The organism is Dyella sp. C11 (assembly GCF_003121485.1).
In the GTDB taxonomy this organism is placed as follows: domain Bacteria; phylum Pseudomonadota; class Gammaproteobacteria; order Xanthomonadales; family Rhodanobacteraceae; genus Dyella.
On the sequence record NZ_QAVX01000031.1, the window covers coordinates 1 to 56,213 of the forward strand.

Sequence of the window (56,213 nt, forward strand, 5' to 3'; positions counted from 1 at the left end):
ACGACACCATCCGCCGCCCCCCTCGAGCTCCCCGCGTAAGATCTTCCCCAGAGTCACATGGCTACACGCAAGAGCCGATTCCATACGGGCGACCGCCACGAGCCAAGAGCCAAGAGCCAAGAGCCAAAAGCCAAAAGCCAAAAACCAAAAGGCAAAAGGCAAAAGGCAAAAGGCAAAAGGCAAAAGCGGCTGCCAGCCGCAGGGGCGGCGAAGCGAGGCGTCGATCTTTCCGGCCAAGAACCATCCCCCCACCAGAACTAAGACCCCTTGCCGCGGTCCTTGTATGAGAGCGCCCCGTGGCGTTCGGGACACCCCCTGTGCAAGGCCTTCCCGTTGTGGAAGGTGGAGAGGGCACCGCCGTCCCGCCGGCTTGCCCACTTCTTGTCAGCCCTCTTCCGATCATCGGGGAGGGCATTTTTTTGCGTTGCGACAGGGCTGCGGAAGCGGTTGGTTCTACCATCCATGAAGTTCGATGGATCGGGGAATCCATGCATGTCTGTTTCAAACGCGTCAGTGGGGCGCGCCTCGTCGCCAGGGCTTGATATTGCGGTGGTGCTGGCGGGCATGGGTGCCATCGTGGGTGGCACGTTCGCCGTTGCTGGTGAGATCGATGGCTGGCGATGGCTGCACTGGGTGTGCAAGCCGCTGACGACGTTGCTCATCCTGTGGCTGGCGCTGCGCGCTGCGCCGGTGGTGTCGCCGCGCTATCGGCGCTGGATCGTGGCGGGCATCGTGTTTTCCCTGGCGGGCGACGTCTTCCTGATGTTGCCGCAGGACGCATTCGTGCAGGGGCTGGTGTCGTTTCTGCTGGCGCACGTGTGTTTCATCGTGGGCATGCTGGGCGACAGCCGCTTTGCCGAAAGGCCGTGGGGCATGCTCGCTTGCCTGGCTTATGGCGCCTTCAACCTGTGGGCGTTGTGGCCGTCGTTGCCGGCGGCGTTGCATCTGCCGGTGGTGGTGTACGTGCTAGTGCTGGCGGCGATGGGTGGCCAGGCCGTGGTACGCGCGCGGCGTCATGCGGCGGATGTGCTGACAGGCTCGGCGCAGTGGTCGATGGTGGGTGCGCTGGTCTTCATGGTCAGCGATACACTGCTGGCCTGGGACCGCTTCCGCTTCGTCATTCCGCTGTCGACGGTGTGGGTGCTGGCCACGTATTACACGGCACTGTGGTGCCTGGCGCGATCGGTTCGCGGGAGTCGTTGAGCGACCATGAATACGCAGGAAATCATCATCACCTGGGCCACGCCGGTGTTCTTCGCGTTGATCGCGCTGGAACTGCTGGTCGCGAAACTGCGTGGCCGCCGCGTGTATCACAGCAGCGACGCCATCAACAGCCTCGGGCTGGGCGTGATCTCGCAGATCGTGGCGGTCTTCAGCAAGCTGCTGACGCTGGGCATCTACGCATGGTGCGTGGAACGCTTCGCCATCTTTGCGCTGCCGGCCAGCAGCGTGTGGGTGTGGATCTCGGCGCTGCTGCTTTACGACTTCTGTTACTACTGGCTGCATCGCATGGGCCACGAAGTCAACATTCTCTGGGCGGCGCACGTGGTGCATCACCAGAGCGAGGATTACAACCTTTCCACCGCGTTGCGCCAGACGGGCAGCGGCGTGTTGCTGGGATGGCTGTTCTACCTGCCGATGGCGGTTATCGGTTATCCGCTGGAAGTGTTCGTGGTGGTGGCGCTGATCGATCTGCTCTACCAGTTCTGGGTGCACACCGAACTGGTCGGGCGCCTGGGCTGGTTCGACCGCGTGTTCTGCTCGCCGTCCAACCATCGCGCGCATCACGCGGTGAACGACAAATACCTTGACCGGAATTACGGTGGGATCCTGATCCTCTGGGATCGCCTGTTTGGCACGTTCATCGAAGAAGACGACAAGGATCCGCCGATTTACGGCACACGCTCGCCGTTGCGCAGCTGGAATCCGCTGTGGGCGAACGCCGAGGTGTACTGGGCCACGGCCAAGGACGCATGGCACGCGCGTCGCTGGCGCGACAAGTTGCTGGTGTGGCTGAAGCCGCCGGGCTGGCGTCCCGCCGATGTGGCGGAGCGCTTTCCCAAGCCGGCGTTCGATATCGCGCGTGAGCGTTTCGTCCCGCCGCTGTCGCGTGGCTTGACGATCTACAGCCTGGTGCAGTTCGCGTTGCTGCTCGGCATGGCGGTGCAGTTCCTGGATCTGGCCAAGCATCTTCCGGCAGCGACGCTGGTCGGTTACGCCGCCTTTCTGGTGCTTAGCCTGGCCGCGCTGGGGGCGTTGACCGAAGGGCGGCGCATTGGCGTGGTCCTGGAATTCGCACGCCTGCTTGCGACAGCAGCCGTCCCGTTGCTGACGGGCGGCTGGTTCGGCGTGCCGCACCTGGACCTCGGCGTGGTGGCTGTGCTGGTCGCCATTCCCGCCGTCAGCGCGCTGGTGCTGGGCTGGCTGGCCGTTTCTACGGCTGGCCGCGCGGGCTCGGGGAATCCCATTCCCGGCTAGGACCTATGGCACTACCGCGCAGCTGCAGCATGGCAGGGGCGGAGGCATTCGTTATGATCGCGGCTCGTTTTCCCGGGAATGAGCCGATGGGTTTCCTTAGCAAGTTGGTGCGCCACAAGCCTGTGGAGCTGTTACAGGCGGAGGCCGGCAAGCGTGGCGATTTCCGTCGCGTGTTGGGCCTGTGGCAACTCACGGCCATCGGTATCGGCGGCATTATCGGCGTCGGCGTGTTCGTGCTGGCGGGCAAGCAGGCGGCCATCAATGCCGGCCCTGCGGTGGCGCTGTCCTTCCTGATCGCGGGCATTGCCAGCGCAGCGGCGGCGCTTTGCTACGCCGAGTTCGCCGGCATGATTCCGGTAACCGGCAGTGCCTACACCTACGGTTATGCCGTGCTTGGCGAGCTGGCCGCGTGGCTCATCGGCTGGGACTTATTGCTGGAGTACGCCTTGATCGTCGCGGTGGTGGCGATCGGATGGTCCGGCTACGTGCAATCGGCTCTGACCAGCATGGGCATCCACATACCGGTATGGGCGCAAGGCGCGATTGGCACGGGCGAAGGCCATGTGTTCAACGTCATTGCCGCGCTGGTGACGCTCGGCGTGTCGGCGCTGCTGATCTTCCGCACCGAGTGGGGCGCACGCTTCAACACGCTGGTGGTGGCCATCAAGGTGGCTGCCGTGGCGCTGGTGATCGGCATTGGCGCGTTCTACATCAACCCGGCCAACTGGGTGCCTTTCATTCCCGAGCGCGTGATCGGTGCCGATGGCGTGGGCCATTTCGGTTTCCAGGGCGTGGGCGCAGCGGCGGCGGTGGTGTTCTTCGCGGTGTTCGGCTACGACACGCTGACCACGGCGGCGGAAGAGTCCAAGAACCCGCAGCGCGACCTGCCGCGTGCGGTATTGCTGTCGCTGGGCATTTCCATGGCGATGTATCTCGCCGTGTCGATGGTGCTGACCGGCATCGCGCACTACAGCACGCTCAATACCGACGCGCCGGTGGCCGATGCCTTCAAGGGCCTGGGCCTGCACTGGGTGGCGTTGACGGTGTCGGTGTCGGCCGTGTTCGGCCTGATCAGCGTCCTGTTCGCCTTCATGCTGGGCGCCACGCGCATCTGGTACGCGCTGTCGCGTGACGGTTTGCTGCCGGGCTGGTTCGCGCACGTGCACCCGCGTTACGGCACGCCGCATCGCCCGACGGTGGTGCTGGGTGTGTTCACGGCGCTGGTGGCGGGCCTGCTGCCGATCGAGGAAGTCGCCAAGCTGGTGAACATCGGCGTGCTGTCGGCCTTCATCGTGATCTGCACGTCGGTGATGATCCTGCGCAAGCGCAAGCCGGATCTGCATCGTTCGTTCCGCACGCCGTGGGTGCCGCTGATTCCGCTGGTCGGCATCGCGTTCTCCATCTGGCTGCTGGCGGAGCTGCCGGCCATCACGTGGAAGGTGTTCCTGATCTGGGTGAGCATTGGCCTGGTGGTTTACCTCACCTATGGCATGCGGCACAGCAAGCTGGAAAAGATGCAGTAGTCGAAGTTTCTGTGGGAGCGCACCCTGTGCGCGACTGCGGGTGGATGTGCGGTGTCGCGTGGTTGTCGCGCACAGGGTGCGCTCCCACAAAAGCCGCAAACGATATGCAAAGAAAAACGGCCGCTTTCGCGGCCGTTTTCTTGTCTGCATGGCAAACGTGACGCTTAGAACTTCACTTCCACCGAGGCGGAGTAGGTGGCCACGTTGGCATTCACCTGCGACTCCTGCGCACCCGCGCGGCCGTACTTGATGTGGTAGTTGTCGTAGTTCAGGCCGAGCGCAACGTTCTTGGTCAGGTCGTAGCCCACGCCGGCGCCGGCGTACCAGCCGTTGTTCCAGCTGCGCTGCGATGCGGTCTCGTCGCCCACGGTGACTGCACCGGTGGTGCGCGAACGCAGATAGCCGCCGTGGCCGGTGACGAACCAGTTGTTGTAGAAGTTGTACTTGGCGTTGATGCCGATCTGCGCCACGCGCGGCTTGGCCGAGACGCTGGCGAAATCGAAGTCGTTCTTGACCTTGCCCAGGTACGCGTAGCCGACTTCGGCGCCGACGATGCCGTTCCAGCGCCAGCCGAAGCGAACGTTCTGGAACACGTCGGTCTTGTCGGAGACGCCGCCGAGACGGTAGTTGCTCTGGCCGAGGTTGCCGGCAACGAAGAAGTTGTCGAGCTGATTGCTTTCGTCGGCCTGGGCAGCAAAAGGCGCAGCAGCGACCACGGCCAAGGCGGCCGCAAGAAGAATCTTGTTCATGGAATGCTCCATCTATTTTTTGTGATCCGCAGCGACAACAAAGGGGGAAAGTCGCTGCAGCCCGCGTGGGGATCGCGGTGAAAAAAGGATACGGGTTTTTAACTTGTGCGAAACCCTTGAATGGTTTTGCGGAAGGGAGAGGTTCATACACCTCCATGACCAATGGCAGGGGGTGCCATGTGTCAACGGGGACTAGCATCAGAGGTTCATGTGTCGTGCAGGCAGCCGCACTGAACGACATCGATCCATCAGGAGAACCTCTTTGAAAGCCTCGCGTCTTGCTTCCGCCATCCTTGCCTCGGCCTTTGGCCTGGGCAGCTTCGCGGCACTCGCCGATGTTCCTGCGCCGCAGGACATTCCGTTCAACGGCACGTTGAAGATCAACGTGGACGCCACCGACATCGCGCATCGCGTGTTCCGCGTGCACGAAACGGTGCCGGCGCAGGCGGGTCCCCTCACGCTGCTGTATCCGCAGTGGCTGCCGGGCAACCATTCGCCGACGGGTTCGATCGACAAGCTCGCCGGCCTGGTGGTGAAGGCCAACGGCAAGGTGATTCCGTGGAAGCGCGATCCGCTCAACGTGTTTGCGTTCCACGTGGACGTGCCTCAGGGCGCAAGCGAAGTGCAGGTGGAATTCCAGTTCCTCTCCTCGCAGGACATGCGCCAGGGCCGCGTGGTGATGACGCCGGAAATGCTCAACCTGCAGTGGAATTCGGTGTCGCTGTATCCGGCCGGTTATGTTGCGCGTCAGATCCAGGCTGAAACCACCGTGACGTTCCCGGCCGGCTGGCAGTTCGGCAGTGCGCTGGAAGTGGCCTCGCGCAACGGCGACACGGTGTCGTTCAAGCCGATCAACTACGACGACCTCGTCGACTCACCGATCTACGCCGGCAAGTACTTCAAGCGCGTGGATCTTGATCCGGGTGCGAAGACGCCGGTGTTCCTCAACATCGTCGCGGACGATCCGAAGTACCTGGAGATCAAGCCGGAGCAGTTGAAGCTGCACCAGAACCTGGTGCAGCAGATGTACAAGCTGTACGGCGCACACCACTACGACCACTACGACTTCCTGTTCTCGCTGAGCGAGAAGATGTCGGGCAATGGCCTTGAGCACCACCGCTCCAGCGAGAACGGCGTGGGCCCGGGCTACTTCACCGAGTGGGACAAGAGCATGGTGATGCGCGACCTGCTGCCGCACGAGTTCAACCACTCGTGGGACGGCAAGTACCGCCGTGGCGCCGACCTGGCCACGCCTAACTTCAACGTGCCCATGCAGGACAGCCTGCTGTGGGTCTACGAAGGCCAGACGCAGTTCTGGGGCTACGTGATGGCCGCGCGCTCGGGCCTGTGGAAGCAGGATCAGGCGCTGGACATGCTGGCCAACGTGGCTGCCACGTACGATCGCGGCCGCCCTGGCCTGCAGCAGTGGCGCAATATCCAGGACACCACCAACGATCCCATCATCGCGATGCGTCGTCCGCTGCCGTACCGCAACTACCAGATGAGCGAGGACTACTATTCCGGCGGCCAGATGATCTGGCTCGACGTGGATGGCAAGCTGCGTGACCTCACCAGCGACAAGCGCTCCATCGACGATTTCGCCAAGGCCTTCTTCGGTGTGAAGAACGGCGAGTGGGACGTCAACACTTACACGTTCGAAGACGTAGTGAAGACGCTCAACGACATCGCACCGTACGACTGGACGACCTACCTGCGTGAGCGCCTGGATGGCCACGGCCCGATCATCGGCGGCTTCGAGGCGAATGGCTGGAAGCTGGTCTACAACGACAAGCCGTCCGACGCCGCCAAGGCCGTCGAGGCCCGCACGGGTGGCACCAACCTGGTGTATTCGCTGGGCGTGTCGATGGCCAAGGGCGGCGACATCGCCGACGTGCTGTGGGACGGCCCCGCCTTCAAGGCTGGCCTGTCGCCGGGCATGAAGGTGATCGCGGTGAACGGCAAGGAATATTCCGGCGATGTGCTCAAGGACGCCGTGACGGCGGCGGCGAAGGACAAGAACCAGCCGGTCGAACTGCTGGTGAAGAACTTCGACGAGTACAAGACGCTGCGCATCGACTACCACGATGGCCTGAAGTACCCGCATCTGGAGCGCATCGAAGGCAAGGCGGATCGCCTGTCGGAACTGCTCAAGGCGCGCTGAGGCACGCCGCTCTGCTCCCTCTCCCCCTTGGGGAGAGGGTTGGGGCGAGGGGGCAACCTGGCGACAACGCCCGGAAATTCCCCAAATTCCACCCACATGGGCTCCTCCCCCCAAGTTCGCTATACTGCGCGTCCGCCGTGTCCCGGACCGAAGGGTTCGCGCCGGTTTCTGCATCATGCGCCCGTAGCTCAGCCGGATAGAGTAGTGGCTTCCGAAGCCATTGGTCGGGGGTTCGAATCCCTCCGGGCGCGCCATCTTGTAGACAAAGCCCGCTTCGTGCGGGCTTTGTGCTTTTCGGGTGGGTCTAAGCCATGTTGCCGACGCGCGGACACGCGGGGTTTCGGTATGGTGTGCATTCGCGAATGCCGGCAGGGGCGGACGCCGCATTGCTTATTCATGAGGTAGCGCCGTGAACCGTCCTGACGTAAAGGCTTTCTTCGACGAATCCACCAACACCTTCAGCTACGTGGTGTGGGACCCGGCCACGCAAAAGGCGGCGGTGATCGACAGCGTGCTCGACTACGACGCGGTGTCGGGTCGTACGCGCCGCGTATCCGCCGATGCATTGATCGATTTCGTCAATGCGAGCGGGCTGGTGGTGGAATGGGTGATCGACACCCACGTGCACGCCGATCATCTGTCGGCCGCGCCGTATGTGCAGTCGCGCCTGGGTGGAAAGCTCGCCATTGGTGAGCACATCCGCCAGGTACAGGAAACGTTCGGCACCATCTTCAACGCGGGTAGTGACTTTCAGCGCGACGGCAGCCAGTTCGACCATCTGTTCAAGGATGGCGAGCACTACATGCTGGGCAGCATCGAAGCGGTCGCCATGCACACGCCCGGCCACACGCCAGCCTGCATGACGCACGTGATCGGCGATGCCGCGTTCGTGGGCGATACGCTTTTCATGCCGGACTACGGCACGGCACGCTGCGATTTCCCGGGTGGCGATGCGCGCACGCTGTTTCATTCCATCCAGCGCATTTTTTCCCTGCCCGCCGCTACGCGCGTATTCCTTTGCCACGACTACAAGACCAAGGATCGCGACGTGTTCGCGCACGAAACCACGGTGGACGAAGAGCGTCGCGCGAACATCCACGTGCACGACGGCACGGATGAGGAATCGTTCGTGCGCATGCGCACCGAGCGGGATGCAACGCTGTCCATGCCGCGCCTGCTGCTGCCGTCGGTACAGGTGAACATGCGTGCGGGCCGCATGCCTGCCGCCGAAGGCAACGGCGTCAGTTACCTGAAGATTCCCCTCGATACGCTTTGATGTCGTAACGGACCGCCTGCTCCCGGGAGCAGGCGGGCCCGGACGATGGTGGCGGCATCAGTGACGCAGCGTTTTTTCGAATGCCTTGACCTGCTTCTCCGCTTCACCGCGCGCGATGCCGTAGCGCTCCTGCAATTTGCCGGACAGGTATTCGGCATTGCCTTCCGCAACCTTCAGATCGTCATCGGTGAGCTTGCCCCAGTGCTGCTTGATCTGGCCGCTGAGCTGCTTCCAATGCCCCTGGATGGTGTCTTGATTCATTGATTGATCCTCATCGGGTGTGGGTTGGGTGCCATGCGCATGACGGGATCGATTCGAGCAGCCTGTCAGTTAAGTGTGCGTGCCGCCGATGTTGCGACCCGGCGCGCAGGTTCATGCGCGTATGTGCCTGACTGAGACGGCATTCGCGTTGCGTCGACATGCGGAATGCGTGGATGGTGTCTCGGCGCCTCGCGCGACGAAGGGGAAGCGGCCGCAGGGCCTGCAGGAATCGTTGGTATCCACTCGTGGTGACCGCGGGCCGTTTCGGCTCGTCCTTCAACATCAAGGAGTCGCGACTATGAGTTCCATCCTGCATCACGGCATCAGCCGCACAGGCTGGCTGCTGGTGATCTATGGCGTCATTTCCATCCTGTTCGGCATCAGCGCGCTGCTGTGGCCCGGCAGCACGGCCATTGCGCTGGCCTGGGCGTTCGGCGTGATGGCGCTGGCGGAGGGCATCATCAGCCTGTTCGCGCTGTTCAATCGCCACGTGGCAATGTCGCGAGGCTGGCTGGCACTGTACGCGGTGGCATCCATCGTGTTCGGCCTGCTTGCCATCTGGCATCCGCTGGCCGTGGTGAACGTGCTGCTGATCTTCCTGTCGGCATGGCTGATCGTGGCAGGCATCTACCGCATCGTGTTTGCCTTCCGCGTGCGCAAGGAAATCCGCGGCGAATGGATGATCGCGCTAAGCGGCGTGCTGGCGGTATTGCTGGGTGTGCTGTTCGCGGCGTATCCGGTGGCGGGTTTGCTCACCGTCACCATCTGGATCGGTGCCGCGGCGTTGGTCTATGGCGTGCTGCAGGTAATTGCCGGCGTACGCATGCATCGATGGAAACGGGCGCTGTGATGGAAGAAAAAAGGCGCCATGACGGCGCCTTTTTTTAATGCCGCAAAAGGAACTCAGCCGCGCACTTCGAAATCTTCCGATGCCATCGGCTTGCCGTTGAGCGAGATCACCACCTTGTACCTGCCCTTCGGCCAGGCGTTCGGGTTCTGCACCTTGAACGTGGTGATGGCCGGGCCGTCGGTGGCAATGGATTCGGTGGTGCTGCTGAAGGGCACGTCCTTGCCGTCGACGTAGCTCCACTTCGCGTTGAGCGTGGCGTTGTCGGTGTTGCCGATGGTGGCGACGCTCGCGTAGATGGCCTTGTCCTCCGGCGCGAAGGAGCGCTGTTCCTTGCTGATGGCATGTGCCGCATCCACCTGGCTGCCGATGGTGACGGCGGCGATGCGGATGTCGCCGCCCGTGCTCACGCTGGCTGATTTGCCGGTGGTGTCCGCGGGCGCCGGCGCGGTGCTGGCGGGCGTGGGCGCACTGGCGGGTGGTATCACCGGTGCCGACGTCGTCGGTGCCGGTACGGCCGGCGCGGGGGCACTGGTGGCTGGCGTGGTGGGCGTGGTGTTGGAAGCCTCGTCGTTCTTGCCGCACGCGCTCAGCACAAGCAGTCCGGCAAGGGTCGCGCAGTACAAGGCCGTGTTGCGTGGCTGGATGTTCATTGACTGACCCCATGGCTGGTAACGGACATGCGCGGCTGGCGTGGCCTGCCGCGCTGTTCAACCGAGGCTAGCGCCGATGGACTGAAGCTGCGATTACTGCGCGCTTCAGAGTCGACGTCGTCTTAACGACCCGCCTGCATTACTGCCGCGCACCGCGCGGATTGCCTGGCGTTTCCTTGCCGGTGCTGCGGTAGGGATTGATGTCCAGTCCGCCGCGGCGCGTGTAGCGCGCATACACGCTGAGCTGTTCCGGGCGGCAACGCTGCATCACGTCCACGAAGATGCGCTCCACGCACTGCTCGTGGAATTCGTTGTGGTTGCGGAACGAAACGAGATAGCGCAACAGGCCGGCGTGATCGATCGCCGCACCGCGATAGCGAACCTGCACGCTGCCCCAGTCCGGCTGGCCGGTGACCGGGCAATTGGAGCGGAGCAGGTTGGATACCAGCGTTTCCTCGACGACACCCTTGCCGTCTTCCATCACGAGATGGTCCGCGCGCGGCGGGCCATAGTCGTCGATGTCGACCGGCAGTTCGTCCACCAGCAAGCCATCGAGATCCGTGACGGCATGGCCGCGGGCCTGGGCGTCGGTCAGCGTCACTGCCACCGGCGCACCGGCGGCAGCGGAAAGATCGCGCGTGAGCGTAGCGACCAGTTCACCACGGTCGGTCACACGCTCCTGCGAAAAGCCGTTGAGATAGAGCTTGAACGACTTCGACTCGATGATGTTCGGCGAGGTGGCCGGTACGCGGAACTCGGCCAGCGCCACCACCGGCTTGCCGCGCTCGTCCAGCCAGGACAGCTCATAGGCGTTCCACACGTCCTCGCCGTGGAACGGCAGCGGTTCGGTCACGCCGATTTCGTCACGCTTGGCCTGCCGTGGGATGGGGAACAGCAGGGAGGGGTCATACCGGTCGGCGTAGACGGTGGTCTTGCCGAGCGGGGAGTGTTCGGGAGTGCTCATGCGGCCATTGTACCGCCTCGGCCGCGCTGGCCCGGCCCGGGTCGCATGAAGCTGCGGCCTCCCCCCATGACCACTGACCCGGTTCACGGCCGGGCCCGGTGCCTATAGTGTCGTGTTCGTTTCTGGGGAACCTAGAGGAAATCGCCTGATGAAGAAGCTCGTCCTGGCCGGCGCCGTGGTGGCCGGCCTGTTTGCGGCTGGCGGCGCTGCCGCTCCGGCCTTCGCCGACGGCACGGACGCCGCTTTCGATCCCCAGGCGCTGTTTGCGCCGCTCTCGTTGCCCGACGCGCCCAACGCCTTCCGCAGTGGCGCCGGCAAGCCGGGTCCGCTGTTCTGGCAGAACCGCGTGGACTACGCCATCCAGGCCACCATCGAGCCCGCCACGCATACGCTGCGCGGCGACGAGACCATCAGCTACACCAACCACAGCCCGGATGCGCTGGATGTGCTGTGGGTGCAGCTGGACCAGAACATCTACCGCCGCGATTCACGCGGCACACTCACGTCGCCGCGCGCGCCGCGCAGTGAGTCCACCGATGGCTACCAGATCGACGCGGTGGAAGTGGACGGCAAGCCGGTGCATTTCCTTGTCGACGACACGCGCATGCGCGTGGACCTGGCGCAGGCGCTGGCCAGCAACGGCAAGCAGGCCAAGCTGCGCATCCGCTACCACTACACCGTGCCGGGCACGTGGGGTGGCCGCACCGCGGTCACGCCGACCAGGAACGGCGACATCTACGAGATCGCCCAGTGGTTCCCGCGCATGGCCGTCTACGACGACTTGCGCGGATGGGACACGCAGCCGTACCTCGGTTCGGAGTTCTATCTCGAATACGGTGACATCGACTACGCGGTCACCGTGCCGTCTAACTACATCGTTGCCGGTTCGGGCGCGCTCACCAACGGCAGCGAAGTGCTTACCGCCACGCAGCAGAAGCGTCTTGCGCAGGCAGCGCAGAGCGACAGCACCGTGATGATTCGCTCGCCGGAGGAAGTGAACGACCCCTCCAGCCATCCCAAGCAGAATGGCACGCAGACGTGGCGCTTCCACATGGACCACACGCGCGACGTCGCCTTCGCCGCGTCGCCCGCCTTCGTGTGGGATGCGGCGCGCATCAATCTTCCTGAAGGCAAGCACGCGCTGGCCATGTCGGTGTATCCGGTGGAAGGCGTGGGCAAGGAGGCGTGGAACCGTTCCACCGAATACGTGAAGGGTTCGATCGAGCACTTCTCGTCCAAGTGGTTTGCGTATCCGTGGCCGGCCGCGGTGAACCTGGGTGGTCACGGCGCAGGCATGGAATATCCCGGCATCGTGTTCGACGGCTACGACGACAAGGGCCCGATGCTGTTCTGGATCACCGCGCACGAACTGGGCCACGGCTGGTTCCCGATGATCGTGGGCTCCAACGAACGCCGCAACGCGTTCATGGACGAAGGCTTCAACACCTTCATCGACATCTATGCCTCCGACGCGTTCAACAAGGGCGAATTCGCGCCCAAGCGCGACAGCGAATACGCGCCCAAGGGCGGCAACCCGGTGGATGAAATCCTGCCGCTGCTGGCCGATGCAAACGCACCCACGCTGATGGCGCCGGCGGATTCCGTTTCCGAGAAATACCGTCACTCCGTGAGCTACTTCAAGGGCGCACTTGGCCTGGTGCTGTTGCGCGAGCAGATCCTGGGACCGGAACGCTTTGACCCGGCGTTCCGCAAGTACATCGCCACCTGGGCGTATCACCATCCCACGCCGTCGGACTTCTTCCGCTTCATGAGCAGCGAAGCGGGCGAAGACCTGTCGTGGTGGTGGCGCGGCTGGTACCTCAACAACTGGCAGCTGGACATGGCCATCACGGGCGCGAGCTACGTGGACAACGATCCGGCCAAGGGCGCGCAGGTCAACTTCGCCAGCAAGCAGAAGCTGGTGATGCCGGCGACGCTGCGCATCGACTATGCCGACGGCAGCCACGAAGATGTGCGTGTACCGGTGGAAATGTGGCGCCAAAGTGCCATGCCGAAGATGGCGCTGCATACGTCGAAGAAGATCGCCAGGTTGACGCTGGACCCGGAGCACAATCTGCCGGATGCGGATCGGACGAATAATGTGTTGACGATGCCGTAAGACTGCAGGACGGCGTGACCCTCACGATCGTCATTCCGGCGCAGGCCGGAATCCAGTTGCGATCGGCCTCGATCGTCGCCCTGCCACTGGATCCCGGCCTGCGCCGGGATGACGACGTAGGAAGGTTATGGAACATCTGTGTGCAACGGACCCTTCATGAGATCAGCGACTGTCTTGCCCCGTAACGCGAAGTACGCGCTTTCGCTCTGCGTGCTTCTTGGGTTGTCCGGCGCGTTGCCGGCGCACGCAGTAACCAGTGACACCGTTCGGTGGAAGTCCGAAGCCGCCGCCGTCACCATCACCCGCGACGACTGGGGCATCGCCCATGTCCATGGCAGAACGGATGCGGATGCCGTGTTCGGCATGGCGTATGCGCAGGCGGAAGACGACTTCAATCGCGTCGAGACGAACTACCTCAATTCGCTGGGCTGGTTGGCGAAAGCGGAAGGCGAGGCGGCGATCTGGTCCGATCTGCGTCAACAGTTGTGGATCGATCCCGCCGAGCTGAAACGCATCTACGCGAAGAGCCCATCGTGGCTGCGTGAGTTGATGGATGCGTGGGCTGATGGCCTGAACTATTACCTGGCGACCCATCCCGATGTGCATCCGCGTGTGATCGCGCACTTCGAACCGTGGATGGCGTTGAGCTTTACCGAAGGCAGCATCGGCGGCGACATCGAGCGCGTATCCCTGAAGGACTTGCAGGCGTTCTACGGCAAGCCCACCGACACGGTGGCGTTCGTCGATACGCCATCGAGCTGGGTGGAGCCGACCGGCTCCAACGGCATTGCCATTGCACCCAGGCTCACGGCCGATGGTCACGCGTTGTTGCTGATCAATCCGCACACGTCGTTCTTCTTCCGTTCCGAGCTGCAGATGTCGAGCGACACGGGGATGGATGTCTATGGTGCGGTGACTTGGGGCCAGTTCTTCATCTACCAGGGCTTCAACAAGCACATCGGCTTCATGCACACCTCCACTACGGCGGATGTGGTGGACGAGTTTGCCGAAACCATCGTGCATGACGGCAGCAAGCTGGCGTATCGGTACGGCAAGGAAACGCGGCCCGTCACCACGCGGTCCATCACCGTTGCGTATCGCAAGAGCGACGGTTCGATGGGCGATCGCACGTTCACCACCTACGCGACGCATCACGGTCCCATCGTGCGCGAGGCGGATGGCAAGTGGATGGCCACCGCGCTGATGAACAAGCCGATGGAAGCTTTGGAGCAGAGCTGGTTGCGCACCAAGGCCACGGACTATGCGAGCTTCATGAAAGTCGCCGAGCTCAAGGCCAACTCGTCCAACAACACCATCTTTGCGGACGACAAGGGCGAGATCGCGTACCTGCATCCGCAATTCATTCCCAAGCGCGACAACCGATTCGATTACACCAAGCCGGTGGACGGCAGCGATCCCGCCACGGACTGGCAAGGGCTGCTGCCGCTGGATGCCGCGCCGCATCTGCTCAATCCGGCCAATGGCTGGATCATGAACACCAACAACTGGCCCTATTCGGCGGCGGGTCCGGATAGTCCCAGGCGCGCGGACTATCCGCGCTACATGGACAGCGTCGGCGAAAATCCGCGTGGCATCCACGCCACCATGGTGCTGAGCGACAAGCGCGACTTCACGCTGGCGTCGTTGATCACGGCCGCCTTCGATTCATACCTGCCGGCGTTCGCGCGACAGATCCCGATCCTGGTGAAGGACTACGACGCCCTGCCTGCCGGCGATCCGTTGAAGAAGCAGCTTGCCGGACAGATTGCCCTGTTGCGCAGCTGGGACTACCGCTGGGGTATCGCCTCCATGCCCACCTCGCTGGCGGTGTTCTGGGGCGACGTGTTATGGGACAAGGTGGACAAGTCGGATGTGTCGGAAGGCCTTTCCGTCTACGACATCATGGCCGAGCGCGCGGGACCGAAGGCGCGCCTCGATGCGCTGGTGGAAGCCTCCGAGCGGCTGGAGAAGGATTTCGGCAGTTGGGGTGTGCCGTGGGGTGAAGTGAATCGCTACCAGCGCATCAACGGCGACATCCAGCAGCCGTTCGATGACAGCAAGCCAAGCATCCCGGTGCCCTTCACGTCATCACGCTGGGGCTCGCTGGCCTCGTTCGGTGCGCATCGCTGGCCCGGCACGCGGCGTTACTACGGCACGGGCGGCAACAGTTTCGTGGCCGCGGTGGAGTTCGGCGACAAGGTGCGTGCACGCGCCATCACGGCGGGTGGCGAAAGTGGACACCCCAACTCGCCGCACTTCAACGACGAAGCCGAGCGCTACACCACGGGCAACCTTCGCGCCGTGTATTTCTGGCCGGAGGAATTGAAGGGTCACGTGGAGCGCACTTACCATCCGGGTGATTGAATCCGGGCATGCCAGGCAACCAGGGAGGGTGACATGCTGACGAATGAGCAGGCTGATGTGGTGGCGAACGCGGTGATGGCGACGGCAAAGGATCGCCAACACGAGCGCGCGAACCGCCGCGAAGAAGAGGCAAGGCTGCAGCATTCACAGCGATGGCGCGGCCTGATGTTCCTCGTCGCCCTGATGGCCGGTGGCGCAGTGGCTTACCTTGCGGGCAGCCGTGTGGTGATGGGCATGCTGGCGGGAGGTGGCTTGGCGCAGGTGCTGGTATTTGCATTCAACGCCCGACACCGCGCATCACCCGTCGATTGACAGCGCCGCAGTGCCACCGCTTGTCGTGATGGACGCGTACGTTTTTAAGCTAAGGTGTGTTTCGGGGGATATTGCAGAACCGTAGCGCCATGAGTGGCGGCGGAGTGTCACCCGCCGCCTTTCATCGTTGCTACGGAGAACACCATGCGTTTGCTGCCCCTTGTTGCTGCCATTGCCGTCGGTCTTGCCTCGGCTGGCGCCGCGTTCGCGGACGATGCGCCCGCACCGGCCCATATCGCCGTACGCGCCGCCCATCTGGTGGACGTGCAGGCCGGCAAGGTGCGCGACAATCCGCTGGTGATCATCGAGGGCGAGCACATCACCGAGGTTCGCTACGACGGGCAGGTACCCGCGGGTTACAACGTCATCGACCTGGGCAGCGCGACGCTGCTTCCCGGTTTGATCGATTGCCACGTGCACCTCACCGGCGATCCGAACGAAGTGAAGGGCGACTATTACGAAGCCGTGCTTAAGCGCAGCTCGATCGACTCGGCCATTCTTTCGCCGACGTATGCCAAGCGCACGCTGGATGCCGGCTTCACTACGGTGCGCAATCTCGGCGCCGACGACTACGTGGATATCGCCCTGCGCAACGCCATCAACCGTGGCGACATTCCCGGTCCGCGCATGCTGGTGTCCGGGCCGCCGCTGGGTGCGACGGGTGGCCACGCGGATGGCACCACGGGTTTCTCGCCGTGGATCCAGTTCCATGACATCAACGGCGTGGCCGATGGCGTCGATGCCATCCGTCACCGTGTGCGCGAGAACGTGAAGAACGGCGTGGACGTGATCAAGTTCATGGCCAGCGCCGGCGTGTTGAGCGCCGAGGCTTCCGTGGGCGCACCGCAGTACTCGCAGGAAGAAATGAACGCCGTGGTGGACGAGGCGCATCGCTGGGGCAAGAAGGTGGCCGCACATGCGCACGGCGCCGAGGCGATCAAGATGGCCATCCGCGCGGGCGTGGATTCGGTGGAGCACAGCAGCCTGATCGACGACGAAGGCCTGAAGCTCGCCAAGCAGCACGGCACGTACCTGGACTTCGACGTCTACAACGACGATTACATCCTGAGCGAGTACGCCAAGAAGGGCTTCCCGGCCAGCACCGTCGAGAAGGAAAAGACCGTGGGCCGCCTGCAGCGCGAGAATTTCCAGCGCGCGGTGAAGGCCGGCGAGAAGATGGCTTTCGGTACCGATGCCGGCGTGTATCCGCACGGCTGGAACGCCAGGCAGTTTGCCGTGATGACCAAGTGGGGCATGACGCCCATGCAGGCCATCCAGGCCGCGACCGTCAATGCGGCCGATCTGCTCGGCATGACGGGCAAGGTGGGCGCCGTGGCGCCGGGCTATTACGCCGACCTGGTGGCCGTGAGCGGCGATCCGCTGGGCGATGTGACGCAGCTGGAACATGTCGCTTTCGTGATGAAGGGCGGCGACGTGGAGAAGAACGACACCAGGCGCTGATCGCGCAGGGTGGGGCGGGGCAACCTTCGCAAAGCGTGAATGAAACCCACGCTAAGCTTGCCTCTCCCCACCCGAACGAAGGTGCCTTATGGAAGTCCGCCAGCCGGTTCCCCCCTTCACCGCCGAGACGGCCGCGCAAAAAGTGCGCCTTGCGGAAGATGGCTGGAACAGCCGCGATCCTGCCCGCGTGGCGTTGGCTTATGCCCCGGACACCTACTGGCGCAACCGTGCGGAATTCATCCGCGGCCGCGCCGAGGCGCAGGAGTTCCTGGAGCGCAAGTGGAACCGCGAGCTGGAATACCGCCTGATCAAGGAGCTGTGGACCTTCGCCGGCAACCGCATCGCCGTGCGTTTTGCCTATGAGTGGCACGACGACTCGGGCCAGTGGTACCGCAGCTACGGCAACGAGAACTGGCAGTTCGACGAGAACGGACTGATGACGCATCGCCACGCCTCGATCAATGACCTGCGCATCACCGATGCGGAACGAAAATACCACTGGCCGCTCGGTCGTCGCCCGGACGACCATCCCGGACTCAGCGACCTCGGTTTCTGAGCCGCTTCATTCCATCACCGACGCAGGAGCTTGGGCATGCACGCAAGCAACGAAGGCATCAACCCCGACGCCGAACCCAGTGGCACCGGTTGCCAGGAGTGCATGCGCACCGGTGGCTGGTGGTTTCACCTGAGGCGGTGCGCACAGTGCGGCCACATCGGCTGTTGCGACAGCTCGCCCAGCCAGCACGCACGGCATCATTTCCACGATACCGGGCATCCGGTGATCGCCAATTTCGAGCCGGACGATCCGTGGTTTTTCGACTTCCGCTCCAACGCGGTGTTCGACGGCCCCCGCCTGCGGCCGCCCTTGCATCACCCGTTGGATCAGCCGGTGCCGGGACCCCACGGCAAGGTGCCGCGTGGTTGGGAAAACCTGTTGAACGACTGAACGTGCATCTCGTGTAACGCTGCAAGGACATCATCGTGGAAGAACATCATCCCCTGACCCGCGGCATTGATCATGTCGGCCTTACCGTGGCCGACATCGACCTGTCGCGGCGCTTCTTCGTCGAGTGCCTGGGCTGGAAGGTCGTGGGCGAGAAACCGGATTACCCCGCCGTGTTCGTCTCCGACGACAAGGCCGTGCTGACGTTGTGGCAGGTCAATACCGAGGATGGTTTCGTCGCGTTCGATCGACGCAGGAATATCGGCCTGCACCATCTTGCCCTCAAGGTGGACAGCGAAGAGGATCTGCGCGAGGTCTTTGCCCGCGTATCCGCGTGGCCGGGCGTGGAAGTCGAGTTCGCGCCTGAACAGGTGGGTGCCGGTGCGCACCGGCACGCGATGGTGCGTGAACCGGGTGGCGCGCGCCGGGAGTTCAGGTTCAGCCCGTTGGCGTAGCCTTCGCGCTGCTATTTATTGCTTGGTGGAGGCGACGTCGCAGTTGCAATCGGTCGCGTCTTCGCTGGCCGTGTTCGACGACGCGGTGTCTGGCTGCGCCGTCGATGCAACAGGTTCGAGCTGCGAGGGATAGTCGACGTTCCAGTCGGCGCGACCGGCGATTTCACTGCCTTCCAGCTGCGTTGGCATGGCCGGGGCTGCGACGTGTTGAATGATTGCGTTCTGCGGCGCCGTGGCGGCAGCAGCTTCGCCCACCAGCAGTGGATTGCCGACGATGGCCAGGGCGAGCAGAACGGCGCCGCCCGCGAGCTGTGAGTGCCAGGATGTCAGCGAAAACGTGGTGCGTTGGGATTTCATGGTGGATTCCTTCGTTGATGGCTTTCAGTGATGGGATTCAATGCCGATGACGATGCCCGCGCTGATCCAGTTGGCGAGCAGCTCGCCAGCGCGGGCTATGCCGGCGTCTTCGCCCAGATGCTCGACCAGGACGTCGCAGAGCGAAGCGAAATGCGCGTCCTCATGTAGCGATTGCAGGGCGGCGTATTCGGTGGCGTCGGTCTGCCTGAGACGGCAGCTCGTGCCCTGACGCCAGGTAATGAGGCCGCCGGATGCGTCGAGCATTTCGCTCTCAGGAACTTCCGTATCGTCGTAGAGCGCCGACCAGATGGCTTCGACGTTGGTGGTGACGCGTCGCAGGTGCAGGCTTGGTGCGAGCTGAAGCTCAGCGGTTTCCCAGTCGACGCTTGCGAGGTCATCGTTCGACACGTCATCGGCATCGGCGGCGACAAAGGATTGGGCCAGGGACCACTCGACCCATGCCAGCTCGTGCACATCGGGGTTATGCGGGAGCAGGCTGCGCAGCGTGTCTTCGAAGTTCTCGCCGTAGACGTCCAGCGTCCAAGCATGCGGCGGGTGCCGATCGATGTGGTTGATGGCGGCGTCGCGGAAGAGAACCGCGCCAAGTCGCGCCAACACCTGGGGATAGCTCGCTTCCAGCACGCTCATCAGCTGGGCGCGGTAGTTGTTCTGATAGATGTCCAGGCCAGTCGTCGAGCCGTGAACCAGCCGATGTGAAGCGTCGTTCGATGCCACCGTCAGCCAGTCGCGGAAATCCTGTTGCCAGCGGGCGAGGTTCATGCGGCCTCCGCCAGGCGCATGTTGCGTCGGCCGATGTCGCGCGCGATGGCCAGTTCGTCGAGCACCTCCGGCAACGGCGGAATGGCATCGTCGCGCTCGATCATGGTGGCGACCGGGCCGAGCAGCGACATGGCGTCGGCATACAGCGACCAAACGTCGACGCACACAGGTTGATCATGGGTATCGATCAGGACTTCCGGTGTTTCCGTATGGCCGGCCAGATGGATCTGCCGCACGCGATCGGCAGGAATGCCGCGGAGGAAGGCATGTGCATCGAAGCCGTGATTGCGCGAGCTGACGTAGACGTTGTTCACATCCAGCAGCAGGCCGCAGCCCGTGCGCTTCGACATGTGGTCGAGGAATTCCCACTCGGTCATCGGGCTGTCGACGAAGGACACATAGGTCGACGGGTTCTCGAACAGCATCGATCGGCCCAGCACGTCCTGCGCCATGTCGATGTTGCGGCACACCAGATCGAGCGCTTCTTCCGTGTACGGCAGCGGCAGCAGGTCGTGCGAGTTGAAGCGGCCCAAGCGCGACCAGCTGAGATGATCGGAGACGAACAGCGGCTGGATCTCGTCGGCGAGTGCGCGCAAGCGGTGCAGGTAGTCGCGATCCAGCCCGTCGAACGAACCGATGGACATCGACACGCCATGGAGCGCCACCGGATGACGTTCGCGGACCTGCCGAAGGATCTGGCGCGGCTGGCCGCCGTCGACCATGAAGTTCTCGGAGATCACTTCCACGAAATCCACCGGCACATCGGTGTCGAGGAAGTCGCGGTAATGCTCCTTGCGCAGGCCGAGGCCGTAGCCGGAGAACGTCGGAGGTGGCGTGAACATGGTGGGTCTCCTTGCGGGAAGAAGGCGGAACCCGCGACGCGGGTTCCGCGGGACGATCACTTCGGCTCGGTCAGCGTGCCGCCTTCGGCGACGCAGGCGCTCTTGGTCTTCACGACGACGCCCTGGCCCTTGCAGCTGTTGAGGCCCTTGCAGTCGTTCTTGGCGGTGGCGCAGAGGCTCTGGCCCTTGCAGCTGTTGACGCCGTAGCAGCGCACGGGTTCTTCCTTGGCGCCCGGCTGGTCCGCGGCGCGTACCGGCGAGGCGATGGAGCAGACGGCGAGGGCAACGAGCGCGGCGGCGGAGGCGAGGCTGGTGCGCGACTTGATGGCGAGAGTGGTCATGGTGGTTTCCTGTGTGAGTAAAGTCCGGGGAGGACGTGAGGTGGTGTGCTCAACGCACGCTGGTGGCGGCTTCCTCGATCACCTTCGCCACCGCTTCGGGCTGCGAGATGTAGACGAGGTGGCTGGCCTTGATGTCGGTGACTTTCGAACCGGCACGCTGGTACATGGAGCGCTGCAGATCCGGGCTGAGTGCGTGGTCTTCCGTGGTCACCACGGCCCAGGTGGGCTTGGTGTGCCATGCAGCGGCGGACACGGTGGCGTTGAAAGCCGCTGCGTTCGCATAGGCCTGGGAGACGGCCATGAAATCCGTGCGGTTGGAGGTGAGGTCGGCGGCAAAGTCGGCCTGGAATTTGGACGGCTGAACGTACAGGTGGCCGTCGCGGGTGGATGCGATGTCGTTGCTCGGCGACGGCATCGAGCCCAGCAGCTGGCTCACGCTTTCGCCTTCGCTGGGTTCCAGCGCGGCGACGTACACCAGGCCTTTCACCTTGTCGCGGTTGCCCGCCACGGTGATCACGGCGCCGCCGTAGCTGTGGCCGACCAGCAGCACGGGACCATCCTGCTGACGGATGAGTTCGCGGGTGAGGTCGATGTCGTCGGCCAGCGTTTCCACGCGAGGCTGTTCAACGGGGACGGTGTAGCCCTTGTGGATGAGGATGTCGTGCACGACGCGCCAGCCGGAGGCATCCACGAACGCGCCGGGCACGATCACGATGTTCTTGACGCCGGCTGGGACGGATGTGGTGGTGGGCGTGGGCTTGGCGTCGGCGGCGAGAGCGGGGCCTGGTGCGGCGATCAAGGCAATGGCGAGGGCAAACAGGGTGCGCATGGCGGTCCTTTCGGGAATCGGGGTGGAAAGTTCGAAGAAGAAATCGGTGAGTTCAGTGCGTGGCGCGCCACTGGCGCCAGGCGTGGCCGAGCGACCACTTGCCACCACCGCGTGCCACCAGCGGCAGCAGCAGTCCGGCCCAGCTCAGGTGCGTGGGCCACGCATCGGGGTAGACGAAGATCTCGATCACCGTGGTCATGCCCAGCAGGGCCAGGGCGGATGTCCGCGTGAACAGGCCAAGCACCAGCAGGATCGGGAAGAGGTGTTCCGCACCCGTCGCCAATCGCGCGGCGATGTCGGAAGGAATCAGTGGCAGCGCGTATTCCGAGGCGAACAGGTCGTAAGTCGACGGCTTGATGGTGAGCAGGCCCTCCACCTTCGTGCGGCCCGACTGGAAGAACACCGCCGCCACGCCCAGGCGCGCCACCAGCAGCAACAGCGATTCGGGAATCACGCGCGCGCATCGATCGGCGATCGACAGGCGCGCGGGTGTCATCCGTACCGCCGGCACCCGCAGGGATGCCGCGCTGCTCACGACTTGGACTCCAGCGAACCGTAGCCTTTGGGCGTCTTGATGGTGGTGCAGGTGCCTTTGTCCACGAGCACCCAGGCATTCCCCTGGTAGTCGACCTTGGAGGTGCCGGCGCAGGTGGTGCCCGGACCGGCAGCGCAATCGTTCTTGCCGGCGAGTGCAACGCCGTAGCACTTTTCCATGGGTTTCTTGGCTTCTTCCGCATGGCCGCTGATGGCGAAGGCGGCAAGGCTGAGGGCGAAGGTGGCGGCGAGGGTGGCGCGTGTGCGATTCATGGGAGGTGTCCTGGTGATGGGGCAGCGAATCAGGCGAGGGTGATGGCGACGTCGATGTTTCCGCGCGTTGCCTTCGAGTATGGGCAGGTCTGGTGTGCGGCGGCGATCAGCGACTGCGCGACGGCGCGATCCACGCCCGGCAGCGACACGGTGAGGCGGGCCTTGAGGAAGAAACCTTCGTCGCCGCGGGCCAGGTCGATCTCGGCGCTGACGGCGGTGTCGGCGGGCAGGCGGATCTTCTGGGCCAGTGCGGCGTGGGTCATGGCGCCGATGAAGCAGGCCGACCAGCCGGCGCCGAACAGCTGTTCCGGATTCGTGCCCGGCTTGTTGGAGCCCGGGGTGGACAGCTTGATGTCGAGCTGGCCGTCGTCGCTGCGGGCGTTGCCTTCGCGGCCGCCGATGGTGGTGGTCTTGCCGGTGTAGAGGATGGTGTCGTTGGACATGGTGGCGTTCTCCGTGGGTGGTTTCATGCGTTGGCTGTGCATCAGCCGGTGTGCATAGGAAACCGCCGCCGCGTATCGCTCATGTGTCCTGCGACGTGCCCAACGGCATCGAAATGTGTAGCGTCGGCGGCCCGATACATTCGGATACAAAGCGGCTGCCGATGGCGCCAGATCGGGCCGGAAGGCCGGATACAAACCGATACAAAAAGCCGTTCCGGGGGACACGCGCCATACAAGTGGCGGCGCTCCAATACGCATACGCCGGCGCCACGCGCCGTCGCTCATGTCCCTGCACGGAGTCATCCCATGAAACTTCTTCGTTATGCCGCCGCTGTCGCCGCCTTTGGCGCGGCCCTCGCTGCCGCCTGGCCCGGCGGCTGGAACAATGCCAACGCCGAAACGCCCAAGGCGGCCGTGGCTGCCCCCGGCTTCGACGGCGGCACGCGCTGGCTCAATTCGCCGCCGCTCACCACACAGTCGCTGCAGGGCAAGGTGGTGCTGGTGGAGTTCTGGACGCGCGAATGCATCAACTGCCTGCACGTGCTGCCCCACACCAAGGCGCTCTATGACCGCTATGCGGGCGATGGCCTGGTGGTGGTGGGCGTGCATACGCCCGAGTACGACGAGGAACGCGACGTCGGCGCGCTGAAGAACGCCATCAGCACGCTGGGCATCAAGTACCCGATAGTGATGGATAACGACTACCGGATCTGGAACGCTTACAACAATCGTTTCTGGCCGGCCATCTACCTGATCGACCGCGACGGGCACGTGGTCTACCGCCATGTCGGCGAGGGAGACTACGATCAGACCGAGGCACGCATCCGCGAGCTGCTCGGCAAGTCTTGATTCATCGAAACACCGGAGAAGGCATGGACCACATCGACCACATCCTCGTCGTCGACGACGACCACGGGATACGCACGGGCATCGTGGATTACCTGCGCAAGAACGGCTTGCGCGCCACGGCAGCCGCGGACGGTCGCGAGATGTTTGCGCAGCTGGATACGTCCGCGTTCGACCTGGTGGTGCTCGACATCATGATGCCGGGTGACGATGGCCTGGTGCTGTGCCGCACGCTGCGCGGCGGCAAGCACAAGCACATTCCGGTGGTGCTGCTCACCGCGCGCGACGACGAAACGGACCGCATCATCGGCTTGGAAATGGGCGCGGACGACTACGTCACCAAGCCGTTCTCGCCGCGCGAGCTGCTGGCGCGTATCAAGGCGGTAATCCGTCGCACGCGCATGTTGCCGCCGAATCTTCGCGTCACCGAAAGCAGCGACACCATCGCGTTCGGTCGCTGGCGACTGGATACCACGGCACGCCACCTGCTGGCGGAAGACGGCACGGTGGTGTCGCTGAGTGGTGCGGAGTTTCGTTTGTTGCGCGTGTTCCTCGATCATCCGCAGCGCGTGCTGTCGCGCGACCAGCTGCTCAACCTCACGCAGGGCAGGGACGCGGAATTGTTCGATCGCTCCATCGACCTGATGGTGAGCCGGCTGCGTCAGCGCCTGCAGGACGATGCGAAGGACCAGTCGTATATCAAGACCGTGCGCAGCGAGGGCTATGTGTTCTCCATGCCGGTCGTGCTCAACGGACAGGAACCATGAGCGAGGCCAAAACAACACGCCGCTGGCTGCCGCGCAGCATGGCGTCGCGGTTGTACCTGATCATCTTCGCCGGGCTGATGCTGGCGCAGGGGCTCTCCTTTGCGCTGCTCTACACCGAGCGCATGGATAGCGCCACGGCAGTGATGTTCAACACGCTGGAGCATGACGTAGGCACCTCCGTCGCGGTGATCGACCGCCTGCCGGCGAGCGAACGTTCCCGCTGGCTCAATCGGCTGGAACGGGACAACTACTTCTACATCCTCGGGCCTGGCGAGCCGGGAAACACGCTCAAGACGGATCGCTCGGCCTATGTGGTCGGCCTGATCGCCAAGGAAGTGGGGCCGGACTATCACGTCTTCGGCAACACCATTTCCATGTCGCCAGAACGCTATCAGGTGCATTTCACCCTGCACGACGGCACGCCGCTGACGCTGGAGATCACGCCGCGCATGAAGCCGCTGGCGACGTGGTTGCCGTTCGTGTTCATCCTTCAGGTGATCCTGCTGCTGCTCTGCACATGGCTTGCAGTGAGGCTGGCCACGCGCCCGTTGACGACATTGGCCCAGGCGGCCGATGCCATGACGCCTGCGGCCGATGGTCCCCGCATGTCGCAGGAAGGCCCCACCGAGGTCGCGCGGGCGGCACGGGCGTTCAATACCATGCAGGAACGCATCGGTCGTCACTTGAAAGAACGCCTGCACATACTCGCTTCCATTTCACACGACCTGCAGACACCGATCACGCGCATGCGCTTGCGCCTGGAAGCCCTGGACGAGTCGCCCGAACAGCAGCGCATTCTCGATGACCTGCGCGAACTGGAACATCTGGTGAAGGAAGGCGTGGCCTATGCGCGCAGCGCGCATGGCGGTTCGGAAACGCCGGTGAAGCTGGATGTGGGTGCCTTCGTCGAAAGCCTGGTGTTCGATTACCAGGACGTCGGGCAACCCGTGACGATGAATGGCAACGTGACAGCCACTGCCACCGTGCGCCAGCAGGCCCTGCGCCGCGTGTTGGGCAACCTGATCGACAACGCCGTGAAGTACGGCGGTTCGGCCGAAGTGGCGCTCCAACGCGATGCGGCGGGCGCCCTGAGCATCGTGGTGTCCGATCGCGGTCCGGGTATTCCCGGGAATGAACTGGAACAGGTGCTACAGCCTTTCTACCGGCTGGAATCCTCGCGCAACCGCCACACCGGTGGCACGGGCCTGGGTCTGGCCATTGCCTCGCAGCTCATCGCTTCCATTGGCGGGCATTTGCGTTTGGCCCAACGCGAGGGTGGCGGCCTGCAGGCCATCATCACGCTACCTTGAGGCTTTCTAAACCGCGGGGAACGCAGGACTTTGTCAGCGCCTACACGCGCGGCGCGATATCCAGAACACGAAGGATCGGTGGGCCGGCAAGGGCGTCATCGGGAATATCCGCCAAACCAGGGCGGTCGACGCAATGTGATCCGGAGTAAAGCGTTCCATGTCAGAGCAAGTGTCCAGCGCCGCCACCCAACTGGGTTTCCTCTCCGGTGGTCCAGACAGCTTGGGCACGTTCATGCGTGGGCTCGACTGGTCGCAGTCGCCGCTGGGGGCGCCCGACAGCTGGTCCCCGAGCTTGCGCACCACCGTCGGCATGATGCTCGCCGCGCAGGCGCAGATCGTGTTGTTCTGGGGGCCGCACTTCGTCGCGCTCTACAACGATGCCTACAGGCCGACCATCGGCGACAAGCATCCGCGTGCATTGGGGCGTCCCGCATCGGAAAACTGGGCCGAGCTGTGGGGCGATCTGGAACCACTGCTGGTCAATGTGCGCGACACGCGCGAAACCTTCGCTGCGGCCGATCGACCGTTCTACATCGAACGCCACGGCTTTGGTGAAACGGTGTACTTCGACATCTCCTATTCGGCCGTGCCCGAAGGCGACGGCTCCGTCGGTGGCGTGCTCTGCATCGTCTCGGAAACCACGGGCCGCGTGCTGGCATCGCGCCGGCAGGCGTCCCTGCTCCAACTGGAAGACGCGCTGCGTGGCAGCGAGGATGCCGAAGGCCCCAAGACCATTGCATCCGATCTGCTGTGTCGCGAACTGGGTGTCGAAAGTGCGTCATACGCCGATGTGCAGCCCAACGGTGCCATGCAGGAAGAACGCGACGGCGGCATGTTCGATATTCCGGTATCGCGTTCGGGTGGTCAGGTGGGCGCGTTCCGCATGCGATATCCGCCAACGCGGCACTGGACGGATGAGGAAACGCATTTCGCCCGCTCCGTCGTCGCACGCAGCTGGTCGGTTTCCGAACGCGTGCGCACCGAAACCCTGTTGCGCCAGGCCGAGGCGCGCCAACGACAGGACGCCGAGCGCGTGCAGATGGCATTGGCGGCGGGCGCCATCATCGGTACATGGTTGTGGGACCTGAGGTCCGACCGCTTCACGGTCGATGAAAAGTTTGCCGTCAACTTCGGGCTGGACCCGTCGCTGGGGCGCGATGGTTTGAGCCTGGCGCAGATCATCGCCACGGTGCATCCGGACGACCGGCCTGGGCTGGAACGAGCCATTGCCGAGGCGAAGGATCGCGGTGGCGCGTATGCACACCAATACCGCGTACGCCGATCCGACGGGCGTTACTACTGGATCGAAGCGAACGGACGCGTCGACAAGGCGAGCGACGGCACGCCGGTGTCGTTTCCCGGCGTGCTCATCGACATCGAGGGACGTCGTCTTACCGAGCAGCAGCTCGCTGCCAGTGAAGCCAAGTACAAGTCACTGTTCGACAGCATCGACGAGGGCTTCTGTGTCATCGAATTCATCGACGGGCCGCACGGGCCGCTGAGCGACTACACCCATGTAGAGACCAATCCGGCGTACACCGCCAATTCGGGACTTTCCAACACGGTGGGACGCACCGTGCGCGAGATCCTGCCGAAGGAAGCCGATATCTGGATCGAGATCTATCGCCACGTGCTGCTTACCGGCCAGCCGATACAGTTCGAGCACGAACTCGCCGCGACAGACCGCTACCTGGAACTATCCGCATTCCGTGTTGGCCCCGCCGAACGACGGCAGGTAGCGGTGTTGTTCAAGGACATCACCACGCGCAAGCGCGCCGAAGAGGCCCTGCAGGGTGTCAATCGCGAGTTGAGTGAACGCATCGCCCAGGTCGTGGGCCAGCGCGAAGCTGCACTGGCGCGCATCCACGAGATGCAGAAGCTGGAAACCATTGGCCAGCTGACTGGCGGCGTCGCCCACGATTTCAACAACCTGCTCACACCCATCGTGGGTGCGCTGGACATGGTGTCGCGACTTCATGAAAACGACGACCGCATCCGCAAGCTGACGTCGGCCGGGCTGCAGGCCGCCGAACGCGCACGCGTGCTGGTGCAGCGGTTGCTTGCGTTTGCGCGACGCCAGCATCTGGAGGCGCGGCCGATCAATGTGCGCCAGCTGGTCAACGGCATGGAGGATCTGCTCGCGCGTTCGCTCGGGCCGCAGGTGGTGCTGCGCATCGAGTGCGAGGTGAACCTGCCGCTGGCGATGATCGACCCCAACCAGTTCGAGCTGGCGCTGCTGAACCTTGCGGTGAATGCGCGTGATGCCATGCCTGACGGCGGCGCGCTTACCGTATCGGTGACGCAGGAACACGTCCCCGCGCATGCCAAGCTGGACGAAGGGAACTACGTGCGCGTTCGCGTTTCCGACACCGGTGCCGGCATGGATGCCGAAACCATCAAGCGTGCGGTGGAGCCTTTCTTCACTACCAAGGCCAAGGGCCATGGCACCGGCCTGGGCCTGTCGATGGTGCACGGCCTGGCAGCGCAATCGGGTGGCGACTTTGCGCTGGCCAGCACGCCGGGGCAGGGAACCACCGCCACCTTGTGGCTTCCGGCCACCGCCGTGCGGTTGGCCGATGGGTCTACGCCGGCCACCGGCCAGCGAGTGCTCCGCCGCGCACAAGGCACGCCCGTGCTGCTGGTCGATGACGAAGAACTCGTACGCTCGGGCACGGCGGACATGCTGGCGGATGCAGGGTACGTGGTGCATCAGGCGTCGTCGGGACGCCAGGCGTTGTCGATGCTGCGCGAAGGCTTGCAGGTGGACGCGCTCGTCACCGACTACGCCATGCCCGGCATGACCGGCACGCAACTCGCGCGGGAATCCGTGCAGCTTCGGCCGGGTTTGCCGGTGCTGATGATTACCGGCTTTGCATCGCTCAACGATCACGCGGTCATTGATCTGCCACGATTGTCCAAGCCGTTCCGGCAAATGGATCTCGCCGATGCGTTGGCCGATCTTCTGGAAGGCGGCACACACCGGCCACGTTGACGGCACAACAGGAAACACCGGGGGGGGAGCGCGATGACGCCGTACGAGTTCGTATCCAAGCTGGGCGCGGCCGTGGTGGACGAAAACCACGCCATCTACCGCGATGTGCTGTTGCATACCCACGCCGACCAGGCGCCGGACCCTTACTGGCAACGCGTGCTGACCTTGTTCGGCACGCTGGACGCCGACCAGCGCGAGGTGCTGCTGGAACTCACGCGACAGGTCACCATCGACGCCGTGGCGAACGTGCTGGGCGTCATCGACGGCAACTGCATGTTGAGCGACGAACGTGGCGGCCTCAGCCTGACGCATCAAGGCGTGGAGCTCGGCGGCGAGTTGCAAAGCCTGTTCCTGGAGATCGCCGAACACAGCGAGCCCTAGCGTCAGCTCGGTCCTTGGCGCGCTACCAGTTGACCCGAAGTCCCAGGTTGCCGTTGATGGCCTTGATGCCTTCGTCAAAGCCCTTGTCGTAGCTGATGGTGGCGTAGAGCGACATGCCCTTTCGCCACTGCGCGCTGATGCCGGCGCCCACTTCCCACCAGCTGCCGCCCAGGTCGGATTGGAAGGGCACGTTGCCTTCCTCCGACGAAAACGCCGTGATCGCATCGGACTTGAACTCGTGCCAGATGTTGGCGAAGAACCAGCCCGAGATCTGGCGCGGCGTACCTGCCTGATCCAGCGACCACGTCTGCGATGCGCGTCCGCCTACGCGGGCCGCGAGCGAATCGCTGTCGCGAAATTGCACGCGCGCTGCGCTGTCGGATGCATTGTTCAAATGCAGCGACTGGTAGATCGTCTGCGCCTGCGGTTCCAGCGTCCACCCGTTGGCGAAACGGAATGGATAGCCACCCTCAAGTGACAGTGTGGCATCGAAGCCATGCGTGGATAGGCTGTATGGCTGGTTGGAATCTGCCTTGGCGTCGTACCAGGTACCCTGCGCGACGCCGTCGAGATACCAGTCATTCGCACCGAAGCGTGTCCAGTAACCGCCGAAGGAATACGAGTCGAACCGGTTGTTGCCCGCTGACGTGTTGTCGTAGTTGTCCACGCTGCCATGACCGTGACCCACCGACGCCAGCAAGCCTGCAAAATCGCGCGTGCCGCCGTCGTGCTCGGCGCGATACAAATCCAGCCCGGCCTGCACCGCCACCATGTTGTCGTCGAAGGAGGGACCGTCGCGATAAATGCCGCCACTCTTGGCATCCCATTGGCCATCCTGTCCGATCACGCGCGCCCACACGCCGCTGGGACCGACGGTATCGCCTGCGTCGCGCAGTTGCTCTTCTTCGCCAACGCGGTCGTGCAAGGTGCCGATCAAGGTACGACCGTAGTTGAGTGCCATCGAGGGCAGGGCAGCGTAGAGCGAAACTTCCGGGCGGTAGTACGCCACGTAGGGTGTTGGCGTGGTTGGTGCTGTTGGGGAGCCTGGCGATGTGGGCGTGCCAGGAGACGTCGGTATGCCGAGTGCGTCCAGCACGTCTGTCGGCGGGTTGGGATTCTCCGAACGCAAATACCAGGACTCCGGGGAGGAGGAGTCGCGCGAACCCTTGAATAGCGCGTACTGATAAGGACCCGCCTCCAGCGTTGTGCCCAGCGTAAAGGCGTCGCTGGTGGAAGAAGCCGGTCCGCTGGCGGCGACCACCAGGATGCCGTTGCCCGGCGTTGCCGCACCGAGTCCGCCAACGTTGGCGATATTGAGCACAGTGTGGCCGGTGGCCGTGCCGGCGCCGTAGACCAGCAGATCCGAGTTGGCGCCATCGCCATCCAGCACGGTGTTCATCGCGATGCGTGAACTTCCTTGCCCCACCAGGCTGCTGACGAACAATGAATTGCCCACGCCGGTGCCGGCCAGCTGGATCAGATTGTTGTTGATCAGTGTGCCGTTGATGGCGAAGTCGCCTTTGCTTCCGTTCTGGAACAAGGGCAACGCATCGGCGACCGCGAGGGTGCCGTTGTTGGTCACGACGGAACTGGCGCCAAAGTACTGGCCGATCATGCCGTAGCCACCCAGCGTGGCACCTTGCGCCACCGTCACCGGACCGCCACCCGATATGGCGGCAATGCTGATGGGCACATTGCCCACCACGAGCGTGCCGGCGTTCACGTCCGTGGCACCGCTATAGGTGTTGTTCGCCGTAAGGATGGTGGTACCGGTACCGTTCTGCTGCACGGCGCCGATGGGATCGGGCGTGGTGGCGGTCCAGTCGCTGATCACGCCATTGAACGTCACCGTGTCACTGCGATTGAAGATCAGCGTGCCGCCATCCTGCACATCGCCGGTGATGCTGCCTGAGGTTCCGCCGTTGCCCAGTTGCAGCACGCCGTTGGCGATCACGGTGCCGCCGCTGTACGTATTGCTGGCGGTCAATATCGTGGTGCCGCTGCCCAGCTGCTTCACGCTGCCGCTGCCGGAAATGGTACCGGCGAATGTCGTGTCATCCCAACGATTGAAGATCAGCCGCCCGTTGTCGGTCACGTCGCCCGCGATGCCGCCACTGGTACCGCCGTCGCCCAACTGCAACGCACCGGCATTGATGGTGGTGCCTCCGCCATAGGTGTTGTCGGCGGTCAGCACCGTGGTGCCGGTGCCTTGCTGGGTCACGCTGCCGCTGCCTGAAATGAGGCCGGGGAATGTCACGCTGTCGCTGCGATCGAACACCAGCGCGCCGTTGTTCACCACGTCGCCCGTGATGCTTCCGCTGGTGCCGCCATCGCCAAGATGCAGCGTGCCTGCACTGATCGTGGTGCCGCCGGTATAGGTGTTGTTTCCCGTGAACGTGGTGATGCCCGACCCTTGTTGCGTCACGCCGCCGCTGCCCGATATCACGCCGGGAAGCGCCACCGCGTCGCTGCGATCGATCACGAGCACACCGTTGTCCACCACATCGCCCACGATGCTGCCACTGGTGCCGCCGTTGCCCAGCTGCAATGTACCCGCGCTGATCGTGGTGCCACCGGTGTACGTCTGGTTGCTGGTGAAGAGGGTGGTTCCTGATCCCGCTTGCGTCACGCTGCCGGAACCCGATATCACGCCCGGAAACGTGACGATGTCGCTGCGGTCGAAGGTGAGAACACCGTTGTCGGTGACATCGCCAAGGATGCTGCCGCTGGTGGCACCATCGCCCAGCTGCAGCGTGCCGCCGTCGATGGTGGTACCGCCGGTATAGGTGTCGCTGCCGCTGAGTGTGAGCGTCCCCGCGCCTGTCTTCACCAGCGCGCCGCTGCCACCGATCACGCCGCTGAACGCGGTCGACGTACCAAGGCCGCCCGCGGTGAGCGTGCCTGCGCCCAAGGTGACTGCGCCGGCGCCCGCGAGGCTGCCAATCGTCTGGTTGGCATTGCCAAGATCCAGCGTCGCGCCGTTGTCCACCGTAAACGCGCTTGAAGGAGAGAACACGTTGGCTGCGCCGGCCTGCAGCGTACCGCTCGCCACGGTGGTGGTTCCCGTGTACGTGCCCGCGCCCGACAATGTCAGCACGCCGCTGCCGGTTTGGGTCACCGAACCGCTACCCTGGATGGGCGCGGCGCTGGTCAGGTTGGCAGGACTCGAAAAAACGAGCGCGCCGTTGTCCGTGATCTGGCCGCTGATGGTCAATGCGGGCGTGGCGAACGTCCCCGTGGTGCCCGCATCCAGGGAGAGATTGGTCAGCGCATACGTGGCGCCGGTGAACGACACGGACGCGGCATTGCGCAAGGCGACCAGTTGCCAGTTCGGAATGGCGTTGGCGAACGCCGTCGCGTTGAAACCATCGAACACCAGCGTGTTGTTGCTTCCACCTGCGCCGGCATCGATGGAGCCCGTCGTGCTGGAACCCGCTTCGAGCATTACCGCGTTGTTGGACTGCCCTGCACCAAACAGGATCGCGCCAAGCTTGCCGCTGAGCGTGCCCGAATTGGTCACGGTGATGCCGTTGGCGTTGTGGCCGTCGCCGTAGAAGCCATAAGCGTTGTCGCTGGTGACGCTGGCGCCGGCTTCGTTGACGAAGCCGCCCGGTCCCGCCATTTCCACGCCGTTGCCTGCAATGGCCACGGTGCTGCCGGTGCCGATGGTGGCGTACGCGCCATGCGCTGCCACGGTGCCATAGTTCAGTATGGTGCTCGCGACCACGCTGTCCGAACGAATGCCCGCGGTAGACGAGCGCGCACTGGTGCCTGAAATCGAACCGTAGGTGTCGATGCTTCCACGATTGATGAGCGTGTTGCCTGTGGTGCGATTGGCGGTGCGCGCGAACATGCCCACGGAGTTGCTTCCCGTGGTCTTGATGGTGCCGTCGTTTTCCAGCGTGTTCCCGAAGCCCGCCGTGGTGCTCGATGCGTTGTTGGGATCACCCGCCCACATGCCGTAGGCGTTGATGAAGGTGGTGCTGATCGACCCACCGTTCGTCACGGTGCTGTTGTTGCTTACCTGTATCGCTGCACCCGTGGTCGATATGCCGGCGCCCGCATTCACGATCACCTTGGCACCGCTGGTGGGAATCACCAGCGTACCCGTGCCCACCGTGATGGCGTTGATGCTGCTCGTATACGGGTTGGGTGAGCTTGTATCGCACACCACGGTCACGCCATCGGGCTGCAACACACAGTTGGCGAATGCCGGCGATGACAACGCGGCCATCAGGCAAGTGGCGAGCAATGTAGGTGGGGAGGGGAGCGAAGCGAGCCGCGAGTGACTGCGTTGACGCGATAGGATGAAATGCATCCGCCGTCGTTGCACATGCCCGCTCATGGGACCGCCTTCGCCTGACCGGATCAACCGTTCTGGTCAGTAACATCGTGGCGGTGACTTGATCGTGAAATGACACGCACAAGCCGGCGCGCGATAAGTAAGTATGCGTCGCGCGTTGTATGGCCCAAAGGCCTAAATTTCAGCGGTTTTCGCTATTTCACGGGTTCCGCGAGCGGCTTGCCCTTGTCGACGATCCACGTCGACAACGCCGTGCCGCCATCGGTGCCAGGTGCTGCGGCAAGGCTGTGCACTGCGCCACGCGGGTTGAAGAAGTGATCGCCCGCCTTCAGCACCTGATCGGGCTTGCCGCGCGTCTTCAACACCAGGTTGCCCTTGAGCACGTAACCCGACTCGTCACCATCGTGCGTGTGCCAGCCCACTGCGCCGCCGGCGGGTACTTCCGCCATGCCCAGGATGATCTGCGTACCAGGCACACCACTTTGGTCATGCTGATCGAGGATGGTGCGCTTGGCCTGGGGCGCGCCCGCGGGTGGTGCGTCCTGCGCCAGGGCGGAGGTACTCAGGCCGGTGCAGGCCAGTAATGCAGCGATCAGCACAAGGCGGGTCGACATGGCGAGGTCCTCGGCGCGGAGAAAGAGACCGCATGGTGCGCGCCAAAACGTTATTGCCGCGCGAAACCGCGAGCCATCCGCGTGGCCTATCATGGAACGCCTTCGTACCATCGGTCCCCACCCATGAATGATGTTTCCCCTACGCTGCGCATGGCGCTGATCGGCTATGGCTACGCCGGCAAGACCTTTCATGCACCCTTGATTCGCGCGGTGCCCGGGCTGTCGCTCGCCACGGTGGTGTCGCGCGATGCAGCCAAGGTGCACGCGGATCTTCCCGGCATGAACGTGGTGGCGCATGCCGAAGAGGCGCTGGCTGATCCACGCATCGATGCCATTGTCATCGCGTCTCCCAACGACACGCATGCGCCGCTCGCGCAGGCGGCGATGGAGGCAGGCAAGCATGTCGTGGTGGACAAGCCCTTCGCGCTGGACCTGGTGCAGGCGCGCGCGCTGGCTAGCATCGCCGCAAGGCATGACCGCGTGCTGTCGGTGTTCCAGAATCGCCGCTGGGATTCGGACTTCCTCGGCGTGCGCCAGATGATGGCGCAAGGCGCGCTTGGCGAAGTCACGCACTTCGAATCGCATATCGACCGCTTCCGGCCGCAGGTTCGCGCGCGTTGGCGCGAGCAGGCTGGCGCCGGCAGTGGCCTCTGGTACGACCTGGGTCCGCATCTGGTCGATCAGGCCTTGTGCCTGTTCGGCTTGCCCGACCGCGTGTGGGGCAGCCTGGCGATCCAGCGCGAGGGCGGCGAAAGCCCTGATTGGGCACACGTGGTGCTGGAGTACGGCACGCGCCGCGTGATCCTTCATGCCGGCATGCTCGTGGCAGGAGGCACGGCCCGCTTCACCGTGCATGGCACCCAGGGCAGCCTGGTGAAACCCAGGATCGACCAGCAGGAAGCGCAATTGCTTGCAGGCATTCGGCCCGGCGATGACGGCTGGGGCGAGGATGCCGACGACCTCATGCTTTACGACGGCCATGGCCAGGTAACGCACCGCCGCACCCCGGCCGGCGATCAGAGTCGCTACTACGCCGCTTTCCGCGATGCCGTGCTGGGTCGGGGCGCCAACCCGGTAACGCCTGGCCAGGCCATTACGGTCATGGCCGTGATCGAGGCCGCCATGGCGTCGTCGGCCGAAGGGCGGGCGCAAACTTTGTCACTTTCGAGTGAAGAGCGCGACGCCTGGCAGCCGGCATCAAACTGATCGCTGGACGCCTGCGTAGAACGGTAAGCGGCGAAAGCTTCGAGATAGCTTTCGTGAGCTTTTGTGATTATGCCTTCACACATGGTCGAAACCGTATAGACGTCTATTCGGCATAGGCCGTTTGGACGTCCGCTTTTCACCAATCCAGACCGCGGTCGCATACGTTTTGCGATGCGAGTCACATTCTGAATCCCTCGTTTTGCGATCTGATACTCAGAACTTCGCTGCGTGCGTGCTCGTTGGAAGTCGAGCCAATGCCGGCCCCAAGGCAGCTTTTCTGCCTAAGGCCGGTCGTCAGTAAGCGGAAACAGGGGGCGTTCCGTATGTCGATAAACATCCTGGGCGGCCGCATGTTGCATGCGGCAGCGGGGCCCGTTTGTCTCGTGAAAACCGGAACCAGACACATGCGTGCCGCGAGACATCGCGGCCCAGCCATGAGGTGAATCATGGCATCCCGAATTCGAAAACTGACCGCGGTCGGGTTGCCGGCGCGCGAGGAGTTGCTCGTCCGTTCGTTGCTCAAGATGGTCAGTGCCAAGACCACTGAGGAATGGATGTTCCAGGAAAACCTCGAGGCTAATGTCGCGCTGTGCCACCCCGATTCCGCCTTGTCCATGATGGCGCTCAAGCGTGCGAACTCGCACGGCATGCTGTGTGTTTCCGTGGTGCACGAGGACGAGCATGCACTGCCCGACACCTTGATGCTGCGCGCTCCCATTCGCAGCGCCGATTTCATCGATGTGCTCAATCGCGCGTCCGAGCGGCTCGTGCATGTCGTTCCGGCAAAGGCTTCGGCGACGACAGACGAGGTGACCGTCGAGCCGCTTGTCCTGGCATTGCGCCGCCTTTTGTTGTCCGGGCAGAAGGGCTTCGTCGCCATTACCGTGGGGGCGTCCACGCTGGTGTTGTCCACCGCGACACGGCGGCTGGCCAGTGCGTCGCCGCTGCAGGAGAGCGAGTTGCTCCGTCTCGGTCTGGCCGGCCTGTATCGATGGGACGTCATCGACGACGAACAGGGCGCACGGGCCATGGCCGCTGCCGTGGATGGCGACAGCCTCGATCGCTTGTTGTGGCTTTGTGGCTTGCAGGCACCGGAAGCACTCTTCGACAAAAGCCTGCCTGTCGATGGCACGTACGTGTTGCGACGCTGGCCGGATGCTGGCCGGCTTGCGCTGGAGCCGTATCACCTTCGCATGGCCTCGCTGCTGGTTCGGCAGCCGATGGGTGCGCGGGCGCTCGCGGATGTCACGGGGCGCTCGGTGTCCGAAGCGCGCGCGTTCCTGCGTGCTTGCGCCATGAGTTGCCTGCTGGAGGAGAAGGCCTTGCCTGCCTCGGCGGGGAGTGGCGATGCGCGGCCGATGACGCCGAAACGTTCGCGCTACGGCGAATTGTTCCAGTCGATTCGCAGCGTGCTTGGCATTCGGAGCTGAGCATGACCGAGCGCGAGTACAAGCTCATTTTCACCGGCAGCATGGGTGCGGGAAAAACCACGGCCATCGCGGCGGTGAGTGACGTGACGCCCGTGCGCACGGAAGTCAGCAACAGCGATAGAGCCACGCACGCCAAGGCGACCACGACCACCGGGCTCGACTATGGCGAGGTGACATTGCCGGGCGGCCAGGTACTGCGGCTGTTCGGCACGCCAGGGCAGGCGCGCTTCCACTTCATGTGGGACATCCTGGGCAAGGGTGCCCTGGGCGTGGTTCTCCTGGTCGACAACAGCCGACCCGATCCGCTGGATGATTTGCGCGAATACATGCAGGCATTCGCGAACATCATTGGCACATCGCGTGCCGTGGTGGGCGTGGGAAAGCTCGATCAGCACCCGTCGCCCTCGCTCGACGACTATCACGAGGCGCTGCACGAACTTGGCTTGCAGGTGCCGGTGGTATCGACGGACGTGCGGCGACGCGAGCAGGTCATCACCTTGCTCGACATCCTCTTCTACCAAATCGAGGCCGCCGACGAATCGGCACGGCAGGGAGCCGCATGGGCATGAACGCGATGGAGTCGGTGCTGAGCCGCAGCGAGGAAATGGTGATACGCCATCACATGGAAGCACTGATGGCACGCGAGCAGGAAATCTGCGGGCTGCTGGTGTCCACCGTCGATGGTTTTCGCGTCGCGGCGATGCTCACGGGTGAGCTGTCGGCTGAAAAACTTTCCGCGATGGCGAGTTCGCTGCTGGCCATCAACGAAGCCGTCTGTCAGGAGAGCTCGCTGGGCGAGTGCCGCGACCTCGTCATCGAGGCTTCGCAGGGACGCATTCTTTTGATGGACATACCGCATCCGGCACAGAAGTTGATTCTCACCGTGTTGTGCCGGGCCAAGGTCACGATGGGGCAGGTGTTGTGGGCTGCGCGCGGTTGCCGCGAGTCGCTGGGGCAGCTGTTCCATACGCGATGACATTCGGGAGCGGGCGCATCGACCGTCCCGGTCATTTTTTCGATGCATCAATCCAGGAGAGACGCTGTGTCCAATTTGAACGAATCGATTAAGGAATTGATGGGCTTTGACGGCGTGCTCGGCGCTGCGCTGGTGGACAGCACCAGTGGCATGACGCTGGCGCAATCAGGCACGGTGTTCGACCTGGAAGTCGCCGCCGCGGGCAACACCGAAGTGGTGCGCTCGAAGATGAAGACGATGAAGGCACTGGGCCTGAAGGACGAGATCGAGGACATCCTGGTCTCGCTGGGCAAGCAGTACCACATCATCCGCCCGGTCGCGAACAAGGCTGGCCTGTTCTTCTACGTGGTGCTGGACCGCGCGCGCTCCAACCTCGCGCTGGCCCGCCGCAAGGTGCTGGACGTGGAAGCCGGTTTGTCGATGTAAGTTTTCTTGCGCGCCACGGATCGGCGGCCCACACGCAAAAAAAAGGCCCCCTTTCGGGGGCCTCATGGACTGGCACTAGGGGGGCGACCAGTCCAGGGGCTGCCGGATGCTCGTGGACATCCGACCCGTGTAGATTGCCTGAGCGTCGCAGATTTCGATGTAAGCGAAGTCCTACTTACTCAGTAAGAATGCGGATCGGCTCTTGTAAGGCTGCTCGATACGCACCACGGATCAGCGATTCACCATCTGCATCATCGGGCCGGCATAGCGCTCGCCTGCGGCAACGTCGGGCGGAAACACCGCATCGATGGCCTTCAGTTCCTGCTCGCTCAGCGTGATGTCGATGGCAGCGAGATTTTCGTCCAGTCGGCGGCGATGCTTGGTACCCGGAATGGCGAACACGTCCTTGCCTTGTGCGAGCACCCAGGCCAGCGCGAGCTGTGCCGGCGTGCAGCCTTTTTCCGCGGCGATGGCATTCACCTTGTCCACCAGTTCCAGGTTGCGGAAGAAATTCTCGCCCTGGAAGCGCGGGCTCTGGCGGCGATAGTCGTCGGCATCGAAGTCTTCCGGCGTGCGGAAAGCACCGGTGAGGAAGCCGCGACCCAGCGGCGAATACGCCACGATGCTGGTGCCGGTCTTGTGGGCCGATTCGACCATGCCGTTTTCCTGCGGATCACGCGTCCACAGCGAGAACTCCACCTGCAATGCCGCGATGGGGTGCACCTTGGCCGCGCGTTCCAGCGTGGCGCCGGACGCTTCGGACAGGCCGAGGTGGCGCACCTTGCCTTCCTTCACCAGCTCGGCCATGGCGCCCACGGTTTCCTCGATGGGCACGCTGGTGTCCACGCGATGCTGGTAGTACAGGTCGATATGGTCGGTACCCAGGCGCTTCAGGCTGGCCTCGCACGACGCACGCACGTACTCCGGGCGACCGTTCACGCCGCGCCTGGAAGGGTCGTTGGGGTCACGCACGATGCCGAACTTGGTGGCGAGGAAGGCCTGGTCGCGGCGATCCTTGAGGGCCTTGCCTACCAGCACTTCGTTGGTGTGTGGGCCATAGACGTCGGCCGTGTCCAGGAAATTGAAACCGCGCTCCAGCGCGTGGTGGATGGTGGCGATGGATTCGGCATCGTCGCGGTCCGCGCCATAGAAGTCGCTCATGCCCATGCAACCCAGGCCGAGGGCGGAGACGGAGGGACCATTCTTGCCGAGCTGTCGCGTATGCATGGGGATTCCTTGCGCAGGTTTTGGGGGAAGCGAAGCAGCCATTCTTGGCCATGACAGGCTTGCGATAAATGCTCAATAATCGGCATGTCTGTTGTCGAAATGGTCAACAATCATCATGGACCGTCTCCAAGCCATGCGGGTGTTCACGCGCATCGTGGAACTGGGCAGCTTCACCCGTGCTGCCGACGACCTGAGCCTGCCGCGCGCCACGCTCACCCACACCATCAAGCGGCTGGAGGAACGCGTGGGCGCGCATCTGCTCCAGCGCACCACGCGCCGCGTGCGTCCCACGCGCGATGGCGAGGTCTACTACAACCATTGCGTGCGCTTGCTGGCGGACCTGGATGCGGTGGAGGCGGATTTCCGCGAGGCGGCGGTGGTACCCAAGGGACGGTTGCGCATCGACCTGGCTTCGTCACTGGCGCGCCAGGTGTTGATACCGGCGTTGCCGGGCTTTCTTGAGCGCTATCCGCAGATCGAGCTGGATATCGGTACCAGCGATCGCTTCATCGATCTCGTGCAGGAAGGCGTGGATTGCGTGTTGCGCGCGGGCGATCTTCCCGACTCCACCATGGTGGGCCGGCGCGTGGCGAGCTTGTCGCAGGCCACCGTGGCCAGTCCGGGCTACGTGAAACGTCACGGCTTGCCACAGACGCTGGCGGACTTGCAGGACGGCCACGTCGCCGTGAACTGGGCGTCGCCCACCACGCGCCGCACGACGCCGCTGGAATTCATGGTGGGCAAGCGCATGCGCGAAGTGAATTTGCCGGCGCCCATTACCGTGAGCGGCACCGAGGCTTATCTCGCCTGTTGCGAAGCAGGGCTGGGCATTGCGCAATTTCCGCGTTACCGGCTTGGCGAAGCGCTGGAGCGCGGCACGCTGGTGGAGATTCTGCCGTCGATGCCACCACCGCCGTTTCCCGTGAGCGTGCTGTATCAGTCGCAGCGGCAATTGCCGTTGCGGTTGCGCGTATTCATCGATTGGGTGGCCGAGCTGATGGCGTCCCTGCGCTGAGCGGGTAACGCATCACTGGCCCATCAGGTCCAGGGCCTCGCGCATCGGTGCCAGGGACACCTTCACGATGCCGGTGAGTGGCGTGTCCATTTCCAGGATGACGAAGATCGCGCCCGATGCAGACAGTGCGCACAGCAGGAAGAAAAACAGCACGGTGTGATTGCGCGGCGCGAAAAGACCGAACGTGCCGAAGATGACGCAAAGCCACAGGGTCAGCACCAGCAGAAGTGTCTTCGGAATGGTGCCGCTTTTCTGCATGAGTGCCAGCCAGCGCGCGGTGAACACTTCGTCGGAGATTTTCAGTGCACGGTGTCGCAGCTGGCGTTGCAGCGGTGTGGTGGGAGAAAGCGCGACCAGCCCGCTCTGGAAATCACTGAGCATGCGCAACACCGTGGGGCTGTCGAGCGTGTCGATGCGTTCGCGCTCGTTCGAGGAAAGCATGCCTAGCCAGTTGGCGTAGTTCCGCTTGAGCTGGTCTCGCAGCGGCTGCGCCTCGGGTCCGTACTGCGCCAGCGCGCGGTCGAGGCGAAGCACGTTCACCGCGTTGCGTTCCAGGTCGCCATCCACGGCGTCGTATGAACTCTTGGCCGACGAAATCAACAGGCCAAGAACGAGCGCGGCGATGGTGGCGATAAGACCGGCGGCAAGCTTGATGGACGAGGCCGAATCGTCATCCAAGTGGTGATCGGGCAGGCGCGTGCGCGCATACATGCCCAGCAGCGCGCAGCCGAACACGCTGGCGAAGATGAGCAGGAAGATCAGCAGGTGCGCCATGGCCCGTCCCCCGGGGATGGAGCCTGTTCCCCGTCCCCCGACGGCGAACAGGCCCTGGTCGCACAACGTTACCTCATTCCTCCCACGCCGGACGCCTGCTGATGCCGCCTTCCGAACGCAGGGCACTGGCGTCCATCAGCTTGCCGTCCATCATCACCACCTCGGTGTGGCGCAGGTCGCCGATGTTCACCGCCGGGTTGCCGTCGACCAGTACCAGGTCGGCTGCCTTGCCCGTGGCGATGCTGCCGGTGTGTGCATCCACGCCCACCAGGTGCGCGGTGTCGATGGTGGCGCTGGCGAGCGCTTCGGCGTTGGTGAAGCCCGCCTGCACGTAGAGTTCCAGTTCGCGCACCAGCTCCAGGCCCGAGCCGTCAGTGCCGGCCACGATGGGAACACCGGCCTTGTGCATGGCGCCCACCAGGGCCTGCAACTTGGCGAAGCTGGCGCGGTAGTCGGCGCGCGTCAGGTCCTTCGGCACGGTGAAGCCACCCTGGCGGAAACCGCGTTCCACGGCGGGCGGCAAGGTGCCGACGAACGGCGCGTACGACGGCGAGAGATCGCCGTTCTCCGGCACGTACAGGCTCTCGGCGATCACCAGCGTGGGATCGGAAGTGATGTGCTTCTGCGCCATCTCGGCGATCAGCGACTTCATCGGTTCCTTGTCCAGGTCCACGTTGCGCGCATAGCGGCCCGGACCTTCGAAGCGGCCCATACCGTTGGACGACTTCACCACGTCATCGGGCATCGCCTGCATCATCACGAAATAGATGTGGGTGATTTCGTCGTAGCCATCGTCGATGGCTTCCTTCGGACGCATGCCGGCAGGCAGGTGACCGTGCACGTGCAGGCCGTCCTTGTGCGCTTCGGCGGCGGTGGCCTTCACCCAGTCGGGGTTGAACGTGCCGTAGATCTTGATCGCCTTGAAGCCGTCGGCCTTGGCCTTGTCGGTCAGCTTGATGGCTTCGTCCTGGGAGGTGGCGACTGTGGCGACCTGCGCGGTGTTCGGACCCTTGCCGTCGATCAGCATGGACGGATACACGTGCGGTGCCAGCAACTCGCCTTTCGCACGGCGCTGCGCGCGTGAAAGCGTCTGCGTGTTGTCGTTGCCGGGATCACGCACCGAAGTGATGCCGAGCGACAACAGCAGCGGGCCGGCTGCATCGTCGGGTACGTGCTGATGCGAGTCCCACAGGCCTGGCACAAGCGTCTTGCCCTTGCCGTCGATGACTTGTGCACCGGCCGGTACCTTCACCGACGACGCATCGCCTATCGCCGTGATCACCCCCTTGTCCACCACCACCGTCTGGCTTTCCACAAAGCGTGAGCCATCCACGAAGGCGCGCACGTTGGTGAAGGCGACGGGGCCGGCGGGTGTCTGTTCCAGCTTGGAAACAATGGACTTGGCGTGCTGCGCCAAGGCGGCGGTCTGCGCCTTCTCCAGCGCGGGCAGCGCGGATTCGTAACCTTCCGGCAACCACGCCAGCCCGTAGATGAAACCGAAGAAGTGACCCTTCGCATCCATCCAGATCGGCACCGGCGTGTTGTTGATGCCGGTGATCGCCCAGGCGGTGACCTCCTGCTTCTTCGCGCCTTCTCCCACCGTCATGGACGTGAGCTTTTCCGCATGCGCCTTGCCGCCGGGCAGCAGGGCGAGCGTCTTGTCCGGCGTGGCGAGCAGCTTCTCCACCATGTCGGCGCTGAGGTCCACCGGACCACCGAAGGCCGAGTACTCCGCAGGGCCGGTATAGGGTGCCGAGCCCGCGTCCACCGGGCTTTTCCAGCTGGCCGTGCCGTCCTTGATGGTGAAGGTCTCGCCCGCATCCCCGTTGGGCGTGTGGCCGCGGATCACCACGTTCTTCAGCATGCCGTCGCTGCCCAGCGTGGCGCTGCTGTCCACCTCGGTCACCATGCCGCGCAGCAGCAGGCTGTCGCGGCCCATGCGGGTGCCATCGGCAGTGACCCAGCGCGCCGAGGTGCCGTGCTTGCCGGCAGTGGAGAGGATGGAAAAACGCTGCGCATTGGCCGGCGGCGTAGCCAGCGATTCGGCGGAGGTAGGTGTGTCGGCGAGGCAGGGCAGCGCCAGGCAAAGAGCGAACGCGACGAACGGGGCACGCATAGGGAAAGCCTCCGATGGGTTCGCGGCGGAGTATGGCCGCACGGAAGGCGCCGCCATAGTGCTGGGAGGGGGTGTCTGATGGGCTAGACGCGCTTTGACGCGGGCACGACGCCGGTTGGTTGCAGACTCTGTGGGTTCCGGTTTCCCAGGGGTAGCCATGACGACATCGAACCCGGATGTGCTGATCGTCGGTGCCGGTCCCACCGGGCTGGCCGCCGCGTTGTTTCTCACGCAGCGCCATGTGCCGGTGCGCATCATCGACACGGCGGCCCAGGCTGCCACCACGTCCAAGGCGCTGGCGGTGAACAGCCGGACGCTTGAGGTGCTGCGAAGCACCGGCGTATCCGACCGGATCGTGGCGGAGGGCTGGGCGGTACGCGGCGGCACGCTGCACGAGGACGGGCGCGATGTCCTCGCCTTCGATCTGCCACCGGCAACAGACGCCACCCAGGCCATGACCGTGCTGCCGCAGGCGCACACGGAAGCGTTGCTGACGAAGGCACTGGCAGCGAACGGGGTGACTGTGGATCGCGGCGTCAGCTTCCAGGCCCTGTCGCAGGACCTGGCCGAAGTGATCGCCACCCTGCAGCACGCCGACGGGCGTAGCGAACAGGTCACCACCCGACTGGTGTTCGGTGCCGATGGTGCACACAGCACCGTGCGTCACGCGTTGAAGCTGGATTTCGCGGGCAGCAGCCTGCCGGAACCGTGGCTGCTGTGGGACGTGGTGATGGACACCTCACTCGATGCCTATCGCGCGCACGTCCTGTTCGAGCGGGATGGTTTCATCTTCGTGCTGCGGCTGGGCGACAACGTATGGCGCGTGATCGGCAACACGCACGACCCGCTGGGCACGCTGCGACGCTATGGCAGCCTCGGGGATATCTCGTGGGAATCGCAGTTCCACATTGGCCACCGCGTGGCATCGCAGGCGGGCATGGGTCGCGTGTCGCTCGGTGGCGATGCGGCGCACATACATTCGCCCATCGGTGCGCGCGGCATGAACCTGGGCATCGAAGATGCCTACGTCTATGCCGATTGCGCCGCCGATGCACTGGCGGGTGACATGGGTCGCATGAACGATTACGCCGAGCTGCGCCACGCCGTGCACAAGGCCGTTGTACGTCGCATCGGCGCCATGACGCGACTCGTGCATGGCCGGCCGTCGTGGCTGCGCTGGGTGCGCGACGAGGTGGTGCCCGTTGCCGGTCATCTCGCTTTTACCCGTCAACTGATGATGCGTACCGTCGGTGGTCTTGATCACGCGTTGAAGACGCGACCTTAAGCAACCAGGCGGCACCCTCAAGTCCTCAGGGATTTGGCCGATAACCGGCCAAGCGCGTCATCCGTCCAAGCATCGGCGCGCTGTTTTGCCGTGGCCTTCTGGGCAGCGGCGTTGTCGTACCGCCCGATGGGATGTCTCGCCCGCATGAATGCACACAAGCCGCAAGTGAAGGGAAACCGCGTGGACTGGAATGATCCGCGCCTGCAGGCATTGCTGCGCAAATCCGAGAACTGGAAGCTGGACAACCGCGGCACGTACAGCCCCAAGGACGTGCAGATTCACCTGGGCTGGGGCGCCAACACGGGTCGCCCGGCCATCCTGGTGTGGGAACGCGACCAGGTCATGATGCTGGAGACCCGGTTCGCCATTCCGCTGGGTGAACCCGTGCGCGTGGACGAGCCGCAGGGCGAAAAGCTGCGCAGCGTGTGGGGCCTGGTGGTGGAAGGCCGCGAGGGCTTTCGCGCCGAAGACCGCGCCAACGGCATCCACCTGCACTGGTTGCATCTGCGCTGAGCCGCGGCGGACCCGTGCCGCCAGTCGTTACTCAATGCGCGCGACACCCTTGCGCGGCGTATCGGTTCCCATGGTCCACGGTGTGAGCGGCGCACCGGCTGCTTGAAGTGCGGCGCGCTGTTCGGTAATCGGCAGCCGCAACACCAGATCTTCCCAGTGCGCCAGTCGCTGGAAGGCGGGCAGTGATTGCGTGCGCTCGATCAGCGCCGCCAGGCGCGGCCATCGATCGGCATCCGCCGCATAGCGCACGAAAGAGGCCGTGCGAAAGTACGAGGCGATGCTGATGTCGGCGATGGACAGCTCACCAAACGCGAAACCTTCCTCGGGCAACTGGGCTTCCAGATAGTCGAGCGCCGCGGGTATTTCCACCTCGCGTGCACGCTGCACGACTTCCTCGTCGGTTTCCTCGCGGAAAATGTGGCGCCGGATGGCCTTCTGGTAGAACAGCTTCCACACCAGCACGCTGGCCAGGTGCGTATCGCAGTACTCCTCCAGCCAGCGCGCCTTGGCGCGTTGCAGGATGTCGGCGGGATACAGCGCGGGCGCAGGGAAGCGATCTTCCAGGTACTGGCAGATCACCGAGGAATCGTTGAGCACCGTGTCGCCCTCGATCAGGATCGGGATGCGACGCAGCGGGCTCAGTGCCGTGAAGCGGTCATCGCCAATGAAGGGCGTGATCGGATCGATGTCGTATGCCAGCCCCTTGAGGTCCATGCACACCAGCACTTTGCGCACGTAGGGCGAAATGTAATTGCCGACGATGGTGAAGCGAGGTGACATGGTGAAGCCTCCGACGCGGGTTTGTCGCTGCGCGTTGTTCCGGCGCGCAGCACGGCGTTGCCTTATTCGCTGGCGACCGGCAGCGGCGGCACCGTGGCAGGCGAGCCGTTGGAATCGAGCGCGACCATCACGAAGCGGCCGGTGGTGCACACGCGGCGATCCCCGGTGAGCGGATCTTCGGCGGTCAATTCCACTTCCACCGTCATCGAGCTGTGCCCCACCTGCACGATGCGCGCGACCAGCTCGGCGAGCTGGCCCTTGCGCACGGGTACGCGGAAATTCACTTCTTCCGATCGCGCGGTGACCACGGTGCGGCGTGCATGGCGCGACGCCACGATGAAGGCGGCCTTGTCCATCCAGGCCAGCGCCTGGCCGCCAAACAGCGTGCCCAGGTGATTGGTGTGATCGGGAAACACCATCTCCAGCATGCGGGCTTCAGGCAGCGAGGAGAGGGCAGGGGCGATGTCGGGTGGGGTCATGGCGTGATCGGGGAAGGCACGAGTAGGATTGGAGTGGAAGCGTACGCACAAGGAGCACCGCATGCGTTACTGGCTTTTCATGGCAGCCGCTATTGTCACCGAAGTGGCCGGCACGTTGGCGATGAAATTCGGCACCTACCACGGTTCGCGCACGGCAGGCATGGCCGTGATGTACGTGATGCTGGTGCTGTCCTACACCTGCCTCGCCATGGCGGTGAAGCGCATACCGCTGGCCGTGGCCTACGGTGCCTGGGAAAGCCTGGGGCTGGTGCTCATCACGCTGTGCAGTGCCTGGCTGTTCGCCGAAGACCTGCGGCCGGTGAAGCTGGTCGCCATCGCGCTGATCATCGCCGGCATCGTGTTGCTGGAGCGTGGCACGGACGAAGCACCGCAGGAGCGCGAACATGCTTCCTGAGTTCGAGCCGATCCATCTGCTGTATCTCGCCATCGCGATCGTGCTGGAGATCGCCGCCAACGTGCTGATGAAGCAATCACACGGCTTTGCGTACAAGCGACCCGCCGTCGCCGCTATTGCCTGCGCGCTGGCGGCATTCACGGCACTCAGCTATGCCATCGACGGCATCCAGTTGTCCGTGGCCTACGGCATCTGGGGTGGCGTGGGCCTGGTGGCCACCACGGTGTTGGGAATCACGCTGTTTGGTGAGCGCCTGCGCCGCTCCGGCTGGATGGGGCTGGGATTGATCACCCTGGGCGTGTGCCTGCTGAAATTCGCCTGAGCAACGCCTTTCTCCCTCTCCCCTCCGGGGAGAGGGCCGGGGTGAGGGGCCAACTGCCTCCAGTCGTTGAGGCTGCCATAAGCCTCAGCACCGCATGGCACCCAACTCCATCATCGGTAACACTTGGCAACCAACGCAGGCCGCCCACCCGCACCTGCATACCGTGGTAGCCAGGGGTCTAAACATGACATCGAAAACACGCAGCGCGCGCCTCGCCGGCGCAATAGCGCTGAGCTTCCTTTCCTTCGGCACAGCGGCGCAGGGTCGCACACTGACGAACGACGACTACGCCCAGGCGGAACGCTTCGTCGGTTACAACGTCACCCCGCTGGTGGATCACGCGGTGCAGACGGTGAACTGGCTGGACGACACGCACTTCTGGTATCGCGACCACGATGCCAGCGGCGATCACTATGTGAGTTACGACGCCACCACTGGAAAGACCGAGCCACTGTTCGACCACGCGCGCCTCGCCGCAGCGCTGGGCAAGGTCACGGGCAAGCCGGTGAATGCAACGAAGCTCGGCATCACGTCGTTTGCCACCACGCAGGATGGCCACCTCGACGTGAACCTGCGCGGCAAGCACTACCTGTGCGATGCCAAGGGCAACATCACCTGCACGGCGGGCCGCGACGAGAACGCGGAGGGCACCGGCAACGAGCCCGTGGTGCTGTCGCCCGACAAGCGCACGGAAGCGTTCGTGCGCAACTGGAATCTCTGGGTGCGCGACGTCGCCACCGGCAAGGAAACCGAACTCACCCTGGACGGTGTGGAGAACTACGGCTACGCCACGGACAACGCCGGCTGGAAACACACCAACAAGGCCATCCTTGTGTGGTCGCCGGATTCCAAGCGCATCGCCACGTTCCAGCAGGACCAGCGCAAGACGGGCGACATGGTGCTGGTGGGCACCAATGTCGGCCATCCCAAAGTGGAGAAGTGGAAATATCCGCTGGTGGGCGACAAGGACGTAACGATGATCGAGCGCGTCATCGTCGACGTGGATGCGCGCAAGGTACTGCGCCTGAAGATGGAGCCGGATCAGCATCGCTCCACCTTGTGCGACGACATCAGCTGCGGCCGCGATGGCGGCTGGGACGATGTGCAGTGGGCACCGGATGCTTCATCGCTCGCCTTCGTGTCGTCCTCGCGCGATCACAAGCAGGCGTGGTTCCGCGTGGCCGACATCCACACCGGCGACGTGCGTACGGTATTCAATGAAACCGTGCCGACGTATTACGAAAGCGGCAACGGCAAGGTGAACTGGCAGTACCTGCCGGCCAGCCACGAAGTGGTGTGGTTCAGCGAGCGCAACAACTGGGGCAACCTGTACCTGTACGACCTGGACAGCGGCAAGCTCAAGCACGCCATCACCACCGGCGAAGGCAACGTCACCGAAGTGCTGAAGCTCGATGCGGCATCGCGCACGCTGTGGTTCCGTGGGGTTGGTCGCGAGAAGGGCATCGATCCGTATTACCAGCAGTTCTACAAGGTGAGCCTGGACGGCGGCGCGCCGACCTTGCTTTCCCCCGAGCCGGCAGACCACGCCGTGACGCTGTCGCCGGATGGACGTCTATTCGCGGACGCCTACTCCACGCCAACCACACCTTCCACCACCGTGCTGCGCAACTCCCAGGATGGCCGCGTGGTGAGCAACATCGCCAAGGCCGACATTTCGCGTCTGCTTGCCAGTGGCTGGAAGGCACCCGAGCCGTTCACGGTGAAGGGGCGTGACGGCAAGACCGATCTGTACGGCCTCATGTTCAAGCCGACGCATTTCGACCCGTCGAAGACTTACCCCGTCGTCGACTACGTGTATCCAGGCCCGCAGACCGGCTCCGTGGGTTCGCGCAGCTTCAACCCGGCACGCGTGGACCATCAGGCCTTGGCCGAACTGGGCTTCATCGTGGTCGCCATCGACGGCATGGGCACGCCGTGGCGTTCCAAGGCATTCCACGATGCGTACTACGGCAACATTGGCGACAACACCATGCCCGATCAGGTGGCGGGCCTGAAGGAACTCGGCAAGCGCCATGCATGGATGGACATGAATCGTATCGGCATCTGGGGCCACTCCGGCGGCGGCAACGCCACCGTGACCGCCATGTTCCGTTACGCGGATGTCTTCAAGGTGGGTATTGCCGAGAGCGGCAACCACGACAACCGCAACTACGAAGACGACTGGGCGGAGAAGTGGCAGGGTCTGCTCACGACCGACAAGGACGGCAAGAGCAACTACGACGACCAGGCGAACCAGAATCATGCCGCCGGCCTCAAGGGCCACCTGATGCTGGCGCACGGCACCATGGACGACAACGTGCCGCCTTACGAAACGCTGCTGGTGGTGGATGCGTTGATCAAGGCCAACAAGGATTTCGACCTCGTCATGATTCCGAACGCACATCATGCATATGGAGCGGCGGCGAATTACATGATGCGTAGGCGGTGGGATTACTTTGTGCGGAATCTCGCGGGGTATGTGGCGCCGCGGGAGTATGAGATGAAGCCGCCGAAGGATTGAGGCTGCGCGTTAGTATGAAGACCGCGCGTAGCTTCTGCTCCCTCTCCCTTTCGGGGAGAGGGTTGGGGTGAGGGGTGGGTGCTCGCGATGCCGTTTCTACCCCTCACCGTCATCCCAGCGAAGGCTGGGATCCAGTGACTTTGTTTTTGGCTCTATCGCTCGGTTGAAACGCCTCCGCGATCTGGCACGCCTGCCGCGGGCTTCCGACCTCCTGCCGGAGGCCGGGTCACTTTCTCTTGCTTGCCCAAGAGAAAGTAACCAAAGAGAAGGGCACCCCCACTTGGCGCTGTCTGGGCTACGCCCAGCCAGTCCGTGAGGGGTGGCCGGGCTTTTCGACCGGGCTCCTGCCCGGACGAAAAGTGCCTGGCGTCCTGCCAGGCACCCCTGCGGGGCCTGCTCGTCCACCCCTCACCGCCGCACAGGGGGCCCAGGATCAAGAGCGGAGCGTACGGCTCGTGCAGCTGCGCTGCACATCGCGTTGTGGGCAGGTCGCTGTGCTCCTGCCTTCATAGCGATGACGGTTAGGAAGAGTGAGGCTAGGTTGGCCCCTCACCCCAACCCTCTCCCCGGAGGGGAGAGGGAGCCAAAGCGGCGGTTGCGCAATGCCGCGTCGCAACGGAGCCCATTGCCACTACGGTCGGAAAGCGAAGCGCGTCTCTTGAATTGACCCTGCGGTCGGAAAGCAGGGCGAGGGCTTTGTCACACCACAGTGGTCGGGAAGCGTAGCGTTCGCTTTGATCCATCGCAGTGGTCGGGAAGCGTAGCGACCACCTGCTTTAAGCCCTCTTGGCATCGGCGCGTTGCGAAGCGCAATGAGGTACCCGCTGTGTCTCGGCGAAGGTTGCCAAGTGCCAACGCACCTCAACCGTTCGGGCTTATCCCGTCGCAATGCTACGAGCCTTGGCTCTGAAGGCCATTTTCTTTGGGTTACTTTTCTTTTGGGCCAGCAAAAGAAAAGTGACTCGAGCGTCGGCAGACGATCGAAACGCCCCCGCGGCGCGAGCGGCCAGATCGCGGCAGCGCTCGAAGAGGCGAACGATCAAACCAAAAAAAGAAGCAATATCACTGGATAACCAGTCCTTCGGCCTCCCCCAAAGAGCAAAGAACCACCAAACCTACCCCCGCGTCGCCACCACCGGCGGCACCGTACTCGCCCGCAACGCAGGCCCCAACACCGCCATCTGCCCCAGCAGGCACAAAGCCCCCGCAGCCATCGGCGCATAGAACCAGGGCAATCGCTGCAATGCGTAGTGATCCATCAGCAATACATTGAGCGCGTAGGCCAGCACGATGCCCAGCATCACGCCGCCGCCCATGATCACCAGGTTCTCGGTCTGGAAATAGCGAAGGATGTCCTGGCGCGTTGCGCCCACGGCGCGCCGTATGCCAATGGATCGTTGGCGCTGTTGCACCCAGAAGCTGGCCAGTCCGGCGATACCGGCAGCAGTCACCAGCAGCAGGCCCAATGCTGCGGCGAGCAATAGCGAAATCATCGTACGGTCGCGGCGAAAGTAGTCGTCGCGCATTTGCGAGAACGTCTGCGGCTTTCGTAGCACGCGATTGGTATCGAGTGCGGCGAGCACGCGCTGTGCGTCCTTGAGCACGCGTTCGCGATCCCGTGGCGAGGAACGCATCACGTAGATGATGTCCGTCGCATCGGGAAGCATCGGGAACAGCGTGACGAAGCCTGCCGATTCCGATTCGTCCAGGGTGGGGCGCAACAGCGCATCCACCACGCCCACGATGCGCACGGGACCTTCACCGGGATAGATCACCTTGCCCAGCGGGTCCTGGCCGGGAAAGAGTTTGGTCGCCAGTGCGCGGGTGATGATGGTGGATGCGACGTGGTTGAGGCCAATCGAGTCGTGCGGGGCATCGAGGGGAATGTATTCGTCGGGCTGGAAGGCGCGGCCCGCCACCAGGCGAAGACCCAGCGTGTGCATGGCGCTGGGCGTGCCGCTGTACGCCGTGGCGCTGGTGATCGACGGGCCATCGGGAACCAGCGGGATGCCGTTGCTCCAGTTGTTGCCGCTGAAGGGCAGGGAATCCACGGCGGCCACGGACGTCACGCCGGGAATGGCGCGCAGTGCGGCGAGATCGGCATCGTGCTTGGCCAGCTGGTTGGCTGATTCATCCACGCTGATGCTCTGGATCATGGTCAGCTCGTTCTCGCTTACCCCGCTGGCGAGATTCATCTGCGCAAGGCGATGGCCGACGATGGATGCCACGTTGCAGACGATGGCGCAGGTGAACGCGACTTGCAGTACGAGCAGGCCAACGGTCAGCTTGTGGCGTGACAGGCTGGCGAGCATGGGTGAGTGCGACATGACGGGCCTCATTGCGTCTTCAATTGCAGGGCGGGAGGAATGCGGCAAGCACGCCATGCGGGCAGCAACCCCGCAGCGACGCTGGCAACCATGGCAAGCGCAAACGTTCCCAGCAGCATGCTCGGGTCCATTTGAGCCAGTTGTGCGTAGCCATCGGGTCGCTGGCGAACGCTCCACAAGCCAAGGAAGGCGATGCACAAGCCAAGTGCGCCGCCTGCGAATCCGATCACGCACGCTTCGACACCGAGCTGCAGGAAGATGTCCCATCGCCGTGCACCCAGCGCGCGGCGCACGCTGATCTCGCCGCCACGCCGCAGGAAAGTTGCCAGCAGCAGACCGACCACGTTGAGCATGCATACGCCAAGGAAGCCCAGTGACAACGACAGCTGCAGGCGCAGATCGTCCGGAATGGCGTGCTGGTGCTCAAGCCATGACATCAAGGGATACAGCTGAGGCTGCGCGGGTCGCCGCATGCGACCGTGCGACTGCTGGTCACGCCAATAGTCAGCCAGATACTGCCGATAGGCGGCGGCTTTCGACGTGCTGTCCAGTTGCACCCAGTACTGCAGCCATACGCAGTGATTGCTGGTGCGCGCGTCACCGTCGCCATCCCAGCAGGACATGCGCCCGTTGAAATCCATGCCCAGGCCCTGGGCCGTCTGCAGCGGCAGGAAGAATTCGTCCGGCTTGCCGAACGCGCGTCCGTTGATCTGCGCATAGAACTGCGGCTGCGGATGCCAGTTGGCGAGTACGCCGATCACGCGGAAATCGGTGTTCTTCAGGCGCACCGTTTTTCCGATGGGCGACGCCTCGCCGAACAGTTTGCGGGCGAGATCGGTGTTGAGCACCACCACGCGTGCGCGGTTGCCATCGTCGTCGCGCGTCCAGCCGCCGCCGGAGGCGAAGGGCACGTCGAACATGGCAAAGAAATCCGACGTGACATATCGGCCTGTTTCATAGAACGGCAGTGCGCCCCCCTGCATGGGACGCACGGGCACGGCGCCACCGGACATGGCCGTCTGTCGGTCCGCGCGGTTGGCGCGGAGCAGGTTCATTGCGTCTGGCCAGGTGAAGTCGCCGTTGGGTTCGGCTGATTCGCCGCGCTCACGTTCCAGCGGACGAACGTCGATCACGGGCGCATAGAGATGATCGCTGCGACCGGGCAGCGGGTCGCCCGACAAGACATGAAAGATGGTGATCATGGTCATGCTGGCCCCGATGCCGAGACCGATCACCAGCACCATCAGCGCAGCCAGCGCCTTGCTTCGGCGGAGGCTGCTGATGGCCGTGGTGGCGTAGTAACCAAGCATGTCGGCTCCTTGTGCGTTTCTGTAGCGGGCGAACGCAGGCAAGCGTTGCCCGTCACCCCGGCAGGTGCCGGGGCGTGTTGCGTGTGATGTGCGGGGTGAGCGTGGCGGCATGCGCCGCCACGTCGGGTTCAGCGGTTGCTGATGGGCTGCGCAACACCCTTGGCGAGGGCTTCGTCCAGTAGGTGGCTCATCTGCTTCACCGCGTCACTGGATGCCGCTTCCTGGCGATGGCTGAGCTCTCGCTGCTTTTCGCTCAGCTGCCGCTGTTCTTCCGAAAGCCTGCGTTGCTCGAGTTGAAGCGACTTCTGCTCCAGCGCGATTTCGGCGCGTTCGGCAGCAAACGAGGCGCGTTCGCCCTGGCCACTCAATAGCGTGGGTTGCTGCGCTTCACGTTCGGCAAGCGCCGCTTCGCGTTCGCCGATGCTGGCCAGGCGCTGACCCAGTGCGGCCTCCCGGGCACCAATGCCGCTTTCCTCGCCGCTGATGCGACCTTCTTCGCCCGACAGTTCACCCTGCTGCTCGGACAGTTGGGTGGTCGCGGCATAAGCGGCGCGAGCACGAGCCACATAGGCCTGATCGCGGATCACGTAGGCGTTGTTGTCGCGGCGGAACATCACCAGTGGCTGGGATTCGCCGCGCAGGCGCTTGGCCTGTGCCAGGTCTTCCTTGCTGCCGTTGACGATGACCGAGTCCTTGGAGAGCAACGCGAACCCGTACTGGATGTCGGTGCTGCGGGTGGAGACATCGATGTCGTTGGCGATGAAGCCCGACATGTCCGAGTCGTGCGGCGGCGGAGGTGGTGGCGGTGGCGGAGCGGGTACCGCAGGCGTCGGCGGGAGGGGCTGCGGTGCCTTCGGTGCGGGCGGCGCTGGCGGCGCGGGTACAGCAGGCACGGCCTTTGCGCTGGGGGTGGCGTGCATGGCGGGCATCGCTGGCATGGGAGGCGGGACAGACATGCCAGTCGGTTGCTGTGCGGGCTGCACGGGCGCCGCAGGCGGTGTCGGCGGCGTGGGTGCAATGGTCCATGTCGACGACGTCGACGATGCAGCTGCCGGCGCATCGGCCTTCGCTTCGGTCACGCGATAGGGCAGTACGCCGATGGCGGCGACCAACACCACCAGCAGCGCGCTGCGAAGACGCGACGTGGTGCCCTGGTCGCTGAGCTGCAGCATGGTCAGTCGACGCTTCAGGTTGTGGAACGTGGGCGATGCACCGGCAAGGCCCGCATGCAGCGGATGGGCCACGCCCAATCGCAACAACAGGCGACCGTAGTCCTGCGGTGCGGCGTCATGTTGCTGCACCACTTGCGCATCGCACGCCGCTTCGCGGTTCAACGCGTACTCGCGCATCGCCCACGACACCATCGGGTGAAAGAAGAACAGCCGTTGCGCGATGCCGGGAATCCATCCCATCCACAAATCACCGCGATGCAGATGCGTCAACTCGTGGGCCAGCGCCAGCGCGGATTCATCGGACGACAGGTTCTGATCGGCGGGAAGCAGTACCACCGGGCGCCACACGCCACTGACCTGCGGCGAACGAATGGCATCGGAGACGCGCAGGGAGGGGCAGCGCCGCAGTCCCAGAGCGCGGGCCTGTTCAACACACACGGCCTGCAGCGCGGCATCGTCCAGCGGGCGCGACGCGCGCACTACCGAGCGTGCTTCACGCCAGTGACGCCAGGTGGCGATGGACTGCACGATCACGCCTGCCAGCCATAGCGCGAACAGTGCGGACCACCAGCGACTCCACGACGATGCTTCGGTGGCGGCAGGTGCGCTGACGGGTTCGATCGTCACGCCCGCACTTTCACTGGACGTGCTTCTGCCCTGGCCAAAACCGACAATCTGATGTTCGGCCGGCGCCACCGTGTTGGATGCGACGAAGGTCGTTCGTGCAGGCGCGGGCGTGAGCAGCGGAATCGACACCGGCGTTGGCAGCAGCAGGCCAAGCAGCAGCTGCACGCCGAGCAGCCACCAGAGCAGCGAACGCGTGGCGGCAGAAAGCCGCGGCAGATGCCGGTTGAGCAGCCACACGGCGCCGACCAGCAGCGCCGCTTGCAACGACGTCCACGCAAGCCGGCCAACGACTTCCTGTGCGAGGGGAGCGAGGGCGCTCATGTCAGGTCTCCTTGCGGCGCGACTGCAGTTGATGCACGAGTGCTTCGAGTTCGGCCAGTTCACGGTCGCTGACGTCCGAGCGTTCGGACATCCAGGCGACGAAGGGCGATACCGAACCGCTGAGTGTCTTCTCCACGAACTGGCCCACGGCGCTGCGCATGACTTCGCCAGGGCCCGTGGCCGGGCTGTAGCGATACATGCCGTCGACCTGCTTGCGACGCAGGTACGACTTGCCGCGCAAGCGTTCCATCATGGTCAGCACGGTGGAGCGCGCGAGGCCGCGCGGCTCACCGAAACCCGATGCCACCTCACCCACCGAAGCGTTGTTGTGTTCGGCGATGTACTGCAGGAGCGCCAGCTCCTGGTCGCCGATGCTTGGCTTGCCCATGGTCCAGATCCTTGTGACTACAACTGTAGTCAAACTACGCCGTGACTACAGTTGTAGTCAATAGGCCGGAAGGGTGTCGATTGCGTCAGCGCTGACTTGTTGCAACGCACCAAAATCGGAGTAGAGTGCGCGCCGTCCTCATCCAACGGCGCGCCTGGAGTGCGCTCACATGAAGGCCCACACGCTACCCATGGCTGACCCGATCCCTCCCGCACGGCGACTTCTTCCGCCCACGGGTTAGCCACTCGCTTTTGTCCTGTCCGCTTCCAGTGGTGGCATTCGTGCCACTGGTGGTTTGCGCAAATGGACGTCCAAACGGCGGTCGCCGTTTCACTCGCTTGGGGAAAACCATGAAGACGCTTGTCGACTGGCTGGCGCGACGGCTATGGCCGTTCGTGTTCTGCC

The 56,213-nt window shown here is 63.9% G+C and carries 54 protein-coding genes, 1 tRNA gene and 1 pseudogene (1 of these 56 running past the window's edge); 32 read left to right on the forward strand and 24 right to left on the reverse strand.

The annotated features are described in order from the left end of the window. Positions 1-237 (reverse strand): annotated as a pseudogene (locus DK366_RS21625) (hypothetical protein); the annotation flags it as partial. A gap of 255 nt (positions 238-492) precedes the next feature. Between DK366_RS21625 and DK366_RS19965 the strand changes: the two are divergent. The 3 genes from DK366_RS19965 to DK366_RS19975 all read left to right on the forward strand — a co-directional run bounded on the left by DK366_RS19965 (position 493) and on the right by DK366_RS19975 (position 4,001). After that, positions 493-1,203, forward strand: a complete 711-nt coding sequence (locus DK366_RS19965; protein ID WP_198651639.1) for a lysoplasmalogenase — start codon at positions 493-495, stop codon at positions 1,201-1,203. Positions 1,204-1,209: 6 nt separating this feature from the next. After that, complete coding sequence (locus DK366_RS19970) at positions 1,210-2,478, forward strand: sterol desaturase family protein (protein WP_109127318.1); 1,269 nt, start codon at positions 1,210-1,212, stop codon at positions 2,476-2,478. 86 nt (positions 2,479-2,564) lie between these two features. Next, positions 2,565-4,001 carry an amino acid permease gene (locus DK366_RS19975; protein ID WP_109127319.1) on the forward strand — a complete coding sequence of 479 codons (1,437 nt, stop codon included), beginning with the start codon at positions 2,565-2,567 and terminating at the stop codon, positions 3,999-4,001. Between the two features lie 164 nt (positions 4,002-4,165). On the opposite strand, the gene DK366_RS19980 is transcribed toward DK366_RS19975, so the two are convergent. Beyond that, positions 4,166-4,750: a porin family protein gene (locus DK366_RS19980; protein ID WP_157956632.1), complete on the reverse strand. Its 585-nt coding sequence runs from the start codon at positions 4,748-4,750 to the stop codon at positions 4,166-4,168. Between the two features lie 262 nt (positions 4,751-5,012). On the opposite strand from DK366_RS19980, the gene DK366_RS19985 reads away from it, so the two are divergent. The 3 genes from DK366_RS19985 to DK366_RS19995 all read left to right on the forward strand — a co-directional run bounded on the left by DK366_RS19985 (position 5,013) and on the right by DK366_RS19995 (position 8,187). Next, complete coding sequence (locus tag DK366_RS19985) at positions 5,013-6,911, forward strand: M61 family metallopeptidase (RefSeq protein WP_109127321.1); 1,899 nt, start codon at positions 5,013-5,015, stop codon at positions 6,909-6,911. Between the two features lie 177 nt (positions 6,912-7,088). After that, positions 7,089-7,165 (forward strand) — tRNA-Arg (locus tag DK366_RS19990). A 155-nt stretch (positions 7,166-7,320) separates the two neighbouring features. Beyond that, the gene (locus DK366_RS19995; protein ID WP_109127322.1) at positions 7,321-8,187 is read left to right on the forward strand and encodes an MBL fold metallo-hydrolase; all 867 of its coding nucleotides are present in this window, start codon (positions 7,321-7,323) and stop codon (positions 8,185-8,187) included. A gap of 57 nt (positions 8,188-8,244) precedes the next feature. Here the strand turns inward: DK366_RS19995 and DK366_RS20000 are convergent, their stop codons facing one another. After that, positions 8,245-8,448, reverse strand: a complete 204-nt coding sequence (locus tag DK366_RS20000) for a CsbD family protein (protein WP_109127323.1) — start codon at positions 8,446-8,448, stop codon at positions 8,245-8,247. Positions 8,449-8,746: 298 nt separating this feature from the next. Between DK366_RS20000 and DK366_RS20005 the strand changes: the two genes are divergently transcribed. Beyond that, positions 8,747-9,298, forward strand: coding sequence for an HdeD family acid-resistance protein (locus tag DK366_RS20005; protein ID WP_109127324.1), 552 nt, complete (start codon positions 8,747-8,749; stop codon positions 9,296-9,298). A gap of 53 nt (positions 9,299-9,351) precedes the next feature. On the opposite strand, the gene DK366_RS21630 is transcribed toward DK366_RS20005, so the two are convergent. Then, complete coding sequence (locus DK366_RS21630) at positions 9,352-9,705, reverse strand: hypothetical protein (RefSeq protein ID WP_232821132.1); 354 nt, start codon at positions 9,703-9,705, stop codon at positions 9,352-9,354. Here DK366_RS21630 and DK366_RS21635 point away from each other — a divergent pair. Further along, positions 9,686-9,955 (forward strand): hypothetical protein, encoded by a 270-nt coding sequence (locus DK366_RS21635; RefSeq protein ID WP_232821133.1) that lies wholly within the window; start codon positions 9,686-9,688, stop codon positions 9,953-9,955. The genes DK366_RS21630 and DK366_RS21635 overlap by 20 nt on opposite strands. Positions 9,956-10,087: 132 nt before the next feature. Here the strand turns inward: DK366_RS21635 and queF are convergent, their stop codons facing one another. Beyond that, complete coding sequence (queF, locus tag DK366_RS20015; protein ID WP_109127326.1) at positions 10,088-10,912, reverse strand: NADPH-dependent 7-cyano-7-deazaguanine reductase QueF; 825 nt, start codon at positions 10,910-10,912, stop codon at positions 10,088-10,090. A 148-nt stretch (positions 10,913-11,060) separates the two neighbouring features. Between queF and DK366_RS20020 the strand changes: the two genes are divergently transcribed. The 7 genes from DK366_RS20020 to DK366_RS20050 all read left to right on the forward strand — a co-directional run bounded on the left by DK366_RS20020 (position 11,061) and on the right by DK366_RS20050 (position 18,566). After that, positions 11,061-13,031 carry a M1 family metallopeptidase gene (locus DK366_RS20020; protein WP_109127327.1) on the forward strand — a complete coding sequence of 657 codons (1,971 nt, stop codon included), beginning with the start codon at positions 11,061-11,063 and terminating at the stop codon, positions 13,029-13,031. Between the two features lie 156 nt (positions 13,032-13,187). After that, positions 13,188-15,395, forward strand: a complete 2,208-nt coding sequence (locus DK366_RS20025) for a penicillin acylase family protein (RefSeq protein ID WP_109127328.1) — start codon at positions 13,188-13,190, stop codon at positions 15,393-15,395. A 33-nt stretch (positions 15,396-15,428) separates the two neighbouring features. Further along, entirely contained in the window at positions 15,429-15,707 is a 279-nt protein-coding gene (locus DK366_RS20030; protein ID WP_109127329.1) for a DUF3325 family protein, read from the forward strand. Positions 15,708-15,851: 144 nt separating this feature from the next. Beyond that, the gene (locus DK366_RS20035) at positions 15,852-17,168 is read left to right on the forward strand and encodes an amidohydrolase family protein (RefSeq protein ID WP_109127330.1); all 1,317 of its coding nucleotides are present in this window, start codon (positions 15,852-15,854) and stop codon (positions 17,166-17,168) included. A gap of 88 nt (positions 17,169-17,256) precedes the next feature. Continuing rightward, positions 17,257-17,724 carry a nuclear transport factor 2 family protein gene (locus DK366_RS20040; RefSeq protein WP_109127331.1) on the forward strand — a complete coding sequence of 156 codons (468 nt, stop codon included), beginning with the start codon at positions 17,257-17,259 and terminating at the stop codon, positions 17,722-17,724. Between the two features lie 36 nt (positions 17,725-17,760). Continuing rightward, positions 17,761-18,114, forward strand: a complete 354-nt coding sequence (locus DK366_RS20045; protein WP_109127332.1) for a UBP-type zinc finger domain-containing protein — start codon at positions 17,761-17,763, stop codon at positions 18,112-18,114. A 35-nt stretch (positions 18,115-18,149) separates the two neighbouring features. Beyond that, a complete protein-coding gene (locus DK366_RS20050; protein ID WP_109127333.1) occupies positions 18,150-18,566 on the forward strand; it encodes a VOC family protein in 417 nt (138 codons plus the stop codon). Positions 18,567-18,581: 15 nt separating this feature from the next. Here the strand turns inward: DK366_RS20050 and DK366_RS20055 are convergent, their stop codons facing one another. Genes DK366_RS20055 through DK366_RS20090 form a run of 8 tightly spaced genes read right to left on the reverse strand, consistent with a single transcriptional unit; the run spans position 18,582 to position 22,965 of the window. After that, positions 18,582-18,923: a hypothetical protein gene (locus tag DK366_RS20055; RefSeq protein ID WP_109127334.1), complete on the reverse strand. Its 342-nt coding sequence runs from the start codon at positions 18,921-18,923 to the stop codon at positions 18,582-18,584. Positions 18,924-18,947: 24 nt separating this feature from the next. Then, positions 18,948-19,703: a putative DNA-binding domain-containing protein gene (locus DK366_RS20060; protein ID WP_109127335.1), complete on the reverse strand. Its 756-nt coding sequence runs from the start codon at positions 19,701-19,703 to the stop codon at positions 18,948-18,950. Further along, on the reverse strand, positions 19,700-20,545 hold the full coding sequence (locus DK366_RS20065; RefSeq protein WP_109127336.1) for a DUF692 domain-containing protein: 846 nt from the start codon (positions 20,543-20,545) through the stop codon (positions 19,700-19,702). The genes DK366_RS20060 and DK366_RS20065 overlap by 4 nt, the downstream gene beginning before the upstream one ends. A gap of 56 nt (positions 20,546-20,601) precedes the next feature. Then, positions 20,602-20,886, reverse strand: coding sequence for a hypothetical protein (locus tag DK366_RS20070; RefSeq protein WP_109127337.1), 285 nt, complete (start codon positions 20,884-20,886; stop codon positions 20,602-20,604). Positions 20,887-20,935: 49 nt separating this feature from the next. Further along, entirely contained in the window at positions 20,936-21,715 is a 780-nt protein-coding gene (locus DK366_RS20075) for an alpha/beta hydrolase (RefSeq protein ID WP_109127370.1), read from the reverse strand. A gap of 52 nt (positions 21,716-21,767) precedes the next feature. Beyond that, positions 21,768-22,250 (reverse strand): DoxX family protein, encoded by a 483-nt coding sequence (locus DK366_RS20080; protein WP_198651640.1) that lies wholly within the window; start codon positions 22,248-22,250, stop codon positions 21,768-21,770. Continuing rightward, positions 22,247-22,522, reverse strand: a complete 276-nt coding sequence (locus DK366_RS20085; protein ID WP_109127339.1) for a DUF2282 domain-containing protein — start codon at positions 22,520-22,522, stop codon at positions 22,247-22,249. Before DK366_RS20085 ends, DK366_RS20080 begins: the two co-directional genes overlap by 4 nt. A 29-nt stretch (positions 22,523-22,551) precedes the next feature. Continuing rightward, on the reverse strand, positions 22,552-22,965 hold the full coding sequence (locus DK366_RS20090) for an organic hydroperoxide resistance protein (RefSeq protein WP_109127340.1): 414 nt from the start codon (positions 22,963-22,965) through the stop codon (positions 22,552-22,554). 306 nt (positions 22,966-23,271) lie between these two features. Between DK366_RS20090 and DK366_RS20095 the strand changes: the two genes are divergently transcribed. The 5 genes from DK366_RS20095 to DK366_RS20115 all read left to right on the forward strand — a co-directional run bounded on the left by DK366_RS20095 (position 23,272) and on the right by DK366_RS20115 (position 29,261). Further along, a complete protein-coding gene (locus DK366_RS20095) occupies positions 23,272-23,814 on the forward strand; it encodes a redoxin family protein (RefSeq protein ID WP_109127341.1) in 543 nt (180 codons plus the stop codon). A gap of 23 nt (positions 23,815-23,837) precedes the next feature. After that, entirely contained in the window at positions 23,838-24,578 is a 741-nt protein-coding gene (locus tag DK366_RS20100) for a response regulator (protein ID WP_109127342.1), read from the forward strand. Continuing rightward, complete coding sequence (locus DK366_RS20105) at positions 24,575-25,888, forward strand: HAMP domain-containing sensor histidine kinase (RefSeq protein WP_109127343.1); 1,314 nt, start codon at positions 24,575-24,577, stop codon at positions 25,886-25,888. The genes DK366_RS20100 and DK366_RS20105 overlap by 4 nt, the downstream gene beginning before the upstream one ends. Before the next feature lie 157 nt (positions 25,889-26,045). Further along, complete coding sequence (locus DK366_RS20110; protein ID WP_109127344.1) at positions 26,046-28,880, forward strand: ATP-binding protein; 2,835 nt, start codon at positions 26,046-26,048, stop codon at positions 28,878-28,880. A gap of 33 nt (positions 28,881-28,913) precedes the next feature. Then, positions 28,914-29,261 (forward strand): hypothetical protein, encoded by a 348-nt coding sequence (locus DK366_RS20115; RefSeq protein WP_109127345.1) that lies wholly within the window; start codon positions 28,914-28,916, stop codon positions 29,259-29,261. A gap of 22 nt (positions 29,262-29,283) precedes the next feature. Here DK366_RS20115 and DK366_RS20120 read toward each other — a convergent pair whose 3' ends face one another. Both DK366_RS20120 and DK366_RS20125 read right to left on the reverse strand, forming a co-directional pair. Further along, entirely contained in the window at positions 29,284-33,495 is a 4,212-nt protein-coding gene (locus DK366_RS20120; protein WP_198651641.1) for an autotransporter outer membrane beta-barrel domain-containing protein, read from the reverse strand. Between the two features lie 263 nt (positions 33,496-33,758). Then, positions 33,759-34,178, reverse strand: coding sequence for a cupin domain-containing protein (locus DK366_RS20125; RefSeq protein WP_109127347.1), 420 nt, complete (start codon positions 34,176-34,178; stop codon positions 33,759-33,761). Between the two features lie 123 nt (positions 34,179-34,301). Here DK366_RS20125 and DK366_RS20130 point away from each other — a divergent pair, with 123 nt between their 5' ends. From DK366_RS20130 to DK366_RS20150, 5 genes are all read left to right on the forward strand, one after another. Then, the gene (locus DK366_RS20130) at positions 34,302-35,384 is read left to right on the forward strand and encodes an oxidoreductase (protein WP_109127348.1); all 1,083 of its coding nucleotides are present in this window, start codon (positions 34,302-34,304) and stop codon (positions 35,382-35,384) included. Positions 35,385-35,830: 446 nt separating this feature from the next. Next, positions 35,831-36,814, forward strand: coding sequence for a hypothetical protein (locus DK366_RS20135; protein ID WP_109127349.1), 984 nt, complete (start codon positions 35,831-35,833; stop codon positions 36,812-36,814). A 2-nt stretch (positions 36,815-36,816) separates the two neighbouring features. Continuing rightward, positions 36,817-37,383 carry an ATP/GTP-binding protein gene (locus DK366_RS20140; RefSeq protein WP_109127350.1) on the forward strand — a complete coding sequence of 189 codons (567 nt, stop codon included), beginning with the start codon at positions 36,817-36,819 and terminating at the stop codon, positions 37,381-37,383. Next, complete coding sequence (locus DK366_RS20145) at positions 37,380-37,790, forward strand: roadblock/LC7 domain-containing protein (protein WP_157956633.1); 411 nt, start codon at positions 37,380-37,382, stop codon at positions 37,788-37,790. The genes DK366_RS20140 and DK366_RS20145 overlap by 4 nt, the downstream gene beginning before the upstream one ends. A 99-nt stretch (positions 37,791-37,889) precedes the next feature. After that, positions 37,890-38,216: a hypothetical protein gene (locus tag DK366_RS20150; protein ID WP_232821134.1), complete on the forward strand. Its 327-nt coding sequence runs from the start codon at positions 37,890-37,892 to the stop codon at positions 38,214-38,216. Between the two features lie 231 nt (positions 38,217-38,447). Here the strand turns inward: DK366_RS20150 and DK366_RS20155 are convergent, their stop codons facing one another. Next, on the reverse strand, positions 38,448-39,443 hold the full coding sequence (locus tag DK366_RS20155; protein WP_109127353.1) for an aldo/keto reductase: 996 nt from the start codon (positions 39,441-39,443) through the stop codon (positions 38,448-38,450). Between the two features lie 115 nt (positions 39,444-39,558). Between DK366_RS20155 and DK366_RS20160 the strand changes: the two genes are divergently transcribed. Continuing rightward, positions 39,559-40,458: a LysR family transcriptional regulator gene (locus DK366_RS20160; protein WP_109127354.1), complete on the forward strand. Its 900-nt coding sequence runs from the start codon at positions 39,559-39,561 to the stop codon at positions 40,456-40,458. Positions 40,459-40,470: 12 nt separating this feature from the next. Here DK366_RS20160 and DK366_RS20165 read toward each other — a convergent pair whose 3' ends face one another. Together DK366_RS20165 and DK366_RS20170 are read right to left on the reverse strand one after the other, a co-directional pair. Then, positions 40,471-41,232 carry a hypothetical protein gene (locus DK366_RS20165; RefSeq protein WP_109127355.1) on the reverse strand — a complete coding sequence of 254 codons (762 nt, stop codon included), beginning with the start codon at positions 41,230-41,232 and terminating at the stop codon, positions 40,471-40,473. Between the two features lie 73 nt (positions 41,233-41,305). Continuing rightward, positions 41,306-43,348: an amidohydrolase family protein gene (locus DK366_RS20170; RefSeq protein ID WP_157956634.1), complete on the reverse strand. Its 2,043-nt coding sequence runs from the start codon at positions 43,346-43,348 to the stop codon at positions 41,306-41,308. Positions 43,349-43,505: 157 nt separating this feature from the next. Here DK366_RS20170 and DK366_RS21320 point away from each other — a divergent pair, with 157 nt between their 5' ends. Beyond that, complete coding sequence (locus DK366_RS21320; RefSeq protein WP_157956635.1) at positions 43,506-44,633, forward strand: FAD-dependent monooxygenase; 1,128 nt, start codon at positions 43,506-43,508, stop codon at positions 44,631-44,633. A gap of 144 nt (positions 44,634-44,777) precedes the next feature. Beyond that, complete coding sequence (locus tag DK366_RS20185) at positions 44,778-45,146, forward strand: hypothetical protein (protein ID WP_109127358.1); 369 nt, start codon at positions 44,778-44,780, stop codon at positions 45,144-45,146. A 27-nt stretch (positions 45,147-45,173) separates the two neighbouring features. Here the strand turns inward: DK366_RS20185 and DK366_RS20190 are convergent, their stop codons facing one another. Both DK366_RS20190 and DK366_RS20195 read right to left on the reverse strand, forming a co-directional pair. Next, complete coding sequence (locus DK366_RS20190) at positions 45,174-45,926, reverse strand: glutathione S-transferase family protein (protein ID WP_109127359.1); 753 nt, start codon at positions 45,924-45,926, stop codon at positions 45,174-45,176. 62 nt (positions 45,927-45,988) lie between these two features. After that, complete coding sequence (locus DK366_RS20195) at positions 45,989-46,405, reverse strand: acyl-CoA thioesterase (RefSeq protein WP_109127360.1); 417 nt, start codon at positions 46,403-46,405, stop codon at positions 45,989-45,991. A gap of 61 nt (positions 46,406-46,466) precedes the next feature. Between DK366_RS20195 and DK366_RS20200 the strand changes: the two genes are divergently transcribed. From DK366_RS20200 to DK366_RS20210, 3 genes are all read left to right on the forward strand, one after another. Then, positions 46,467-46,820: an SMR family transporter gene (locus tag DK366_RS20200; protein ID WP_109127361.1), complete on the forward strand. Its 354-nt coding sequence runs from the start codon at positions 46,467-46,469 to the stop codon at positions 46,818-46,820. After that, entirely contained in the window at positions 46,810-47,142 is a 333-nt protein-coding gene (gene mdtI, locus DK366_RS20205) for a multidrug/spermidine efflux SMR transporter subunit MdtI (RefSeq protein ID WP_109127362.1), read from the forward strand. The genes DK366_RS20200 and mdtI overlap by 11 nt, the downstream gene beginning before the upstream one ends. A gap of 184 nt (positions 47,143-47,326) precedes the next feature. After that, positions 47,327-49,663 (forward strand): S9 family peptidase, encoded by a 2,337-nt coding sequence (locus DK366_RS20210; protein ID WP_109127363.1) that lies wholly within the window; start codon positions 47,327-47,329, stop codon positions 49,661-49,663. A 1,115-nt stretch (positions 49,664-50,778) separates the two neighbouring features. Here the strand turns inward: DK366_RS20210 and DK366_RS20215 are convergent. The 4 genes from DK366_RS20215 to DK366_RS20230 all read right to left on the reverse strand — a co-directional run bounded on the left by DK366_RS20215 (position 50,779) and on the right by DK366_RS20230 (position 55,808). Next, complete coding sequence (locus tag DK366_RS20215; RefSeq protein WP_109127364.1) at positions 50,779-51,990, reverse strand: FtsX-like permease family protein; 1,212 nt, start codon at positions 51,988-51,990, stop codon at positions 50,779-50,781. An 8-nt stretch (positions 51,991-51,998) separates the two neighbouring features. Further along, entirely contained in the window at positions 51,999-53,300 is a 1,302-nt protein-coding gene (locus DK366_RS20220) for an ABC transporter permease (protein ID WP_109127365.1), read from the reverse strand. A 128-nt stretch (positions 53,301-53,428) separates the two neighbouring features. After that, positions 53,429-55,420, reverse strand: a complete 1,992-nt coding sequence (locus tag DK366_RS21750) for a M56 family metallopeptidase (RefSeq protein WP_109127366.1) — start codon at positions 55,418-55,420, stop codon at positions 53,429-53,431. A 1-nt stretch (position 55,421) separates the two neighbouring features. Next, positions 55,422-55,808, reverse strand: a complete 387-nt coding sequence (locus DK366_RS20230; protein ID WP_109127367.1) for a BlaI/MecI/CopY family transcriptional regulator — start codon at positions 55,806-55,808, stop codon at positions 55,422-55,424. 350 nt (positions 55,809-56,158) lie between these two features. Between DK366_RS20230 and DK366_RS20235 the strand changes: the two genes are divergently transcribed. Beyond that, positions 56,159-56,213: the start of a hypothetical protein gene (locus DK366_RS20235; protein WP_109127368.1), read on the forward strand. 143 nt of this gene lie beyond the right edge of the window; the window shows 55 of its 198 coding nt (coding positions 1-55); its start codon is at positions 56,159-56,161; its stop codon lies off the right edge, out of view.

Excerpts from the sequence above, each read along its gene's own strand:
- DK366_RS19965 (WP_198651639.1), top strand. The coding sequence starts at position 493 with ATGTCTGTTTCAAACGCGTCAGTGGGGCGCGCCTCGTCGCCAGGGCTT.
- DK366_RS19970 (WP_109127318.1), top strand. The coding sequence starts at position 1,210 with ATGAATACGCAGGAAATCATCATCACCTGGGCCACGCCGGTGTTCTTC.
- DK366_RS19975 (WP_109127319.1), top strand. The coding sequence starts at position 2,565 with ATGGGTTTCCTTAGCAAGTTGGTGCGCCACAAGCCTGTGGAGCTGTTA.
- DK366_RS19980 (WP_157956632.1), bottom strand. The coding sequence starts at position 4,750 with ATGAACAAGATTCTTCTTGCGGCCGCCTTGGCCGTGGTCGCTGCTGCG.
- DK366_RS20000 (WP_109127323.1), bottom strand. The coding sequence starts at position 8,448 with ATGAATCAAGACACCATCCAGGGGCATTGGAAGCAGCTCAGCGGCCAG.
- DK366_RS20005 (WP_109127324.1), top strand. The coding sequence starts at position 8,747 with ATGAGTTCCATCCTGCATCACGGCATCAGCCGCACAGGCTGGCTGCTG.
- DK366_RS21635 (WP_232821133.1), top strand. The coding sequence starts at position 9,686 with ATGTCGCCGCCCGTGCTCACGCTGGCTGATTTGCCGGTGGTGTCCGCG.
- queF (WP_109127326.1), bottom strand. The coding sequence starts at position 10,912 with ATGAGCACTCCCGAACACTCCCCGCTCGGCAAGACCACCGTCTACGCC.
- DK366_RS20020 (WP_109127327.1), top strand. The coding sequence starts at position 11,061 with ATGAAGAAGCTCGTCCTGGCCGGCGCCGTGGTGGCCGGCCTGTTTGCG.
- DK366_RS20025 (WP_109127328.1), top strand. The coding sequence starts at position 13,188 with ATGAGATCAGCGACTGTCTTGCCCCGTAACGCGAAGTACGCGCTTTCG.
- DK366_RS20030 (WP_109127329.1), top strand. The coding sequence starts at position 15,429 with ATGCTGACGAATGAGCAGGCTGATGTGGTGGCGAACGCGGTGATGGCG.
- DK366_RS20035 (WP_109127330.1), top strand. The coding sequence starts at position 15,852 with ATGCGTTTGCTGCCCCTTGTTGCTGCCATTGCCGTCGGTCTTGCCTCG.
- DK366_RS20040 (WP_109127331.1), top strand. The coding sequence starts at position 17,257 with ATGGAAGTCCGCCAGCCGGTTCCCCCCTTCACCGCCGAGACGGCCGCG.
- DK366_RS20045 (WP_109127332.1), top strand. The coding sequence starts at position 17,761 with ATGCACGCAAGCAACGAAGGCATCAACCCCGACGCCGAACCCAGTGGC.
- DK366_RS20055 (WP_109127334.1), bottom strand. The coding sequence starts at position 18,923 with ATGAAATCCCAACGCACCACGTTTTCGCTGACATCCTGGCACTCACAG.
- DK366_RS20060 (WP_109127335.1), bottom strand. The coding sequence starts at position 19,703 with ATGAACCTCGCCCGCTGGCAACAGGATTTCCGCGACTGGCTGACGGTG.
- DK366_RS20065 (WP_109127336.1), bottom strand. The coding sequence starts at position 20,545 with ATGTTCACGCCACCTCCGACGTTCTCCGGCTACGGCCTCGGCCTGCGC.
- DK366_RS20070 (WP_109127337.1), bottom strand. The coding sequence starts at position 20,886 with ATGACCACTCTCGCCATCAAGTCGCGCACCAGCCTCGCCTCCGCCGCC.
- DK366_RS20075 (WP_109127370.1), bottom strand. The coding sequence starts at position 21,715 with ATGCGCACCCTGTTTGCCCTCGCCATTGCCTTGATCGCCGCACCAGGC.
- DK366_RS20085 (WP_109127339.1), bottom strand. The coding sequence starts at position 22,522 with ATGAATCGCACACGCGCCACCCTCGCCGCCACCTTCGCCCTCAGCCTT.
- DK366_RS20090 (WP_109127340.1), bottom strand. The coding sequence starts at position 22,965 with ATGTCCAACGACACCATCCTCTACACCGGCAAGACCACCACCATCGGC.
- DK366_RS20095 (WP_109127341.1), top strand. The coding sequence starts at position 23,272 with ATGAAACTTCTTCGTTATGCCGCCGCTGTCGCCGCCTTTGGCGCGGCC.
- DK366_RS20100 (WP_109127342.1), top strand. The coding sequence starts at position 23,838 with ATGGACCACATCGACCACATCCTCGTCGTCGACGACGACCACGGGATA.
- DK366_RS20105 (WP_109127343.1), top strand. The coding sequence starts at position 24,575 with ATGAGCGAGGCCAAAACAACACGCCGCTGGCTGCCGCGCAGCATGGCG.
- DK366_RS20110 (WP_109127344.1), top strand. The coding sequence starts at position 26,046 with ATGTCAGAGCAAGTGTCCAGCGCCGCCACCCAACTGGGTTTCCTCTCC.
- DK366_RS20115 (WP_109127345.1), top strand. The coding sequence starts at position 28,914 with ATGACGCCGTACGAGTTCGTATCCAAGCTGGGCGCGGCCGTGGTGGAC.
- DK366_RS20120 (WP_198651641.1), bottom strand. The coding sequence starts at position 33,495 with ATGGCCGCGTTGTCATCGCCGGCATTCGCCAACTGTGTGTTGCAGCCC.
- DK366_RS20125 (WP_109127347.1), bottom strand. The coding sequence starts at position 34,178 with ATGTCGACCCGCCTTGTGCTGATCGCTGCATTACTGGCCTGCACCGGC.
- DK366_RS20130 (WP_109127348.1), top strand. The coding sequence starts at position 34,302 with ATGAATGATGTTTCCCCTACGCTGCGCATGGCGCTGATCGGCTATGGC.
- DK366_RS20135 (WP_109127349.1), top strand. The coding sequence starts at position 35,831 with ATGGCATCCCGAATTCGAAAACTGACCGCGGTCGGGTTGCCGGCGCGC.
- DK366_RS20140 (WP_109127350.1), top strand. The coding sequence starts at position 36,817 with ATGACCGAGCGCGAGTACAAGCTCATTTTCACCGGCAGCATGGGTGCG.
- DK366_RS20145 (WP_157956633.1), top strand. The coding sequence starts at position 37,380 with ATGAACGCGATGGAGTCGGTGCTGAGCCGCAGCGAGGAAATGGTGATA.
- DK366_RS20150 (WP_232821134.1), top strand. The coding sequence starts at position 37,890 with ATGGGCTTTGACGGCGTGCTCGGCGCTGCGCTGGTGGACAGCACCAGT.
- DK366_RS20155 (WP_109127353.1), bottom strand. The coding sequence starts at position 39,443 with ATGCATACGCGACAGCTCGGCAAGAATGGTCCCTCCGTCTCCGCCCTC.
- DK366_RS20160 (WP_109127354.1), top strand. The coding sequence starts at position 39,559 with ATGGACCGTCTCCAAGCCATGCGGGTGTTCACGCGCATCGTGGAACTG.
- DK366_RS20165 (WP_109127355.1), bottom strand. The coding sequence starts at position 41,232 with ATGGCGCACCTGCTGATCTTCCTGCTCATCTTCGCCAGCGTGTTCGGC.
- DK366_RS20170 (WP_157956634.1), bottom strand. The coding sequence starts at position 43,348 with ATGCGTGCCCCGTTCGTCGCGTTCGCTCTTTGCCTGGCGCTGCCCTGC.
- DK366_RS21320 (WP_157956635.1), top strand. The coding sequence starts at position 43,506 with ATGACGACATCGAACCCGGATGTGCTGATCGTCGGTGCCGGTCCCACC.
- DK366_RS20185 (WP_109127358.1), top strand. The coding sequence starts at position 44,778 with ATGAATGCACACAAGCCGCAAGTGAAGGGAAACCGCGTGGACTGGAAT.
- DK366_RS20190 (WP_109127359.1), bottom strand. The coding sequence starts at position 45,926 with ATGTCACCTCGCTTCACCATCGTCGGCAATTACATTTCGCCCTACGTG.
- DK366_RS20195 (WP_109127360.1), bottom strand. The coding sequence starts at position 46,405 with ATGACCCCACCCGACATCGCCCCTGCCCTCTCCTCGCTGCCTGAAGCC.
- DK366_RS20200 (WP_109127361.1), top strand. The coding sequence starts at position 46,467 with ATGCGTTACTGGCTTTTCATGGCAGCCGCTATTGTCACCGAAGTGGCC.
- mdtI (WP_109127362.1), top strand. The coding sequence starts at position 46,810 with ATGCTTCCTGAGTTCGAGCCGATCCATCTGCTGTATCTCGCCATCGCG.
- DK366_RS20210 (WP_109127363.1), top strand. The coding sequence starts at position 47,327 with ATGACATCGAAAACACGCAGCGCGCGCCTCGCCGGCGCAATAGCGCTG.
- DK366_RS20215 (WP_109127364.1), bottom strand. The coding sequence starts at position 51,990 with ATGTCGCACTCACCCATGCTCGCCAGCCTGTCACGCCACAAGCTGACC.
- DK366_RS20220 (WP_109127365.1), bottom strand. The coding sequence starts at position 53,300 with ATGCTTGGTTACTACGCCACCACGGCCATCAGCAGCCTCCGCCGAAGC.
- DK366_RS21750 (WP_109127366.1), bottom strand. The coding sequence starts at position 55,420 with ATGAGCGCCCTCGCTCCCCTCGCACAGGAAGTCGTTGGCCGGCTTGCG.
- DK366_RS20230 (WP_109127367.1), bottom strand. The coding sequence starts at position 55,808 with ATGGGCAAGCCAAGCATCGGCGACCAGGAGCTGGCGCTCCTGCAGTAC.